At 34.9% G+C, this 57671-nt stretch carries 59 protein-coding genes and 1 tRNA gene (2 of these 60 running past the window's edge); 44 read left to right on the forward strand and 16 right to left on the reverse strand.

Translation table 11 applies throughout. The annotated features are described in order from the left end of the window. The 5 genes from srlA to NX902_RS06865 form a co-directional block, all read left to right on the forward strand. Positions 1–69 carry the end of a PTS glucitol/sorbitol transporter subunit IIC gene (srlA, locus tag NX902_RS06845; protein WP_095330020.1) on the forward strand. The gene continues 483 nt to the left of window position 1, outside the view, so the window shows 69 of its 552 coding nt (coding positions 484–552); the start codon falls outside the window, past its left edge; its stop codon occupies positions 67–69. A gap of 16 nt (positions 70–85) precedes the next feature. Next, the gene (gene srlE, locus NX902_RS06850) at positions 86–1108 is read left to right on the forward strand and encodes a PTS glucitol/sorbitol transporter subunit IIB (RefSeq protein ID WP_123257246.1); all 1023 of its coding nucleotides are present in this window, start codon (positions 86–88) and stop codon (positions 1106–1108) included. Then, the gene (locus tag NX902_RS06855) at positions 1089–1532 is read left to right on the forward strand and encodes a PTS glucitol/sorbitol transporter subunit IIA (protein WP_235850258.1); all 444 of its coding nucleotides are present in this window, start codon (positions 1089–1091) and stop codon (positions 1530–1532) included. Before srlE ends, NX902_RS06855 begins: the two co-directional genes overlap by 20 nt. A gap of 146 nt (positions 1533–1678) precedes the next feature. Beyond that, positions 1679–2356, forward strand: coding sequence for a transaldolase family protein (locus NX902_RS06860; RefSeq protein WP_123259087.1), 678 nt, complete (start codon positions 1679–1681; stop codon positions 2354–2356). Between the two features lie 21 nt (positions 2357–2377). Next, complete coding sequence (locus NX902_RS06865) at positions 2378–3154, forward strand: Cof-type HAD-IIB family hydrolase (RefSeq protein ID WP_171509446.1); 777 nt, start codon at positions 2378–2380, stop codon at positions 3152–3154. Between the two features lie 64 nt (positions 3155–3218). Here the strand turns inward: NX902_RS06865 and NX902_RS06870 are convergent, their stop codons facing one another. Beyond that, positions 3219–3617, reverse strand: coding sequence for a hypothetical protein (locus tag NX902_RS06870; protein ID WP_095330018.1), 399 nt, complete (start codon positions 3615–3617; stop codon positions 3219–3221). A 390-nt stretch (positions 3618–4007) separates the two neighbouring features. Here NX902_RS06870 and NX902_RS06875 point away from each other — a divergent pair, with 390 nt between their 5' ends. From NX902_RS06875 to NX902_RS06895, 5 genes are all read left to right on the forward strand, one after another. After that, positions 4008–4946 (forward strand): beta-ketoacyl-ACP synthase III, encoded by a 939-nt coding sequence (locus NX902_RS06875; RefSeq protein ID WP_095330017.1) that lies wholly within the window; start codon positions 4008–4010, stop codon positions 4944–4946. A 70-nt stretch (positions 4947–5016) separates the two neighbouring features. Continuing rightward, the gene (gene fabF, locus NX902_RS06880; protein WP_047942462.1) at positions 5017–6258 is read left to right on the forward strand and encodes a beta-ketoacyl-ACP synthase II; all 1242 of its coding nucleotides are present in this window, start codon (positions 5017–5019) and stop codon (positions 6256–6258) included. A gap of 265 nt (positions 6259–6523) precedes the next feature. After that, positions 6524–6946 carry a Fur family transcriptional regulator gene (locus NX902_RS06885; protein ID WP_163187663.1) on the forward strand — a complete coding sequence of 141 codons (423 nt, stop codon included), beginning with the start codon at positions 6524–6526 and terminating at the stop codon, positions 6944–6946. Between the two features lie 347 nt (positions 6947–7293). After that, positions 7294–8049 (forward strand): DUF2268 domain-containing protein, encoded by a 756-nt coding sequence (locus tag NX902_RS06890; RefSeq protein WP_235850257.1) that lies wholly within the window; start codon positions 7294–7296, stop codon positions 8047–8049. Positions 8050–8388: 339 nt separating this feature from the next. Next, complete coding sequence (locus NX902_RS06895; RefSeq protein ID WP_047942457.1) at positions 8389–9135, forward strand: YjbA family protein; 747 nt, start codon at positions 8389–8391, stop codon at positions 9133–9135. A gap of 325 nt (positions 9136–9460) precedes the next feature. Here the strand turns inward: NX902_RS06895 and trpS are convergent, their stop codons facing one another. Then, positions 9461–10450: a tryptophan--tRNA ligase gene (trpS, locus tag NX902_RS06900; protein ID WP_095330015.1), complete on the reverse strand. Its 990-nt coding sequence runs from the start codon at positions 10448–10450 to the stop codon at positions 9461–9463. A 680-nt stretch (positions 10451–11130) separates the two neighbouring features. Between trpS and NX902_RS06905 the strand changes: the two genes are divergently transcribed. From NX902_RS06905 to pepF, 12 genes are all read left to right on the forward strand, one after another. Next, complete coding sequence (locus NX902_RS06905; protein WP_341160669.1) at positions 11131–12744, forward strand: peptide ABC transporter substrate-binding protein; 1614 nt, start codon at positions 11131–11133, stop codon at positions 12742–12744. A 185-nt stretch (positions 12745–12929) separates the two neighbouring features. Then, positions 12930–13865: an ABC transporter permease gene (locus tag NX902_RS06910; RefSeq protein WP_047942453.1), complete on the forward strand. Its 936-nt coding sequence runs from the start codon at positions 12930–12932 to the stop codon at positions 13863–13865. A 2-nt stretch (positions 13866–13867) separates the two neighbouring features. Then, a complete protein-coding gene (locus NX902_RS06915) occupies positions 13868–14785 on the forward strand; it encodes an ABC transporter permease (protein WP_095330012.1) in 918 nt (305 codons plus the stop codon). 12 nt (positions 14786–14797) lie between these two features. After that, complete coding sequence (locus tag NX902_RS06920; RefSeq protein WP_123259780.1) at positions 14798–15865, forward strand: ABC transporter ATP-binding protein; 1068 nt, start codon at positions 14798–14800, stop codon at positions 15863–15865. A 1-nt stretch (position 15866) separates the two neighbouring features. Then, positions 15867–16793, forward strand: coding sequence for an ABC transporter ATP-binding protein (locus NX902_RS06925; RefSeq protein WP_341160670.1), 927 nt, complete (start codon positions 15867–15869; stop codon positions 16791–16793). A 178-nt stretch (positions 16794–16971) separates the two neighbouring features. After that, positions 16972–18177: a putative glycoside hydrolase gene (locus NX902_RS06930; RefSeq protein ID WP_341122718.1), complete on the forward strand. Its 1206-nt coding sequence runs from the start codon at positions 16972–16974 to the stop codon at positions 18175–18177. A gap of 5 nt (positions 18178–18182) precedes the next feature. Then, positions 18183–18758 carry a GNAT family N-acetyltransferase gene (locus NX902_RS06935; protein ID WP_095330008.1) on the forward strand — a complete coding sequence of 192 codons (576 nt, stop codon included), beginning with the start codon at positions 18183–18185 and terminating at the stop codon, positions 18756–18758. Positions 18759–19336: 578 nt separating this feature from the next. Beyond that, positions 19337–19732, forward strand: coding sequence for a transcriptional regulator SpxA (spxA, locus tag NX902_RS06940; protein ID WP_016204317.1), 396 nt, complete (start codon positions 19337–19339; stop codon positions 19730–19732). Between the two features lie 522 nt (positions 19733–20254). After that, positions 20255–20917 carry an adaptor protein MecA gene (gene mecA, locus NX902_RS06945; RefSeq protein WP_095330007.1) on the forward strand — a complete coding sequence of 221 codons (663 nt, stop codon included), beginning with the start codon at positions 20255–20257 and terminating at the stop codon, positions 20915–20917. Between the two features lie 314 nt (positions 20918–21231). Beyond that, positions 21232–22749: a cardiolipin synthase gene (gene cls / locus NX902_RS06950; protein ID WP_163187688.1), complete on the forward strand. Its 1518-nt coding sequence runs from the start codon at positions 21232–21234 to the stop codon at positions 22747–22749. 193 nt (positions 22750–22942) lie between these two features. After that, complete coding sequence (locus NX902_RS06955) at positions 22943–24118, forward strand: competence protein CoiA (RefSeq protein ID WP_341122719.1); 1176 nt, start codon at positions 22943–22945, stop codon at positions 24116–24118. 180 nt (positions 24119–24298) lie between these two features. Next, positions 24299–26122, forward strand: coding sequence for an oligoendopeptidase F (gene pepF / locus NX902_RS06960; RefSeq protein WP_095330005.1), 1824 nt, complete (start codon positions 24299–24301; stop codon positions 26120–26122). Positions 26123–26453: 331 nt separating this feature from the next. Here the strand turns inward: pepF and NX902_RS06965 are convergent, their stop codons facing one another. From NX902_RS06965 to NX902_RS06980, 4 genes are all read right to left on the reverse strand, one after another. Next, positions 26454–27326, reverse strand: a complete 873-nt coding sequence (locus tag NX902_RS06965) for a ClpXP adapter SpxH family protein (RefSeq protein ID WP_095330004.1) — start codon at positions 27324–27326, stop codon at positions 26454–26456. Then, positions 27326–27733, reverse strand: a complete 408-nt coding sequence (locus tag NX902_RS06970; RefSeq protein ID WP_095330003.1) for a globin domain-containing protein — start codon at positions 27731–27733, stop codon at positions 27326–27328. The genes NX902_RS06965 and NX902_RS06970 overlap by 1 nt, the downstream gene beginning before the upstream one ends. Before the next feature lie 106 nt (positions 27734–27839). Further along, complete coding sequence (locus NX902_RS06975; protein ID WP_123257251.1) at positions 27840–28466, reverse strand: lytic transglycosylase domain-containing protein; 627 nt, start codon at positions 28464–28466, stop codon at positions 27840–27842. Positions 28467–28606: 140 nt separating this feature from the next. After that, a complete protein-coding gene (locus NX902_RS06980) occupies positions 28607–29194 on the reverse strand; it encodes a CYTH domain-containing protein (protein WP_123257252.1) in 588 nt (195 codons plus the stop codon). 395 nt (positions 29195–29589) lie between these two features. Here NX902_RS06980 and NX902_RS06985 point away from each other — a divergent pair, with 395 nt between their 5' ends. From NX902_RS06985 to NX902_RS07000, 4 genes are all read left to right on the forward strand, one after another. Next, a complete protein-coding gene (locus NX902_RS06985; RefSeq protein ID WP_095330000.1) occupies positions 29590–29958 on the forward strand; it encodes a UPF0738 family protein in 369 nt (122 codons plus the stop codon). Positions 29959–30106: 148 nt separating this feature from the next. After that, positions 30107–30739, forward strand: coding sequence for a GTP pyrophosphokinase (locus tag NX902_RS06990; protein WP_095329999.1), 633 nt, complete (start codon positions 30107–30109; stop codon positions 30737–30739). 86 nt (positions 30740–30825) lie between these two features. Continuing rightward, positions 30826–31620: an NAD kinase gene (locus tag NX902_RS06995; protein ID WP_095329998.1), complete on the forward strand. Its 795-nt coding sequence runs from the start codon at positions 30826–30828 to the stop codon at positions 31618–31620. A 45-nt stretch (positions 31621–31665) separates the two neighbouring features. After that, complete coding sequence (locus NX902_RS07000; RefSeq protein WP_095330045.1) at positions 31666–32550, forward strand: RluA family pseudouridine synthase; 885 nt, start codon at positions 31666–31668, stop codon at positions 32548–32550. Between the two features lie 39 nt (positions 32551–32589). Here NX902_RS07000 and prpE read toward each other — a convergent pair whose 3' ends face one another. Further along, positions 32590–33348: a bis(5'-nucleosyl)-tetraphosphatase PrpE gene (gene prpE, locus NX902_RS07005; protein WP_095329997.1), complete on the reverse strand. Its 759-nt coding sequence runs from the start codon at positions 33346–33348 to the stop codon at positions 32590–32592. A 162-nt stretch (positions 33349–33510) separates the two neighbouring features. On the opposite strand from prpE, the gene mgtE reads away from it, so the two are divergent. The 4 genes from mgtE (at position 33511) to NX902_RS07025 (ending at position 38502) form a co-directional block, all read left to right on the forward strand. Further along, positions 33511–34902, forward strand: coding sequence for a magnesium transporter (gene mgtE / locus NX902_RS07010; protein WP_095329996.1), 1392 nt, complete (start codon positions 33511–33513; stop codon positions 34900–34902). Positions 34903–34922: 20 nt separating this feature from the next. Then, the gene (locus NX902_RS07015; protein WP_095329995.1) at positions 34923–36776 is read left to right on the forward strand and encodes a monovalent cation:proton antiporter family protein; all 1854 of its coding nucleotides are present in this window, start codon (positions 34923–34925) and stop codon (positions 36774–36776) included. A 263-nt stretch (positions 36777–37039) separates the two neighbouring features. Next, on the forward strand, positions 37040–37813 hold the full coding sequence (fabI, locus tag NX902_RS07020) for an enoyl-ACP reductase FabI (protein WP_095329994.1): 774 nt from the start codon (positions 37040–37042) through the stop codon (positions 37811–37813). Positions 37814–37995: 182 nt separating this feature from the next. Next, positions 37996–38502, forward strand: a complete 507-nt coding sequence (locus NX902_RS07025; RefSeq protein ID WP_095329993.1) for a CotO family spore coat protein — start codon at positions 37996–37998, stop codon at positions 38500–38502. 355 nt (positions 38503–38857) lie between these two features. Here NX902_RS07025 and NX902_RS07030 read toward each other — a convergent pair whose 3' ends face one another. Further along, a complete protein-coding gene (locus NX902_RS07030) occupies positions 38858–39346 on the reverse strand; it encodes a CotY/CotZ family spore coat protein (protein ID WP_095329992.1) in 489 nt (162 codons plus the stop codon). A gap of 160 nt (positions 39347–39506) precedes the next feature. On the opposite strand from NX902_RS07030, the gene NX902_RS07035 reads away from it, so the two are divergent. The 7 genes from NX902_RS07035 (at position 39507) to NX902_RS07065 (ending at position 43370) form a co-directional block, all read left to right on the forward strand. Further along, on the forward strand, positions 39507–39863 hold the full coding sequence (locus NX902_RS07035) for a DUF1360 domain-containing protein (protein WP_095329991.1): 357 nt from the start codon (positions 39507–39509) through the stop codon (positions 39861–39863). A gap of 382 nt (positions 39864–40245) precedes the next feature. After that, positions 40246–40725: a sporulation protein gene (locus tag NX902_RS07040; protein ID WP_095329990.1), complete on the forward strand. Its 480-nt coding sequence runs from the start codon at positions 40246–40248 to the stop codon at positions 40723–40725. A 12-nt stretch (positions 40726–40737) separates the two neighbouring features. Further along, positions 40738–41220, forward strand: coding sequence for a stage V sporulation protein AC (gene spoVAC / locus NX902_RS07045; protein WP_095329989.1), 483 nt, complete (start codon positions 40738–40740; stop codon positions 41218–41220). Further along, positions 41220–42230: a stage V sporulation protein AD gene (gene spoVAD / locus NX902_RS07050; protein WP_095329988.1), complete on the forward strand. Its 1011-nt coding sequence runs from the start codon at positions 41220–41222 to the stop codon at positions 42228–42230. Before spoVAC ends, spoVAD begins: the two co-directional genes overlap by 1 nt. A gap of 53 nt (positions 42231–42283) precedes the next feature. Further along, positions 42284–42640, forward strand: coding sequence for a stage V sporulation protein AE (gene spoVAE / locus NX902_RS07055; protein WP_095329987.1), 357 nt, complete (start codon positions 42284–42286; stop codon positions 42638–42640). Positions 42641–42803: 163 nt separating this feature from the next. Then, complete coding sequence (locus NX902_RS07060) at positions 42804–42932, forward strand: YjcZ family sporulation protein (RefSeq protein WP_095329986.1); 129 nt, start codon at positions 42804–42806, stop codon at positions 42930–42932. Between the two features lie 183 nt (positions 42933–43115). Beyond that, positions 43116–43370 (forward strand): stage VI sporulation protein F, encoded by a 255-nt coding sequence (locus NX902_RS07065; RefSeq protein ID WP_095329985.1) that lies wholly within the window; start codon positions 43116–43118, stop codon positions 43368–43370. 112 nt (positions 43371–43482) lie between these two features. On the opposite strand, the gene NX902_RS07070 is transcribed toward NX902_RS07065, so the two are convergent. Beyond that, positions 43483–45810: an ATP-dependent helicase gene (locus NX902_RS07070; RefSeq protein ID WP_341160671.1), complete on the reverse strand. Its 2328-nt coding sequence runs from the start codon at positions 45808–45810 to the stop codon at positions 43483–43485. A 160-nt stretch (positions 45811–45970) separates the two neighbouring features. On the opposite strand from NX902_RS07070, the gene NX902_RS07075 reads away from it, so the two are divergent. Further along, positions 45971–46228: a hypothetical protein gene (locus NX902_RS07075; protein ID WP_095329983.1), complete on the forward strand. Its 258-nt coding sequence runs from the start codon at positions 45971–45973 to the stop codon at positions 46226–46228. Positions 46229–46243: 15 nt separating this feature from the next. Here the strand turns inward: NX902_RS07075 and NX902_RS07080 are convergent, their stop codons facing one another. The 4 genes from NX902_RS07080 to NX902_RS07095 all read right to left on the reverse strand — a co-directional run bounded on the left by NX902_RS07080 (position 46244) and on the right by NX902_RS07095 (position 48943). Beyond that, entirely contained in the window at positions 46244–46918 is a 675-nt protein-coding gene (locus NX902_RS07080; RefSeq protein ID WP_095329982.1) for a DUF421 domain-containing protein, read from the reverse strand. Between the two features lie 159 nt (positions 46919–47077). Further along, the gene (locus tag NX902_RS07085; RefSeq protein ID WP_095329981.1) at positions 47078–47503 is read right to left on the reverse strand and encodes a GNAT family N-acetyltransferase; all 426 of its coding nucleotides are present in this window, start codon (positions 47501–47503) and stop codon (positions 47078–47080) included. A gap of 6 nt (positions 47504–47509) precedes the next feature. Continuing rightward, positions 47510–48019: a 2'-5' RNA ligase family protein gene (locus NX902_RS07090; protein WP_095329980.1), complete on the reverse strand. Its 510-nt coding sequence runs from the start codon at positions 48017–48019 to the stop codon at positions 47510–47512. Positions 48020–48217: 198 nt separating this feature from the next. After that, positions 48218–48943, reverse strand: coding sequence for an alpha/beta hydrolase (locus tag NX902_RS07095; RefSeq protein ID WP_249878962.1), 726 nt, complete (start codon positions 48941–48943; stop codon positions 48218–48220). 209 nt (positions 48944–49152) lie between these two features. Here NX902_RS07095 and NX902_RS07100 point away from each other — a divergent pair, with 209 nt between their 5' ends. Then, positions 49153–50997, forward strand: a complete 1845-nt coding sequence (locus NX902_RS07100) for an anaerobic ribonucleoside triphosphate reductase (RefSeq protein ID WP_341122720.1) — start codon at positions 49153–49155, stop codon at positions 50995–50997. Next, entirely contained in the window at positions 50994–51524 is a 531-nt protein-coding gene (nrdG, locus tag NX902_RS07105) for an anaerobic ribonucleoside-triphosphate reductase activating protein (protein ID WP_095329977.1), read from the forward strand. The genes NX902_RS07100 and nrdG overlap by 4 nt, the downstream gene beginning before the upstream one ends. Positions 51525–51626: 102 nt before the next feature. On the opposite strand, the gene NX902_RS07110 is transcribed toward nrdG, so the two are convergent. Next, complete coding sequence (locus NX902_RS07110; RefSeq protein ID WP_095329976.1) at positions 51627–52157, reverse strand: DoxX family protein; 531 nt, start codon at positions 52155–52157, stop codon at positions 51627–51629. A gap of 267 nt (positions 52158–52424) precedes the next feature. Between NX902_RS07110 and ssuE the strand changes: the two genes are divergently transcribed. Beyond that, on the forward strand, positions 52425–52952 hold the full coding sequence (ssuE, locus tag NX902_RS07115; RefSeq protein ID WP_095329975.1) for an NADPH-dependent FMN reductase: 528 nt from the start codon (positions 52425–52427) through the stop codon (positions 52950–52952). 125 nt (positions 52953–53077) lie between these two features. Beyond that, positions 53078–53149, forward strand: a tRNA-Val gene (locus NX902_RS07120). Positions 53150–53589: 440 nt separating this feature from the next. On the opposite strand, the gene NX902_RS07125 is transcribed toward NX902_RS07120, so the two are convergent. Both NX902_RS07125 and NX902_RS07130 read right to left on the reverse strand, forming a co-directional pair. Then, positions 53590–53811, reverse strand: a complete 222-nt coding sequence (locus NX902_RS07125; protein ID WP_095329974.1) for a hypothetical protein — start codon at positions 53809–53811, stop codon at positions 53590–53592. 144 nt (positions 53812–53955) lie between these two features. Then, the gene (locus tag NX902_RS07130; protein WP_095329973.1) at positions 53956–55374 is read right to left on the reverse strand and encodes a polysaccharide deacetylase family protein; all 1419 of its coding nucleotides are present in this window, start codon (positions 55372–55374) and stop codon (positions 53956–53958) included. Between the two features lie 443 nt (positions 55375–55817). Here NX902_RS07130 and NX902_RS07135 point away from each other — a divergent pair, with 443 nt between their 5' ends. Both NX902_RS07135 and NX902_RS07140 read left to right on the forward strand, forming a co-directional pair. Then, entirely contained in the window at positions 55818–57149 is a 1332-nt protein-coding gene (locus NX902_RS07135; protein ID WP_095329972.1) for a GntT/GntP/DsdX family permease, read from the forward strand. A gap of 337 nt (positions 57150–57486) precedes the next feature. Further along, on the forward strand, positions 57487–57671 hold the start of the coding sequence (locus NX902_RS07140; RefSeq protein ID WP_095329971.1) for a C45 family autoproteolytic acyltransferase/hydolase. 865 nt of this gene lie beyond the right edge of the window; 185 of the gene's 1050 nt are visible here — the first part of the coding sequence; the start codon lies at positions 57487–57489; its stop codon lies beyond the right edge, outside the window.

The following is a 57671-nucleotide window of genomic DNA, read 5'->3' on the forward strand; positions in this document are numbered from 1 at the left end:
TTTACAACGAAAATGGTAGAAAAACAGCAAGGAATAAAATTAAATTCCGAAGTGAATTTAAATCATTAAGATGGAGGATACCGATATGGCACATTATCGAACGATAAAAATAAAAAAAGGGAATGGTGGATTTGGTGGTCCGCTGATAGTTACTCCAACGGAGCAAAGAAATAAAATTGTATATATTACTGGTGGAGGAGCAAAGCCAGATATAGTTGATAAAATTGTGGAATTAACAGGAGTGGAGGCGGTTAATGGATTTAAAACCTCTGTACCTGATGAGCAAATTGCCATTGCAATTATTGATTGTGGTGGGACATTAAGATGTGGGATTTATCCACAAAAAAGAATACCAACGATTAATATAATGCCTACAGGGAAAAGTGGTCCTTTAGCAAAATTTATCACAGAAGATATTTATGTGTCTGCGGTAGGATTAAATCAAATTGAACTTATGGAAAACGAAGCTGTCTTGGAGAATGCGAGTTCAGTAGATAAGGAAGATAATATACCTAAGAAAGAATATAAATATAGTACAGACAAAAAAATCTCTCAAACATTGGCTGAAAATCATAAACAAGGACTTCTTACAAAAATAGGGCTTGGAGCAGGGAAAGTAATCAGTACTTTTTATCAAGCTGGTCGTGAAGCAGTTCAAACATTAATTAATACAATTATTCCATTTATGGCATTTGTATCATTATTAATTGGTATCATTCAAGGTTCCGGAATTGGAAGCGTATTCGCTAATTTAATGTCTCCATTAGCAGGAAACATTATCGGTCTCTTATTAATCGGTTTAATATGCTCTTTACCATTTCTATCACCGTTATTAGGACCTGGGGCAGTAATTGCCCAAATTATCGGAACTTTAATAGGTGTTGAAATTGGTAAGGGGAATATCCCACCGAACTTAGCGTTACCTGCAGTTTTTGCTATAAATACACAATGTGCAGCAGATTTTATTCCTGTCGGGTTAGGTCTAGCAGAGGCAGAAGCAGAAACAGTAGAAGTAGGGGTACCGTCCGTTTTATATTCAAGATTTTTAATAGGGGTACCACGAGTATTCGTTGCTTGGTTAGCAAGTTTTGGATTATATAGTAATTAAGAAAGAGGATAATAAAACAACTAATGGAGGCGAATGGCATCTCAATATGCCGGTTAAGATGAAAACAATTTACGAAAACACAATTAATAGTATAGGGCCATTAGCCACAAGCTTTGTAGAAGAAAAGATGATCATTCTCTTTGGAGAGGGAGCACCTAAAGAATTAGCAGAATTTTGCTACGGAATTGAAGTAGTTGGTGTCAAGGATAGGATAAAAACAGGTCAGAAAGTAATGATAAATAATGAATCATATGAAATAACATCTGTTGGCGAAATTGTAGAACAAAATTTAACATCTATGGGACATATTACTTTACGCTTTAATGGGGCCACAACTCCTGAACTTCCTGGTACTCTTTATATAGAAGATAAAGACATGCCAGTTTTAGAAATTGGTACGAAAATACGAATTGTTTCCGAGTAAAAGATTCGATAGGAGATTTCCAATTAGAATTTATAAACATTGCAATGAGTTAAGTAAAAATAAGGTGCATGTTGATAATGAATTGGGAATCTTCTATTTTTAATTTTTTGCTAAATTTTTTTAAAAGAAAAGAGGAGAATCTTTCCATGAGACTATATATTGATTCAGCAAATTATGAGCAAATTGAAAGAATAAATGAATATTATCCCATTTCTGGTGTGACTACTAATCCTTCTATTCTCGTAAAGGAAAAAAAGCCCTATATTCAAGTTCTTCAAGATATTCGGAAAATAATAGGAGAAGAGAAAGAGCTTTTTATTCAAGTTATCGCAGATAATGCAAGTGAAATAGTAAAGGAAGCTGAGTATTTCCAAACAAGGATTTCAGGGAAGATAATTATAAAAATTCCTGTTACGGAAGAAGGGATAAAAGCAATAAAAGCGTTGACTGCTAAAAAAATACCAACGTTAGCCACAACGATATATACTCCATTTCAAGCATTAATCGCGGCAAAAGCAGGTGCAAAGTATGTTGCTCCTTATGTTAATCGGATTGATGATTTATCTGGAGATGGCATTCGTGTAGTGAGTGAAATAATTACTCTGTTTACCACACATAAAATTAGTACAGAGGTGTTAGCGGCAAGTTTTAAAAACGTACAACAGGTCTATGAAGCATGTTTAACTGGAGCTCATACTATAACTGTAGCTCCTGAAATAATTGAAAAATTAATTGATTTTCCAGCAACTACTAGAGATGTTAGGGTCTTTCAGAGTCAGTGGAAGGATACGTTTGGAAAGGGTGGAAATCCCCTTCTTAAGTAAATGAATGGGAGCGAAACAAATATGGAAACGAACAAAATTGTATTTTTTGATTTAGACGGAACACTTCTGACGAGTGAGCTTACTGTGTCAGATAGTTCTATTGCGGCAATTAAAAAATTAATGGAAAACGAGATTGAGCCTATTATAGCTACAGGTAGAACATTAATGGAAATAGGATATATATTAGAAGCAACAGGTATTAATTCAGTAGTTGCTATGAATGGACAGTATGTAGTGTATAAAGGAACAACGATTTATGAAAATCCATTAGAAGTAAGTGTAGTAAAAGAACTTCATCTGGATACAATTAAAAATAGGCATGAAATGGCGTTCTATAATGCGGAAAAGATTTGTATTACAAATGAGGGTTCAACTTTAATTAGGAAGAATTATGAAAGAGTAGGTGGGAAATATCCTCCTATAAATGAATGCTTGTACAATCAAGAACCCGTTCATTTAATGTTAATTTTTTGTGAACCGGATGAAGAAGTCTATTATCAGGAGAAGTTCCCACATTTTCAGTTTATAAGAAATTCACCTTATGGATGTGATATTTACCCCAAAGGAAAGTCAAAGGCAACGGGCATAAAGTATTTGTTAACTCATTTAAATTGTTCTGTTGAGAATACGTATGCATTTGGAGACGGATTAAATGATTTAGAAATGTTTGAGCTCGTTAAATATCCAGTTGCAATGGGAAACGCATTTGATATTGTGAAAAAATCAGCCAGCTATGTTACAACTAGTAACGATGAGGATGGTATTGTAAATGGATTGCAATTATGTGGAATCATTTGATCCGTTAGTAAAAATTAAAAATAATAAAAGAGGATGGATTAACAAGTAATGATATCTTGCAAAGTTAATCCATCCATTTTTTTATAAATGGGGTAATTTTCTTAAAAATAGGCTTTAAGTCATTTGCCGATGTCATAAACATATCAACGTTTTTAATCAGAAGCTCCATGTCAATTTGATTTAAAAAATTTGCTACCGCATCAATATTTACATTTTCATCTTTTTCTTCCACTTGCTTTGTATTTCCGCCACTTCTTCCAAGAATCCAATCATCCCCTTTCTCTCTTCTGTTGTAGGATGGTTCCTTGTCGTTATGCTGAGAATGTTCAATCTGTTGCTTTTTTCTAACGGATTGACGGTTTGTACCAAACATAAACATGGAAAAGTGATCAATTTCAATTTCTTCCTCTTCTATTTTTTCCTTGTCTTTTTCATCATAGAATTCATCTTTAAAATCCTCCACAATATTTCCTCCTATTTCACGATCATGGAATGATGCTCTTAATATGCTATGATAAATATCAAGGAATGCTTAGACCAATGTAATAGAAAGTAAAATATGTTGCAAAAGGGTAGAGGAATTTGATAAAATTAGTACCAAGTCATAATAATTGATAATAATATATATTGTATGAATACTATTTTCTTTTTTCTTGAATAACAGTTAGGAGAAACGAAGAAAATGGTAAGCTTCTTTGTTTGTGAATTACAAAAGGCACCGATTTAAACTCAACCAGACTGGCATTGATTGTAGCAATCATTCTAATAAGATTTTATGAAAAGACTGTTCATATTAACAGTCATAAACGAAACATATACCGGATAACCGGTGACTATAAAGGAGCTGAAAGCTTTGGGAACAGGAATAATTGGTATTGGCCGTGAACTTCCAGAGAAAATTTTAACAAACTTTGATTTAGAAAAAATGGTTGATACGAATGATGAATGGATTAGAACAAGAACTGGGATAGAAGAACGAAGAATTGCAGACGACAATACAGATACATCTGATATTGCATTAGCTGCAGCACAGAAAGCAATTGATGATGCTGGTATTCACCCAGAAGATATTGATATGATTATGGTGGCAACTGTTACGCCAGATCAATCATTCCCTTCTGTTGCCTGTATGATTCAAGAGAAACTAGGAGCTAAAAAAGCAGCAGCGATGGATTTAAGTGCTGCATGTGCAGGTTTTATGTATGGGATGATAACTGCAAAACAATTTATTGATACAGGAGTTTATAAATATATACTAGTAGTTGGGGTAGAAAAGCTTTCTAAAATTACGAACTGGGAAGATCGCAATACTGCTGTTCTTTTTGGTGACGGTGCAGGAGCTGCTGTATTAGGGAAAGTTTCTGAAGGAAGAGGCATTCTTTCTTTTGAACTAGGGGCAGATGGTTCTGGTGGAAAACATCTTTATTTAGATGAGGAAGACTATATTTACATGAATGGTAGAGAAGTTTTTAAATTTGCTGTTCGCCAAATGGGAGAAAGCAGTGAGAATGTTTTGGTGAAAGCTGGTTTATCTAAAGAAGACGTAGACTTCCTTATTCCACACCAAGCTAATATTCGCATTATGGAAGCATCTAGACAAAGATTGAATTTACCGGAAGAAAAACTATCGAAGACAGTTCATAAATATGGAAATACAAGTGCTGCATCTATACCGATTTCATTGGTGGAAGAATTAGAGGCTGGTAAAATCAAAGATGATGATGTACTTGTAATGGTTGGTTTTGGTGGAGGTCTGACTTGGGGCGCGATTGCAATGCGCTGGGGTAGATAATAAATTACTTCCTATATAAATAGAACATACTTTTTAAGTTGATGATAATTACAAAAAAGGAGAAAAAGTCATGAGTACAAATAAAAGAGTAGTTGTTACTGGTATTGGTGCTGTAACACCGCTTGGTAATGATGCAATAACTACCTGGAAAAATATTGTTGCTGGAGTTTCTGGGATTGGACCATTAACTAGAATAAATGCAGATGAATATCCAGCTAAAGTTGCTGCAGAAGTGAAAGACTTTAATCCAGAGGATTTTATGGATAAAAAAGATGCTAGAAAAATGGATCGCTTTACACAATATGCAGTCGCAGCTTCCCTGATGGCTGTAAAGGATGCTGAATTGCAAATTACGGATGAAAACGCACCGCGTGTTGGGGTTTGGATCGGGTCTGGTATTGGTGGAATGGAGACTTTCGAAAATCAATATGAAACTTTCCAAAAAAGAGGATATAAACGTGTAAGTCCTTTCTTCGTACCAATGTTAATTCCAGATATGGCATCAGGACAGGTATCGATTACATTAGGAGCAAGAGGCGTGAATTCTTGTACGGTTACTGCTTGTGCAACGGGTACAAACTCAATCGGAGATGCCTTTAAAGTAATTCAGCGTGGCGATGCTGATGCGATGATTACTGGGGGGGCAGAAGCGCCGATTACTAAAATGTCAGTAGCAGGCTTCTGTGCAAATACTGCGTTATCTTTCAATCCAGATCCAAAAACAGCAAGCAGACCATTTGATGCAAATCGTGATGGCTTTGTTATCGGAGAAGGAGCAGGAATCGTTGTTCTTGAAGAATTAGAGCATGCATTAGCGAGAGGTGCTAAAATCTATGCAGAAATAGTTGGGTATGGTTCGACTGGAGATGCTTATCATATTACTTCCCCTGCACCAGGAGGCGAAGGTGGAGCAAGAGCAATGAAAATGGCAATCAATGATGCAGGACTTACTCCAGAAGATGTTTCATATATTAATGCACATGGTACAAGTACTGCTTATAACGATAAGTTTGAAACAATGGCAGTCAAAGAAGTATTTGGAGACTATGCTTATAAAGTACCAATGAGTTCAACCAAATCAATGACAGGTCACTTACTTGGTGCAGCAGGGGGAATTGAAGCTATTTTTAGCGTATTAGCAATAAAAGATAGCATCGTGCCACCAACAATAAATTTTGAAACAGCAGATCCAGATTGTGATCTAGACTATGTTATCAATACACATAGAAAACAAGAAGTAAATGTAGCAATGAGTAATTCCCTAGGATTCGGCGGTCATAACGCTACAATTGTGTTTAAAAAATATCAATAATTCATGGATTTTGTTTGAAAGAGCATTTAATAAAAAAACTGCTAAGCTTCATTTATTAATCGAGGCTTAGCAGTTTTTTAATGTTAAAATAAAATCTCCTTTATTTATAATAATTTTAAATTAATATTGACTATTATTATAAAGTGTATATAATTAAAACTATAATTCTATTATTTAACATAGAAAATTCGGAATGAATCAATTTATAAAGAAAACGCTTTCTTTAGAAGGTGAACTAGCATATCACGTAGAAAGGAAGAATTCTATGCTTAGTATAGAAAGAGCTAAAAACCTCTTAAAAGAAAAAAATATACGTTTAACACCACAACGGCTAGAATTAATTAATATACTTTCTAAAGACAACAAGCATTGGACAGTAGATGAAATTTACCATGTCCTAAATGAGAATATGCCTTCGGTTAGTATTACAACTGTTTATAATAATGTTCATTTATTTACGGAATTACAATTATTAAAAGAAATACAATTCGGAGAAGGATTAAGTAAATATGAATGGAAGAAAGAGGAGCATTATCATATTGTCTGTAGTGATTGCGGAGAAATAGTTGATATTTGGTATCCTACGTTAAGGGAGGTAGAGGCATTTGCGAAATCCATATCTAAATTCCATATCAGTTCCCACAGCCTCCAATTTTATGGAACCTGTGAGCAGTGTTCAAAAGCATGAACGAAAACAAGAAACTATTTGTTTAGAATGTAAACAACCAATCAAAAAATTAAAGCATTCCATCCGATGTGGATGTGGAAGTAGAATATTGAAAGATTTTCAGAAATAAAGCTAAATATACAAATTTATTTGGATTACAAAGAAAAGGATAGACAAAGGAGAACTGGGAGTGCGTTCTTCATTGTCTATCCTTTTTTGTATAGGGAGGTTTTGAAAAGCCTGACTGCTATCAAGGTTAAATAGTAAGTCATTTAGTATCAATACGCTGCCAGCTCTGGAACCTCTAATTTCGATTTCCATATACTGTTTAAATGAATAGGAAAAAAGAATGAAGAGGGGAAATAGCAGTGGGGGTAATCAAAACAAATAAATGGTTAGAAGATAATTTTTATGAACCAACTACAATATGTGAACATTTTCAATCAGCATTTGATGGAGATAAGCCTCAAAATATATATCGATATTTAATGAGATTTGGGATGTATAAGCCATCAAGACATTCGAGACAAGCATTTGAGAAGATGAAGGAACAAGATACGTGGAGTAAAGTAGAACGGATTTTTTTTAAGTATAAGAAAAAATGGAAGGGGCCAGATATACCTATATACGTATTTCCTTTTCAGTCTTCTTGGAGAGGAGACGAAAATAAATCTGGTGTATCGTTTCCTGATCAACTCTTCTTATTTATTGATGATGTCGAAAATGAAAAAGAGCTAGAAGCCCTTTTTATTCATGAATATCATCATGTATGCCGAATTCATTACCAAAAGAAAGCTATAGAGGATTATACCTTACTAGATTCCATCATAATGGAAGGATTAGCGGAGCTTGCGGTGAAAGAAAACTGCGGAGAAGCCTATAATGCTAATTGGTGTCACTTGTATGATGAAGAAGAAATAAAGCAATTTTGGGAGACAGAGCTTAAGGAACATTTACATGTAAAGAAAACAGAAGAGAAACATGATGATTTATTGTATGGTTATAGACGCTATCCCCGTCTTATTGGCTATAATACAGGTTTTTATCTTGTGAATTCTTTACATTCCAAGCAAAAAATCTTAGAAAAAGATCATTTCACAATTAATAGTGAAGCTTTTTTGTAATACTATACTACTATTTGAATGACGAGTTTAGCAGAATAGCTCGTCTATTTTTTATGGGAACATTGAAAGGGGATCTCCTCTTTATAAAAAAGACATGTTAGCGAAAGTTTGTACATATTATGTTAATAGGTTATAAAAATGATTGTTCAATTTTTAGGATGAACTTTAGCAATATATTTAAAGAGAAAAATGATATTCCGCTATATGTATGCCTATTACTAGGGAAACTGGAACATAAAGAGAAAATCGTCATAAAAAAAATCCTTTGAAAATAGGAATAAATTTACTAAGCTCTGACAATACTTATGGACAAACAGTTGTTGAAGTGAGGGATAAAATATGCAGTATCTTCATGATGTTTGGGTAAATTGGTTTGAAGGGGAAGAAAACGGATATAATGTATGTCACTTTCATGAATGGCGAAAAGATGATGGTGTTGAATTATTGGACCAAGTTCCACTTTTGAAAGTAGATTCATGCTTATACAATTACATAGAAAATGACTTGGCAGAAATACCACGACAATTATTAGAAGAGATTTATCAGAAGGCATATCTACGAAAGAATCATGAACGAATTCAATTAGATTATTGTTTTGTTGTTTCTGATGGGATTGGTCTTTTAGTAGTAGATACAATCGGATACTCTGTTCCCATTCGAAAAAGCCGAATGATACCTAGACAAGAACAATTGGCCTATGAATTGCTTGAAAATCAAGAAACGATTTATTATAACTTTCAAAACACGGAAGAGAAAAAGGAGTTCCATATACTATCACCTGATCCTCATGTGATGAATGGATTAACGAGAAAAGAAAGGCAATTAAAGCAATTACTGTTTATGGCATTAGATCAACTACATTCTTCTGAAAACGTAGCAGAAGTTCGTTATTGGTATACAGAATGGAGCCCAGAACGCTATTTTGAAATTCAGCATTTAGATTTTGAGCATGCATGGAATGAACTATATGAGTGTACAAAATACGGATGGTCTAAAAAGCATGAACAGTTTTGTGAGAATATTATAAAAGGTCAGCCCTTTTTTGAAAAGCTTTGGGAAATGGAGCATGGTCCGAAAGTAAATTAATAGTAACCAATTTAATAAAATTAATAGGATAAAAAAGCCTGCCACTTAAGTATCCTAGCACTAAGTTAAACCCAAACACTCTGAGGAGATAGCAAGTATATTTCCAGTGATTGTTTGGGTTTTATTCGTCATTTTGCGAAATTTCATCAGGAAAAGGTAACAGGGAAGGCTTCTCTGTTATAAAGACAAATTGCCCCTGATATAATTTTTCTCACACATCCCATAAATTCGTGTCAACTGTAATTCCCCATCTAATATCTTCCCCCTACTGATTTGGAGCATAAAAAAACGATGGCGTTAACCATCGTTTTGATAAGGGAGGGGCTTAACGACGTTTACGTCCTAATCCCATTGCGTTTTCCATTTTTTTAATCATTTTCCCTGCCACTTTATTTGCTTTTGCCGCACCTTCGTCTAAAATGTCATCTAATTCAGTTGAATTCATTAGCTCATTGTATTTTTCTTGAATTGGTTTTAATGCATCCACTACAACGTTGGCTAAGTCAGACTTGAAATCTCCATATCCTTTTCCTTCGTACTTTTCTTCAAGGCTTTGGATACTTTCCCCTGAAAGAATAGAATAAATTGATAAAAGGTTGGAAACCCCTGGTTTATTTTCTCGATCGAATTTAACGATACCTTCAGAGTCTGTTACCGCACTTTTAATCTTCTTCGTAATCTGTGCTGGCTCGTCCAATAAAGTGATGGTTGCCTTATTATTTGTATCAGATTTACTCATTTTCTTTGTAGGATCCTGTAAGGACATAATGCGAGCTCCTACTTTTGGAATGCGTACTTCAGGAATAGTAAGAATATCATTATATTTTTTATTAAAACGCTCGGCTAGATCACGAGTTAATTCAAGATGTTGTTTTTGATCTTCTCCAACTGGAACAATATCTGTACTATATAGAAGGATATCTGCAGCCATTAATGGTGGATAGGTTAATAATGCAGCAGAAACAGCATCTTTACCAGTTGATTTGTCTTTGAATTGTGTCATTCTTTCTAATTCGCCGATATAAGAAATACACTGCATCACCCAAGCTCCTTGGGCATGGGCTGGTACTTCTGATTGAATAAATAAAGTCGCTTTATTAGGGTCGATTCCTACAGCTAAGTACAGAGCTGCTAGGCTGCGAATATTGTTTCGAAGTACCATGCGATCTTGAGGCACTGTAATGGCATGTTGATCCACAATACAGAAGAAACAATTGTATTCATCTTGTAGCTCCACGAATTGACTTAATGCACCTATATAATTCCCTAATGTAATGGTGCCGCTTGGTTGAATCCCAGAAAAGATAGTTTTCATCAAATACTTCCTCCAATATGTATTCTAGACCCTTGATTAGTTTATGGATGTTTCTAATCAAGCGGTTTATTCTATTTAATAGTTTATTTTAGAGCCATGGTTATCTGCAAGAGAAACAGTTTTCTTCAAGCAAATACGATAGTACTGTTAAAAATAGAATCTAGAAACTTAATGATCAATATCATTATTATAACCATTTTAGCATGATTAGTTGATATGCAAAGGCTGTTTTCTTAAAGTTTGCCAATTTTAATAAAAAAGAATAGATGCAACTAATATGCGAGGAATAAATTTAAATTCTGATAAATTTATATTAATATAATTATTCTGTAGATTTATATATTTCAGATTTGTTTTTATTCTACAAAATTCTACAAAATTCCACAAAGTTCTTGCGTGTTGAATAATCCAACTATATAATTGTCATTGCGAATGGATTAGGTAGTAATATTTCAGACTATTTAAAAACATGTAAGAATACATAAATAATTTGTAATGAATGAAATAATTATTCCTGTATAATATTTTATGCGTTTTATTGTGCTCTATTTTAATTGGAAACTGTCGTTTATTCTAATTGACTGACTATTTAGGAAATGATTGCTTGTGTATTCTGAGGTTTAGAGTGGGAAAGATATTTTCGAAGTTCCATTTGAGGAAATTATTAAGGGGGTAATTACATGAGAAAAAGAATGGTTGTACTAATGAGTTTAGTGCTTATACTCAGTGCTTTTCTTGCTGCATGTGGTAATAACAAAGGTGGTAGTGATAAAGCATCAGAAAATCTTCGTTTAAATATTGTTTCAGAGCCACCAACATTACATCCAGCATTAGCTACAGATTCAACATCTGGTGGAGTGTTAATTCAAACTTTTGAAGGGTTAACTCGAATTGATAAAGATGGAGTTCCGCAGCCAGCTATGGCAGAAAAAATCGATATATCAGATGATCAGTTAACTTACACGTTCAAAATCCGCGAAGATGCAAAATGGACAAATGGTGATCCAGTAACGGCAGCAGACTTTGAATATGCTTGGAAATGGGCACTTAATCCTCAAAACCAATCACAGTATGCTTATCAACTATATGCCATTAAAGGTGCTGAAGCAGCAAACAATGGTAAAGGTAGTCTTGATGATGTTGCTATTAAAACAGTAGATGAAAAAACGTTAGAAGTAACATTAGTAAACCCAACGCCATATTTCTTACAATTGCTAGCTTTCTATACTTATTTCCCAGTTAATAAAAACGTTGCAGAAGCAAATCCAGATTGGTATAAAAATGCTGGAGATGATTATGTAACGAATGGCCCTTTCAAAATGACGGAATGGAATCATAGTGAGTCTATCCTTTTAGAAAAGAACGAAGACTATTGGGATGCAGACAAAGTTAAATTAGAAACAGTAGAAATGACAATGGTAGAAGATCCAACAACAGAATTAAGCATGTTTGATAACGATGAATTAGATTGGGCTGGCTTACCTTTTGGTGCATTACCTACTGATTCTATTAAAGCTTTAAAAGATAAAGGTGACCTAAATATCAAAGCGATAGCAGGTACTTATTGGTATAAATTTAATACAAATGAAAAGCCATTTAACAATGAAAATATTCGTAAAGCTTTAACATATGCGATAGATCGTAAAGCAATTGTTGAGCAAATTACACAAGGTGGACAAATTCCAGCAACAGCAGTTGTTCCTCCAACCATGTTTTCAGAAAACGAAAAAGGTTATTTTAAAGATAAAGATATCAAAGCAGCAAAAGCAGCTCTGGAAAAAGGTTTAAAAGAGGAAGGCTATGCTAGTGTAAAAGACTTCCCAAAAATCACATTATCATATAATACCGGTGAAGCGCATGCTAAGATTGCACAAGCGGTTCAAGATATGTGGAAGAAAAATCTTGGAATTAATGTAGAGCTAGATAATGAAGAATGGCAAGTTTATCTAGAGAAAATTGATTCTGGTGACTACCAGGTTGGACGTATGTCATGGTCTGGTGACTATAATGACGCATTTAATTTCCTAGAATTATACCGTGATGCAAACGGAGGAAATAACGATACTGGGTGGGAAAATCCAGAATACAAAAAACTTCTTGATGCTTCACAAAAAGAGACAGATGAGGTAAAACGCAAACAATTATTACAAGATGCAGAAACTATTTTAATGAACGAACTTCCGATTGCACCTGTTTATTTCTATACAAATACATGGGTACAAAAAGATAATCTGAAAGATGTAGTCATTTCAGGTTTAGGAGAAGCACAGTTAAAATGGGCACATTTTGAATAATACAATGGTTCGCTTTGTTCATTCATCATGCTTTAGGCAATTCGAATTTTTATGAAAGTACAAAGCTAAAGAGAAAAAAGAGGCTGCCTTATTTAACGAGTGATACTTTCTTAGTAAGCTCGTTTCCTAGGGCATCCTCTTCCTTGCTAATTGGCATTGTTTTAGAAAAAAATGGAGGTAAAACCATGATAAAGTACTTAACAAAACGTTTGCTGTTTATGGCGTTATCCTTATGGTTAATCATTACAGCTACGTTTTTCTTCATGAGGATGGCACCAGGTAACCCATTTACATCGGAAAAGAAAATGCCGCCTGCAATTGAAGCAAATTTAAATGCCCATTATGGACTTGATCAGCCTTGGTATGTTCAATATGGAGAGTATTTGCTAAGAGTTGTTCAATGGGATTTTGGTCCATCTTTTAAATATAAGAGCCAAACAGTGAATCAATTAATCAATGAAGGATTCCCAGTATCATTAGTCTTGGGTGTAGAAGCAATTTTTATCGCCTTGGCCATTGGTGTTACATTAGGTGTAATTGCTGCTTTAAGACATAATAAATGGCAAGATTATCTGGCAATGATTGTTGCTGTATTAGGAATATCAGTACCTTCGTTTATTATGGCAGCTTTTTTGCAATATATTTTCGCAATGAAGCTAGGGATATTCCCTGTAGCAAGATGGGGAACATTTATGCAAAGTGTTCTGCCAGCAATCGCATTAGCAGCTGGTCCTACAGCATTTATTGCTCGATTAACTAGATCTTCTATGCTAGAAGTATTAAGCAATGATTATATTAAAACAGCAAAAGCAAAAGGAATAAGCGGCTTTAATATTACAGTGAAGCACGCCATCCGCAATGCGATTCTTCCGGTTGTTTCATACATGGGGCCATTATCGGCTGGGATTGTTACAGGTAGTTTTGTTATTGAGAAAATTTTTGGTATCCCAGGTCTTGGATCACAGTTTGTTAAAAGCATAAATAACCGTGATTATACAGCGATTATGGGCGTAACAGTTTTCTATAGTATTATCCTGTTAGTATCTGTTCTTCTTGTCGACTTATTGTACGGATTAATAGATCCTCGAATTAAACTATCGGGCGGGAAGAAAGGAGCGTAAAGATGCAAGAAATTTCGAAAGATAAATTTGAAATAGTCGGCAACAGCACCATAGAATCAGAGAAAATATCAAAAGCAAGTCTGTCTTTTTGGAAAGATGTTTTTACTCGTTTTAAGAAAAATAAACTTGCGGTTTTTGGACTTGTTCTTTTAATTCTTTTAATTGTTATGTCTTTAATAGGGCCGTTATTAACTCCGTATAATTATTATGAGAATGATTATACAAAAACGAATCAGCCTCCAAGTGCAGAACATTATTTTGGAACAGATGATCTTGGCCGAGATATGTTTGCGCGGATTTGGTATGGTGCGAAAATATCACTATTTATTGGGGTAGCCGCAGCATTGATTGATTTAGTTATCGGCGTAATCTGGGGAGGGATTGCAGGTTATAAAGGTGGCAAAACCGATGAAGTAATGATGCGTATAGCGGACGTATTATATGGTATTCCTTATCTTTTACTAGTAATTCTTTTAATGGTTGTTCTTGGCCAGGGAATATGGACGATGATTCTGGCAATGAGTATTACTGGCTGGATTAATATGGCGAGAATGGTTCGAGGACAAGTATTATCCTTAAAGAGCCAAGAATATATTCTTGCTTCCAGAACGCTAGGAGCAAGTGTTTCAAGAATTATGAGCAAGCATTTAGTCCCAAATGCAATGGGGCCAATTCTTGTGACATTAACTTTAACTGTACCTAATGCTATTTTTACAGAGGCATTTTTAAGCTATCTTGGATTAGGATTAACTCCTCCATTAGCCAGCTGGGGAACGATGGCTAATGATGGAATCGGAGCACTGCAATATTATCCATGGCGATTATTTTTCCCTGCCATGTTTATCTGTTTAACAATATTTGCCTTTAATGTTATTGGCGATGGAATCCGAGATGCTCTTGATCCAAGACTACGTAAGTAAGGAGTGAGATACATGGAAAAATTATTAGAAGTAAAGGATTTACAAGTCTCATTCCATACGTATGGAGGAGAAGTGCAGGCAGTTCGTGGAGTATCCTTTGATTTATACAAAGGAGAAACATTAGCTATTGTTGGTGAATCTGGATCAGGTAAAAGTGTTACGTCCCAAACATTAATGAAATTAATCCCGATGCCTCCTGGCCATATTAAAGGTGGACAAATTTTATTTGATGGAGAAGATATTGTTCAAAAAACAGATAAAGAGATGGAAAGTATCCGTGGGAAGGAAATGAGTATGATCTTCCAAGATCCTATGACATCTTTGAATCCGACTATGCGTATTGGTACACAAATCATGGAAGTACTGATAAAACATCAGCAAATGAACAAGGAAAAGGCAAAAAAGAAAGCAATTGAATTGTTAAGTTTAGTTGGAATTCCTAAACCAGAGAAAAGAGTGGATCAATATCCGCATGAATTTTCTGGTGGGATGAGACAACGTGCGATGATTGCTATTGCTTTAGCGGCTAATCCACATCTATTAATTGCAGATGAACCAACAACAGCTTTAGATGTTACGATTCAAGCGCAAATTTTAGATTTAATGAAAGATTTGCAAGAGAAAATGAATACAAGCATTATCTTCATTACCCATGATTTAGGGGTAGTGGCAAATGTGGCTGATCGTGTTGCTGTAATGTATGCTGGCCAAATTGTTGAAATGGGAACAGTTGATGAAATTTTCTACGATCCTAGACATCCTTATACATGGGGGCTTCTTGCATCTATGCCAAGTTTAGACAATGATAATGAAGATGAGCTTGCTGCTATTCCAGGAACACCTCCAGATTTAACGAATCCTCCTGTAGGAGATGCATTTGCTGCGAGAAATCCATTCGCATTAGCAATTGATTTTGAACAAGAGCCGCCAGTGTATCAAGTGTCTGAAACACATTTTGTGAAATCGTGGTTACTGCATCCGAATGCGCCAGCAGTAGAACCACCAGCTTCAGTTAAAGAAAGAATAAGAACGTTACCCTCTAACTTTGAAACACCAGTATTAGTAAAGGGGGATAAATAAAATGGCAGAAAAGTTATTAGAAATAAAAAATCTGAAGCAGTATTTCAATGTCGATACTCCTAATGTTGTCAAAGCAGTAGATGATATTACCTTTGATATTTTCAAAGGAGAAACATTAGGTTTAGTAGGCGAATCTGGCTGTGGGAAATCTACAACTGGTAGAACAATTATCCGCCTTTATGATGCAACAGGCGGTCAAGTTTTATTTAATGGAGAAGATGTTCATGGAAGAAAATCAATAGCGAAATTAAAGAAATTTAATCGTAAAATGCAAATGATTTTCCAAGACCCGTATGCTTCTTTAAATCCTCGAATGACCGTTGCTGATATAATTGCAGAAGGCATTGATATTCACGGTTTAGCGAAAAACAAAAAAGAGAGAATGGAAAAAGTATATGAGCTGCTTCATACAGTTGGTTTAAATAAAGAGCATGCCAATCGTTATCCGCATGAGTTCTCAGGCGGTCAAAGACAAAGAATTGGAATTGCGCGTGCATTAGCTGTAGATCCAGACTTTATTATTGCTGATGAACCAATTTCTGCATTAGATGTTTCTATTCAAGCACAGGTAGTAAACTTGATGAAGAAGCTTCAAAAGGAAAAGGGTTTAACCTATCTATTTATTGCCCATGATTTATCCATGGTGAAATATATTAGTGATCGTATTGGTGTGATGTATTTCGGGAAATTAGTGGAAATAGCGCCTGCAGATGAATTATACAATAATCCGATTCATCCATATACACAGTCGTTATTGTCAGCGATTCCTCTGCCAGATCCAGAAACAGAGCGAACAAGAAAAAGAACGGTTTATGATCCAGCGGTTCATCAATATCAAGAGGGTGAAGAGCTTAAAATGAGAGAAATTAAACCAGGACATTTCGTTTATTGCTCTGAAAGTGAATATAAAAAATATAAAATACAATGAGAGAATAAGTAAATCCCAAGCCGGCAATCCTTGATTGTCGGCTTTTTAGAATGGTTGCCTACGCACAGTTGGGAAATTGCTAGATTATGCTTGATTGTGTTTGTTACAATAAAAGGGATACATCATGGATAGAGTCTCAATAGATAATAGATACTGTATGTAGATGGGAGTTTTCACGATGAAAAAGAAAATATTATCCATTGGATTAAGTATATATTTGTTGATCCCCAATATTGCATTTGCAAAAGGGGAAAAGGTAATTCCTAAACAACCAACTAAACAAGTAGAAATTATGGTTAAACATTTGCCAGCTTCTTTACCTAGAATGAAGACTAACCTTAATTTTACATATCCGGATGCTGTGAGAGGTATTTATGTAAACAGTCAATCCATTGAAGGAAACAAATGGAGTCAATTAATGGAATTAGTGAAAACGACAGATTTGAATGCTATGGTAATTGATTATAAAGAAGATCATGGTAATTTGACTTTTATGCCGGAAGAGGATTCGCCTTATAGAGAAATTGGCAGCCAATCGATAAAAAATATGACAGTGCTTTTACAGGAGCTTGAAAAGGAAAAAATTTATCCGATTGCGCGAATTGTTGTCTTTAAAGATTCTATATTAGCTAAGGAAAAACCCGAATGGTCTTTTGTCCAAGGAGAGAAGGTTTGGACGAATGGGAGAGGAGAAGCGTTTGTTAACCCGTTTGAAAAAAAGGTCTGGGATTATAACATTAATATTGCTATCGAAGCAGCTAAAATGGGGTTTCAAGAGATACAGTTTGATTACGTGCGTTTTCCAGAGGGATTTGAAAATAAAGGAGATATACTAAGCTATACGAAAGGAGATTATCATAAATTAAATAAGAGTGAAGGGGAGAAACGAGTAGAAGCAGTTACGGACTTTGTCCAATATGCAAAAGAAAAATTAAAGCCATATAATGTGAAGGTTTCTGTTGATATATTTGGATATACAGCAACCTTAGAAGAAGCTCCTGGAATTGGCCAGAATTTTTCAAAAATAAGCAAACATGTCGATGTTATTTCTTCTATGATCTATCCAAGTCACTGGACAAATTATTTTGGGATTGAAAAGCCCGATTTATTCCCCTATGAACTTGTAAGGGAGTATATGAAAGTAGAAAAGCAAAAATTAAATCAATTAGAGAATCCACCTATTTCAAGACCATGGCTACAGGATTTTACAGCTGCCTGGCTGGGCAAAGATAATTATCAAGTATATGGAAAAGAAGAGGTTCAAAAACAAATTGAAGCTTTGAATGATCAAGGAGTTAATGAGTTTTTATTATGGAATGCTGGGAATAATTATACGAAGAATGTCGATTACACACCGAAAAATAAAGAGGATAAAGGAGATTAAATTAGATGCATTGGTACGATAAGTTAAATCAATATTTTCCTGTGGAAGAAATGAAATCACAAGAGCATATGGAAGCATTACTAAAAGACTTTCCAGAATATTATCATAAGGATGAAGGGAAGTATCATGTGTTAATGTATGTGGAAGCAGAGGATTTTGTTTTTGTCGATTATTTATTTGTCTCTGACGAAGCAAGAGGGCAGGGGCTTGGTCATCAATTAGTGGAAAAACTGAAAAAAAAGGGAAAACCGATTATTTTGGAAGTGGAACCGATAAATTATAAAGATAGTGATACGAAAAAACGGCTAAAATTTTACCGGCGAGAAGACTTTAAGCATGCAACCTCTATTGGTTATAGACGTTTATCCCTAGCAACTAGGGAAGTGAATGCAATGGAAATTCTCTACTGGGCACCTAATAATGAAGGAGAAGATGTCGTTTATCAAGCATTGGTAAGAACATATAATAAAATTCACACATATAAAGATTTACAGTTTTACGGAGAATCATATGAACCAGTTGATGAGGTAGTCCAACTAAATTTGGAACAAAAACGAAAAAATTTATTCGATGAAATTTGATTAAAGTGTAATAAAACAGCTACCCTCAAGGTGACAGCCCTCCTACAAAATGAGCGGTCACCTTGTAACGAAGATAACTGCTGACGATAAGCTGCCATATATAAAGAAGAGTTTTATTAAAATCTTTTTATATTTTCATTAAAATCTCCTTAATTGAGAATAGATAGAGGTTTAATAGAAAGAAATATTGGGTATATAATCAGAAAATATATATTTAGACCAAATATATTAACAGATGAGATAATTTTTTGAAACTTTTTTGGTTTTCAAACGTCTATAATGATAAGTAATAAAATAACTGAAGGATTCGTACTTTCATAACGAGTTTTTCTTACATAAAGGAGGAGAATCACAGCAAATACCTATAGCAGCTTATATACAGAATTTAATGATACTTGTGGATAAATTTTTTAAAACATATACCATAAAGCAAACAATTAGTGTATAATAATTAATATAAATTACTTGATTGAATTAATTATAATTTAAGAATTAGCAAGAAAATAACTCAAGTTATTTATAATCATAATGAATGTAGTTAATTACATGTCTAAATAAAGGGAGCGTGAATTTGTAAAATGGTAACATTATACACTTCACCAAGTTGTACATCCTGCAGAAAAGCAAAAGCATGGTTAGAGGAACATGAAATCGCATATAAAGAAAGAAATATATTTTCTGAACCGCTTTCTATTGAGGAAATTAAAGAAATTCTTCGTATGACGGAAGATGGAACAGATGAAATTATTTCAACAAGAAGTAAAACTTTTCAAAAGTTAAATGTGAATTTAGAAACAATGCCATTACAAGATTTGTTTGGTATTATTCAAAATAATCCAGGTCTATTAAGACGTCCAATAATCATTGACGAAAAAAGACTACAAGTAGGATACAATGAAGATGAAATTCGCAGATTCTTACCAAGAAAAGTTCGTACTTTCCAGTTAAGAGAAGCACAAAGATTAGTTAACTAATTAAGAAGAACGTATAAAAAAATCTGGCTTAAGGCGGTACTAAATGAAAATTTGGTATCGTTCAGTCAGGTTTTTCTTTTTTATATAGTAACCAAGAAAAAACAGAGGCTTTCCTAGTTACTTAAGGTAGAAACCAATCTAACTTGATTAGATAGTCTGGTTATAGTGTTAGTAATTGTCTGGACTTTTTAGTTTGAAATAATTTCTATGAGGTAATACTACTAAATATAATGATACAGGAATATGGTATAAAAAAGAACTAATTGCTGACTTCGAATAAGCCTTCATTTATTTAGATAATTGAAAATTGTGAATGCTTTTTGAATAGGCATTTAATGGTTTTTTCCATTCCCAAGATATTTTAATTCCATTTATACTGCTTTTGTCATAAAATATAAAGTACAAGGTACAATACAAGGAAAAATAAAAATTTTATTTCAGAAAATTTACTTGTAAGAAATAAAACAATCTGTATGGGGGTCTCTTGTCCCTTCCATCATAGTCTGAAGGGAGTGTTAGCGTATGGAAATTGAAAGAATTAATGATCATACAGTAAAGTTTTATATTTCGTATATTGATATAGAAGAACGTGGGTTTAAGCGTGAGGAGATTTGGTATAATCGGGAACGCAGTGAAGAGTTATTTTGGGAAATGATGGATGAAGTGCATCAAGAAGAAGACTTCATATTTGATGGACCATTATGGATTCAAGTTCAAGCTCTAGAAAAAGGGTTGGAAATCTTAGTTACAAAAGCGCAGCTTTCGAAAGATGGACAGAAGTTTGAAATTTCTATTCCAGAGGATAAGCTAAAGGATTTACCAATTGATGAACGTTTTGAAGATTTAATGGATCAACATTTTACGATTAAAGAGGGAGAAGAAGAGTACGATGAAAGTCTCGAGTTCCTCTTAACGTTCAATGATTTTGAGGATATTATTTCTTTATCTAAGATGCAGGGGCTAGAAGGGATCGATACGAAGCTTTATAATTACAATGGAAAATATTACTTATTTGTGCAATTTCTTGATGAAGAAATTGCAGAAGAGGAAGTAGAAAATGCATTGAGCATTTTACTTGAATATGCTCAAGAAGATTCTAAAATGACCATTCATGTTCTCCAAGAATATGGTAAAGTTATTATTGAGAATGAAGTCTTTATGGAATTAAGAAAGTACTTCCATTAAATAGTATCTGTGCCAATCATATACTAAAAAGTTAAAGAAACTCTACAATGTTCGGTCATAGCCTTTCATTGTAGAGTTTCTTGGCGTTTTGTGAGAAAAAGTAGAATATTTAAGTGCTGATCCTTCTGAATTATATAGAGACTTCTCCGGAGAGTGTAAATTTTAATCCAAAATAAATAGACTAATTCTCCCTTAATAGATTGATTATCGGGCGCCTGTGGAGTAATTTATGGTAATTATGGGTATATATATAGGAATAAAAGAGATAATTCTAAGCTTAATGTAAGTATATTGGGAGAATGGCGGTGTCTATTATGAATCATACTGCTAGATTAGGCTTGTTTTTTATCGTAGCGGTTCTGTTTGTTTATGTGTTTAATTTATTTTTCTCTATACAGGGAGGAATTTACGGACAATTAAGTTTAGTGATCAGTTTATCAGTTGTTTTTATCGGCTTGGTCATTTTCTTTGAAAATCGACATCCTACACAAACATTAACCTGGTTAATCGTCTTGGGGAGTTTTCCAATTATCGGGTTTGTCTTTTATCTATTCTTTGGCAGGAACTATCGAAAAGAAAGAATTTATCGTAAAAAATACTTTCTAGATAAAGAAGCATTCCTGAAGATCGAACAAGCAATTAGTTCGAGAAGAGAAGAAAAGAGAAAGATACTTGATGGACATCAACGGAACTTATTTCACCTAGCTGAGAAGCTTGGAAATACGCCTATTTCCTTCGGTACCTCAACAGAGATATTAACAGATGGAGAGGAAACATTTTCAGCTATTTTGAAAGAACTGAAGAAAGCAAAACATCATATCCACCTAGAATATTACATTGTAAGAGATGATGCCATTGGTCAGGAGATAAAGGATGTATTAGTTGAAAAGGCCAGAGCTGGGGTGCAAGTGCGTTTTTTATATGATGCAGTTGGTTCTTGGAAGTTATCGAAAAAATTTTGTTCAGAGATGAAAGAGGCAGGGATTGAAGTTATCGCTTTTGGTCCAGTTAAAATGCCTTTTTTTAATAGTAAGTTTAATTTTCGAAACCATCGTAAAATTATTATAATAGATGGCAATATTGGTTTTGTTGGCGGGCTTAATATTGGCGATGAATATTTGGGAAGAAATCCTTCCATTGGATACTGGAGGGATACTCATTTATTAGTAAAAGGAAATGCTGTAAGATCCTTGCAATTAATTTTTCTACAAGATTGGTACTATATGACGAACCATAGCTTTTTGACAGAGGAATATTTAACGCCTATTTCAGAGGAAAATTCGCATGGTGGGGTACAATTGATTGCGGGGGGACCTGACAATGAATGGAGCGTCATCAAAAGTATCTTTTTTAGCATGATTACTACGGCTAAAGAATCGATTTGGATTGCTACTCCTTATTTTATTCCAGATGAAGATATATTTTCTGCTATTAAAATTGCTTCATTAAGTGGAGTGGATGTACGTATTCTCGTTCCTAGTAAACCGGATAAAAGAATTGTTTTCCATGCTTCCCGCTCTTATTTTCCAGAATTACTAGAGTCGGGAGTCAGGGTCTTTGAATATAACCGCGGATTTATGCATAGTAAAATTATCATTGTAGATGGAGAAATTGCTTCCATTGGGACATGTAATATGGATATGAGAAGCTTTCATTTAAATTTTGAAGTTAGCGCTTTTTTATATAAAACAAGAAGTACCGAAAAGCTCGTAAAAGACTATCTAGAGGATATAAATCAATCAATCGAATTAGAAGAAGAGACCTTTAATAAGAGGCATTATGGCTATAGAATGCTTGAATCGACTTCCAGATTATTATCACCGTTATTATAAAGTGTTTTGATTCCATCTAAAGAGCGCGTATTTATGCTTATTTAAGATAATGAGCAAAAGCGAGCTCTTTTTTCGTATGGGACATTCTCTAAGAAAGAAGGAACAGAAATTGAAATAAAAAAGAAGTTTAAGAAGGGGATTCTAATCATAAACAAGAATAGGTATAGAATAAATTGAAAAGGAGGAAATTTCTTTGTTTACAGCCATGACAGAAGCTGGCGAAATAATCAACTTATTCACTAGGAAGGAGAAAGATGATTTAAAAGGCTTACGGCAAACTCCATTGTATTGTCCAGAATGTAAGGGACGTGTTCTCTTAAAAATGGGAGAAAAAAAGATTACACATTTTGCCCATGAAAGGAAAGCGTGTTGTTCAAGTAATGGAGAGGCGGAGTCTACTTATCATTTACAAGGAAAGTTGCAATTATATCAAAAATTAGTTGAATTGAATCTTCATCCCCTATTAGAGCCTTATTATCCAGAAATAAAGCAACGGGCAGATATTAGTTTTGTCTTTCGTAATAAGCAGTATGTAATTGAATATCAATGTGCTGTGATTTCTCCACAGTTAATCAAGAAACGTACAGAAGGTTATCGAAAAGTAAACATTCATCCTATTTGGATTATCGGCTTTTGCCATTTAAAGAAGTGGAATCCAATCAAATTGAAGCTTTCTGCATTTGTTTATCAGTTTTTCATCTTATACCGCAAACAATATCTCCTACCGTCGTATTGTCCATATGACCGGGCGTTTTATTTGATTCAGAACCCTATACCAATATCCATCTCCCAATCTTTTGTGACTACTTTTTGCTTTCCATTAGTAAAAATAGAGGGAAAGCAGCCCTTTATTCCCAGAAAAAAATGGCATTTTGCTTATTGGCGTGAGATTATTCATCGGCAAAAAACAAAGGATGTACATTACCAAACTAAAACAAATTATCAATTTTTAAAAGAACTGTATGCCCATGGTCTTCATCCCCATTTTTTACCCCCATTTATTGGTATCCCTTTAAAGGAAGGGGTTCTCCTCGAAACACCACCATTATATTGGCAGGCGACTATTTTTCTGGATAGCTTTAAAGAAGAGACGAAAATATACCCCCTTCAAAAGATTTATGTGAATTTCCATAAGAGAATTGAAAGGGGACAAATTAAAATAAGAGATTGTCCTTTTATAAGCGAGGTAGACTGGCGAGAAACAGTTAAACAATATATACTCCTTCTGGTGGAACTAAAGGTTATAGAGGAAATAAAACCTTGTTTTTATCAGATGCTTTATAAGAAGAAAATCAGAGATTATGAGATACAGGAACAGGAAGAAGTAATGTTCTATAAGCAATTAAAAAATTTGATCAATAAGCAATAAAGATAAATGAAAAAACATAAAATACATATGCTATTGTATATGTAGAAAAATTGCTCATGCATTAAAATCGGAAATAGATCGAAAATTTGGTAGAATAAGAAGGAATTGGTTTGGAAACAGAGAATATTTAATAACGTTTATTTTCGAATTCCGAAATAAAAAAAGAGTGGAGGATGGAATATGTCAGCAGAAACAGGAGTAAAAAAATTACCACTGCGTAATGAGGTACCAGTAGAAGATACTTGGAGATTAGAGGATATATTTGCAAGTGATGAAGAATGGGATAAAGAATTTGAAGAAGTAAAGAAATTATCTCAAAAAGCAACAGAGTATCAAGGGAAGCTTTCCGAAAGTGCAGAGGTTCTTTATGAAGCTTTGCAATATCAGGATGAGCTTTTATCAAGACTTGGAAAATTATATACATATGCACATATGCGTTATGATCAAGATACGACTAATAGTTTCTATCAAGGCGTAGACGGACGTATTAAAAGCTTGTATGCACAGGCTGCAAGTGCGTTAGCTTACATGGTACCAGAACTATTATCCATTGATGAAAAAGTAATCAGTGCATATTTAGAAGAAAATAATGAATTAAAGCTGTATAAGAAGGCTTTAGAAGAAATCAATTTACAAAGACCTCATGTGTTAAATGCTGACCAAGAAGCCCTGCTTGCACAAGCATCAGAGGTATTAGATTCTTCTAGCAATACATTTGGGATGCTGAATAATGCCGATTTGGAGTTTCCAAGCATTAAGGATGAAAACGGAGAAGAAGTAGAAGTTACGCATGGCCGTTATTCTCGCTTTCTGGAAAGTGCGGATCAACGTGTACGCCGTGATGCATTTATGGCTGTCTATGATACCTATGGCAAATTTAGAAACACATTTGCTTCTACATTGAGTGGAGAAGTAAAAAGTCATACATTTAATGCAAAAATAAGAAACTATAATTCGCCACGACATGCTGCATTGGCTGCCAATAATATTCCAGAACAAGTGTATGAAAATCTAGTGGAAACAATTAATAAGAATTTACCATTATTACATCGTTATGTGAAATTGCGTAAAAAAGTCCTTGGCCTAGAAAAACTGCATATGTACGATTTATATACACCATTAGTCAAAGATGTGAAAATGGAAATTCCTTATGAAGAAGCGAAAGAATTAGTTATAAAAGGCTTGGCTCCACTTGGTGAGGAATATGCGTCTATCTTAAAAGAAGGCTTTGAAAACCGCTGGGTGGATGTACATGAGAATAAAGGGAAAAGAAGTGGTGCTTATTCTTCTGGATCTTATGGAACCAATCCATATATTTTAATGAACTGGCAGGATAATGTAAACAATCTATTTACGTTAGCACATGAATTTGGGCATTCTGTGCATAGCTATTATACAAGAAAATCACAGCCATATCCTTATGGTAATTATTCCATCTTTGTTGCAGAAGTAGCCTCTACTTGCAATGAATCCTTATTGAACGATCACTTGCTAAAAACAATAACAGATAAACAAAAACGTCTATATTTACTGAATCATTTCTTAGAGGGCTTCCGTGGTACGGTATTCCGTCAAACGATGTTTGCTGAATTTGAACAATTAATTCATGAAAAAGCAAGTAATAATGAGCCATTAACAGCTGATTTACTGACAAAGGAATACTATGCTTTAAATCAGAAGTATTTTGGGGAAGAAGATATTATTATTGATGAGGAAATTGGCTTAGAGTGGTCAAGAATTCCGCATTTCTACTATAATTTCTATGTATATCAATATGCAACTGGCTATAGTGCTGCAACAGCATTGAGTAAACAAATATTAGAAGAGGGGACACCAGCAGTGGAACGATATATTGAGTTCTTAAAGGCTGGAAGTTCTGATTATCCAATTGAAGTACTTAAAAAAGCTGGAGTAGATATGACAAGCAAAACGCCAATCGAAGAGGCATGCCAGGTTTTTGAAGAAAAATTGAATGAGATGGAAAGCTTATTAAACGAAATTTAATTGCCTTAAGAATAGTAAAGCGTGTGGTAGAGGAAAACTCTATTACACGCTTTTTTTCGTTTGCGAACAGTTTGAAATTATGAAGGTTTTGTGAACATCCCCCCAGATGTATTGCAGAAGATAATTAAATTATGATACTATTTAGTTGTGAAGTTAATCACAAACAAACTTATACCCCTTTGTTTGACCGTGAAAAATTTCTCCCATCCCCTTTGTTCGTAAAAGTAAAAAAGGCCTTGCCTTGAGACAGCAAGTCCTTTTTTATTTTTTTTCGTATTTCATTATAAAAAAATAGACATGGCATCTTAATAGATTACCATATCCCCCAGTTTTAACCGATATATTTCCAAAATACCCCGTATTTAGCTGGTATTTGTTCTACTAGTTGTCTTAATTGCAATTTCTTCATTTCTTTTTCAATCTCTTGAATGGATTTATTATAAACAACAGATAATTCCTTTGATGCAACAAGTTTAAAGCACTCTAAAAAGTTTTCTAGTGGCGGTGGAGCTGCTTTTTCTGGCTGAATCTGAAGCATTTCCTCGATAATTTGTACATATACCTCATATGGATAGTAACCGGTAACTTTAATCCCTTCCTCTTCAATATTCTCATTAAAGAAGACTAATGTTGGTATTTCATTTACTTCCATTTCCCTTGTGATTTTTAAATCACATTGAAAAGCTTTAGCTGCACTATTTGAATGAATATCTGATACAAATTCTATTACATCGATTCCTACACTTTTAGCACAGGACTTAAGAACTTCAAAGGTGGCAATATTTTTTTTCTCTAAAAACAATAGTTCTTGCAATTTTCGCAAGAATTTCATTCCAGATTTCCGTCCCTGCAATTCTGCTGCTTTAAGTGCGATGGAAGGTAAATGAGGAGAAACGATAGGGTTATCAAACCATAAAGAACCATCACATGACATTCCTGAACGACTAGCGGTTTTTTCCCAAAATTCGGCGATATTCGCATGCTTGCTCTTCTTACTACAATTTAAGGAAGATAATCTACCGCTTAATACATGTTTAAGGGAGAAATACCGTCCGTATTCAATCTGTAATTTTTTCATAATAGGCTCAAGCGCCCAGCATTCTGGACAGAGTGGGTCGATAAACATATATATTTCGAGTGGTTTTCTATCTTGGCAATTGTCATCAGCTGTTTTCGGCTTGGATATAGAAATGTCTTTTTCCATCACGTGTTATCACCTTTTTTAGTTTCAATTTCCTCCGAATTAACCATATGTTTCGCTGTCAGCACGAGTCTTGAAAAAATCTCTTCTCGTATTTCCTTATCTAAGTCTACTTCTTCCATGGCTTCATCCATACAAGATAACCATGCTAGGGCAAGCTTTTCTGTTATTGGAAAAGGTAAATGTCTCGCTCTTAGCATTGGATGACCATGTTCATTAGAGTAAAGAGGTGGACCGCCTAAAAATTGTGTGAGAAATTGTTTTTGCTTACGAGCAGTTTCTGTTAAATCTTTTGGGAAGATAGGAGCTAGGTCAGGATGTTGACCAACACGATTGTAGAATGAATCTACAAGTTTATTTAATGTGGCTTCACCAATTTTTTCATAAGGTGTCGACATTTTCTCGACCATATTTAAAACTCCTTTATCGTTCTTTTATAGCAGTACTTTAACTATATTGTAACAATCGATATTTCATTGTACAAATAAATAGCTTGTAAACAGGTCGAGAGGGACATTATGCCGTATAATGCTGCGTTACTTTAGCTACGTAATTCTGTGTTTCCTTAAATGGCGGAATGCCACCGTACTTATCCACATTACCAGGTCCAGCATTGTAGGCTGCTAAAGCAAGTTCGACATTTCCGTTATATTTATCTAACATTTGTTTTAAGTACTTGCTGCCACCCATAATATTGTCTAATGGATTAAAAACATTTTGCACACCTAACGATGTTGCTGTGCTCGGCATTAGCTGCATTAATCCAGATGCTCCGGCATAGCTTGTTGCATTAGGATTAAAATTGGATTCCACTTTGATAACAGAGCTGATTAACTTTTCAGGTAAGTTATATTTTTCTGCTGCTGTTTTAATCATTTCATCGAAATCAGAAGTGGTAGATGCCGATGAAGAAGACAGCTTGGTTAAACTTAATGGCATAAGAGGGCTAGTATTCGCTAAGCCTAATGGTATGGAAGCTGCTCCTAGTGTATTATTTTCAATTGCATTCGTTAATTTTGTCTCAGATGATAACATATTACTCAGAAAATCTTGAAAGAGGGTAGATGCACTACCTGTATTTTGTGAATTTAAACCTTGTAAAGCTTGGAGTTCAAGCATTACCTTAAACTGATCAATTTTCATTGCTTTCCTCCATTTATGAGAAATAAGACTATTTACATCAAGTAACAACACTTCGCAGTGAACAAAATAGAAGCAATAAAGTGGTGAATAAACTTTATTGCTGGTACAACGGTGTAGAATAATCTAGCAAATGTACTAAATTACTTTTGGTTATATTTTTCATCATAAAATCTGCGTACTTTGTTTTTTGTTTTTCTAACGGGAATTTTTAAGGTGGCTAATAGCTCCTGAAAGTAAATTTTTCCTTCTTCCCGATTGCTTACTTCATATTCTAACTCATAATCTTCTTTTTTTAAATAAAAACTATGGTCCAAAACTAGTAAACCATTTCCAATTTTCTTTTCCGCCCTAATTGTTCGTAGGCTTCCAAAATATATAATAGATGTTGGATCGATGTTCATGTTTCTTAACAGACTTGAAATTTGCTCATCACTTATTCTTCCAGTTGAAAAAATATCATCGCTTTCTGTTTTGGAAAGAATTTTATTTGTTTCTAAAAGCCCGTCTGGATGCGGCTGCTTTAATGTTAATTCATATTCTGCCTCTTTTTTACGAATTCGAAGTGCGGAGTGATTAGCTTTTAAAGCAAAATTACTAGTATCAAAGTAATGGTTTTCTTGTTCAAATAAATCTTCCTCGCTCACTTGAAAATGAGTTAGGAGCAGTTCATATTCTTCTTTTGTTAACATATTTTTAAATTCGATTTCAATGTTTTGATTTTTAGACATATATAGATCCTTTCTTAAACCATCTTGTCTATTATTATAATGGTAGAAAGAGAAACAAGCTATGTTCGTGTTTCCTTTATCTCAATCGACGTCTTCCGACGTACAGGATGTACTAGTGTCGACGTTGCCACAGGACGTGGAGTAATTAGTCCTCCAGTTTGTATACCGCTGACAAGGCGCTTCCGCTTTTCTATCTGTCTAGCTGCAGCGCCTAGCGGTTAGCAAACTTCAGACTACCTCCCTACGATAAGTCAACATCGATTCGCTGCCGCTTATCGTGTTTCCTTTATCTTAGTCGCTAGTCCTCCAGTTTGTACACCGCTGACAAGGTGCTTCCGCTTTTCTATGATAATTCTTGTGGTTGTGGTAAAATATGCATAGTTGGAGGGTGAATGATGAAACAAAAATGGCAAATTAAAGAGACAATTAAAAGGGAAAATGAACTAGTATTTCAACTGCAAGAGGATGTCAATTTAGAAAATGCGAAGGCATGTGGTCAAATACTTGTTGATTCTGATGCTCTTGCGTTTATATATTTACTTGAAAAGGAAAATGAATATGTTTATCTAGAAATTCCGGAAAGCGTATGGAAGGATTGTAAACAGGCATTAGAGTCAAATAGTTCATTTTTTATAAAAGATGAGAAGGGGCATTTATTGCTTGAAAACTTCAAAGAGGAATTAGAGTATTTAATTGAGAATATTCGAGGAAATGGAAATTATGGAGAGGATATGGAAAAAGGAGTTTCATCCGTTTTTCTATAATGATTTGTTAGATTGTATAAAGCAGGTTTATCCACTGTTTAATGGTGTAATTCTGCCTGTTTTTGAAAAAATAGATAATTAATCGACAAATCGTCTATAAAAGAAATACCTCGTCTGAAAAGAACCTTGGAATTGAGGTGTTATATATATGAAACAGTGGGATCAATTTTTGGCGCCCTATAAACAAGCGGTAGATGAGCTAAAGGTTAAACTAAAAGGAATGAGACGTCAATTTGATCATGAAGATGATCATTCTCCGATAGAATTTGTAACAGGGCGTGTAAAACCAATAGCAAGTATATTGGATAAGGCAAATGAAAAGGGGATACCTTTAGATAAACTAGAAACAGAAATGCAAGATATTGCAGGACTTCGAATGATGTGTCCATTTGTTGACGATATTATAAGAGTTGTTGAACTATTAAGACAAAGAAATGATTTTGACATTGTCGAAGAGAGAGATTATATCTTACATAGAAAAGAAAGCGGCTATCGTTCTTACCACGTGGTAATTGTCTATCCAGTACAAACCATAAATGGGGAAAAGAAACTCTTAGTCGAAATTCAAATTCGTACGCTTGCGATGAATTTCTGGGCGACGATTGAACATTCGCTAAATTATAAGTATAAAGGCCAATTTCCCGAAGATATTAAAATGAGATTGCAAGGAGCGGCAGAAGCTGCTTTTCGATTAGATAAAGAAATGTCTTTAATCCGGGGAGAAATTCAAGAAGCACAAGCTTTCTTTAACCGTAAGAAAGAAAATGATAAAAATAAGTAGTTTTTAGTTAGATCGTTTCTAAGCACAAAAAGAAATTCAAAGATATTCTGCATTTCTAAAAACTGAGAAGAGGAGCTACCAAACTTATGAAATTTGCCGTTACCTCAAAGGGTGATTCGAAATCAGAAAACTTAGTCCAAATAATTAAACAATATTTGCTTGATTTTGAATTGGTATATGATGAAGAAGAGCCGGATATTGTAATCTCCGTAGGAGGAGATGGGACACTTCTTTATGCATTTCATCGATACAGCAATCGTTTAGATAAAACTGCCTTTGTTGGGATGCATACTGGTCATTTAGGTTTTTATGCAGACTGGACGCCAGCTGAGTTAGAAAAACTCGTCATTGCGATAGCAAAAACGCCATATAACATTATTGAATATCCCATTTTAGAAGTGATAGTTCGTTATCAAAATGAGGAAAAAGAAACGAGATATTTAGCATTAAATGAATCAACGGTGAAAAGTATGGAAGGAACCTTTGTTATGGACGTAGAAATGAGCGGCAAACATTTCGAACGATTTAGAGGGGATGGTCTTTGTGTATCTACCCCTTCTGGAAGTACTGCTTATAATAAAGCTTTAGGCGGAGCGATTGTGCATCCCTCTATTGAAGCAATACAGTTGGCAGAAATGGCTTCCATAAATAATAGAGTCTTTCGAACGGTTGGCTCCCCATTAATTTTACCGAAACATCATACATGTGTGTTAAAGCCAGTGAATGAACCTAATTTTCAAATCTCTATTGATCATTTGAATCTTTTACATAAAAAAGTACATTCGATTCAATATCGAGTAGCAGAAGAAAAAGTACGGTTTGCAAGGTTTCGACCATTTCCATTTTGGAAACGAGTACATGATTCTTTCATTTCTGAATAAGAAATAGACAGGAGCGATAGCTTGAGCTTTACGTTAAAGTGGGTTATGCAGCAAGAAAAAAGTATGACCATTAAGGAATTTTTGAAGACTCAACATATCTCTAAGGCGGCTTTAACAGATATAAAGTTTAAGGGTGGGAAGATTCTTGTTAACGAAAAAGAAGAAAATGTTCGCTACACATTAAAGGAAGGCGATCAATTAGTGGTTTCTTTTCCACCGGAGCTGCCTAGTAGTGGCTTAATTCCAGAACAGATCTCGTTAAACATTGTCTTTGAGGATGAGTATCTCTTAATTGTACAAAAAGAGTATGGGATGAATACGATACCATCAAGAGAGCATCCTAGTGGTAGTTTAGCTAATGCATTAGTAGGCTACTATCAAAAGCAGGGAATTGAAGCAACAACCCATATTGTCACGAGATTAGATCGGGATACATCTGGATTAGTGCTTATTGCTAAACATCGTCACATTCACCATTTACTTAGTGAACAGCAAAAAGGCGGTGATGTAAAACGAAAATATCTCGCTTTTGCTGAAGGACAAATTTCGCCGTTTACTGCTACCATTAATGAGCCAATTGGCAGATGCTCGGACAGTATTATTAAAAGGGAAGTAAGGAAAGATGGCCAAACAGCCATTACCCATTATCGTGTATTAGCACAGGATAAGCATTTATCCCTTATAGAATTGTCTTTAGAGACAGGAAGAACGCACCAGATTCGTGTTCATCTAGCTTATCAGGGACATCCGCTTTTAGGTGACGATTTATATGGAGGAAAACGAGATTGGATAAATCGGCAAGCCTTACATTGTTTTTTTCTTAAGTTTACGCATCCTGTGACGAAACAATCGATTACTTTTACAGTTGATCTCCCTGATGATATGAAAGGGCTTGAACAGAAAATAAAAAAGAGTGAAGAATCCATTTAAAAGGAAACTTCACTCTTTTTTGTTATTTTCTAAAGTAAATTAAAGATTCTTTGCTGTTTCTGTATCAAATGTGCGAAATTTTTCTTCTACAAGAGGCATACTGGAGGGCACAGATTCAACAGTTAGTTCTGGATATTGAAGTGCTGTTAATTTCCCTCCAAAGACCGCGCCGGTATCTATGTTGTATGTTCGATTCATTTCTCTTACATTGCGCACAGGGGTGTGTCCATATACAACAATCGGTTTTCCTTTATACTTTTTGGCCCAATCTCTTCTTACAGGAGAACCGTCTTCATGAACTTCTCCGGTGATATCGCCATAAAGCACAAAGGTTTTTACTTTATTATGGTACTTTCCAATATAATCTTCACGAATACCTGCATGGGCAATGACTATTTTTTGGTTATCCAAAATATGGTATAATGGTGCATTTTCGTATAACTCTTTAAACATCCTTTTGATTCTTTGTTGTTCTTTTTTATTTAATTGCTCCCATTCACAAACAGTGGTTTCCAAACCATGGGCAATTTTTACCTTCCTTCCTAAGAAAAAACGGTATAGTTTATCACAATGGTTTCCGGGTACATAATAAGCTAACCCTTTCTTTACTAATAAATAAACAGTTTCGATAACCGCTAAGGAAGCAGGACCTCGATCTGTTAAATCACCAACAAAGGCAAGCTTTCTTCCTGCTGGATGCAAGGGATAACCTTGGTCCCAAGTATAGCCTAATTTTTCTGTTAAAAGCGTAAACTCTTCGTAACATCCATGGATATCTCCAATGATATCAAGCTTCATTAAAATCACCCCTTTACCTTTTTACTATACCCAATTGCTATAATGTGCATTTTTGTTAATTGTTTCTCTATTTGGGGAATTATAAAGAGAGTATTTAGTTTATGTATAAATAAAAGACAAATCGTTTATCTTTTGTTACTATAAAAATCATATTATTTTTTTATGAAAGGAGGAAGAACAACGGTGGCAGAGAAAATATTGACAAATGAAGCACAGCATGCTGTAATTCTCCATTCTTTACAAAATGAAAACTTACAAGAATTCCGAAAAAATTTCCTTGATTTACATCCATACGATCAAGCTTCATTTTTTAAGGAAATGGAGATCGAAGAAAGAGCTCAAGTTTTTGAATATTTAGCTCCAAATGAGATTGCAGAGATGTTCGAGAACTTACAAATGGATAATTGGGAATATCAAACGTTATTTGCTAAACTGTTACCTGATTATGTTGCAGAGACATTAGCAAATATGTCCGTTGATGACGCAGTCGATATTTTAAATGTGTTGGATAAAGAGCAAGTAGAAAGCTATTTGGCAATAATGGATCAGCCAACTACCGCACGAGTTAAAGCACTTATGCATTACGAAGAGTCCACTGCCGGAAGTATTATGACAGTTGACTATATTAGTTTATCTGCAGAACAAAAAGTAGAAACCGCTATGGAGATATTGAAAAGAGAGGCTCCTAATGCGGAAACAATCTACTATGTATATGTCGTTAATGAACAAAAGCAGTTGGTAGGTGTCGTATCGTTACGAAGTTTAATTGTTAGTGATAATCAGATGCTCATAAAGGAAATTATGAATGACCGCATTTATTCTGTTTCTGTAAGTGAAGACCAAGAGGAAGTAGCAAGAAAAATGCAAGACTATGATTTTTTGGCGCTGCCTGTGGTTGATTTTCAAAAAAGGTTGCTTGGGATTATTACTATTGATGATATTGTAGACGTCATGCAAGAAGAGGCTTCAGAGGATTATTCTAAATTCGCTGCTGTATCAAACATGGATTTTGTTGATCAGCATCCCTTTTCTGCTGCCAAAAAGAGATTGCCATGGCTGATTATTTTATTATTTCTTGGCATGTTTACTGCAAGCTTAATTGGTCGTTTTGAAAAAACATTAGACCAGGTTGCTATCCTTGCTGTATTTATTCCGCTTATTGCGGGAATGGCTGGAAATACTGGAACACAAGCCTTAGCTGTAGCCGTTCGTGGGATAGCTACTGGGAATATTGGCAAAGAAAGCAGTTGGAAGTTAATAGGAAGAGAAGCGGGGACAGGGCTTATTACCGGAACAATTTGTGGGTTGCTTGTTATGATGGTTGTGTATATATGGAAGAGTGATTTCTTTTTAGGGATGCTGGTGGGAATTTCGATTTTGGGAACCCTGATTGTAGCTACAATAGCTGGGGCGATTATTCCCCTTATTATGCATAAATTTAAAATTGATCCTGCCGTCGCTTCTGGACCGTTTATTACGACAATAAATGATATTATCAGTATTTTGATTTATTTTGGTATGGCAACAATGTTTATGAGTTATTTAACAAATTAGAAAAAAGAGGAGGGATAGCGATGGCACATGGTGCTTCTTTCGCATCACTAGTTATCGTCGTGACGGTAGCTCTATTAACCCCTATTATTTTGCAGCGGCTTAAATTGAATGTCATTCCGGTAGTTGTTGCCGAAATTTTGATGGGATTAATTATAGGAAAAAGCGGTTTTAATCTAGTCGAACAGGATATGTGGCTAGAAACGCTATCAACATTAGGATTTATCTTTTTAATGTTTTTAAGCGGGTTAGAGATAGACTTTTCTGCTTTCTCTAGTAAGAAAAAAAGAGAGACACTACCTAATGGAGAATTGGAGCCAAAATCCTTTCAAACGGCAATTATTATATTTGTAGCAATTCTCGTTCTTTCTATTGGATTAAGCTTCTTGTTTGTACTTGCTGGTTTTGTTGATAGTACTTTCTTAATGACAATAATTATTGCAACTATCTCTTTAGGAGTAGTAGTACCTACTTTAAAAGAAGCAAATATAATGAAATCAGTTATTGGGCAAATTATTTTGCTGGTGGCTGTAATCGCAGATTTAGTCACGATGATTTTGCTCGCTGTTTTTGCTTCTATTCATGAATCAGGGGGAAATACTTGGCTGCTATTAATTCTTTTTGGGGCAGGATTAATTCTTTACTTTGTTGGTAGAAGAATAAAAAACAAAAAATTTATGGATACTCTTTCCCGAGGAACCGTGCAAATTGGTACGAGAGCAGTATTTGCCCTAATTATTTTTCTTGTTGCTTTATCCGAATCTGTTGGAGCAGAACATATTTTGGGAGCATTCTTGGCAGGGGTCCTAGTGTCGTTATTATCGCCAAATGAAGAATTGGTTCATCAACTTGATTCTTTTGGCTATGGATTTTTAATTCCTATATTCTTTGTAATGATTGGGGTGGAGATGGATATATGGTCATTATTTACTGATCTTAAACTATTGCTATTTATTCCATTGTTATTAGTAGCATTATTAGTAAGTAAGCTGCTGCCAGTCTATTATTTGAAAAAATGGTATGATACTAAAACGATTGTGGCTTCCGGATTTTTATTAACATCAACCTTATCCCTTGTTATTGCAGCCGCGACAATTGGGGAACGATTGAATATTATTACTTCGCAAATGAGTGGGACTTTTATTCTTGTAGCGATTATTTCTTGTATCATTACACCTGTTGTCTTTAAAAAGCTATTCCCTAAAGATGCTGCACGTGAAAAAGTGATAAATGTTTCTATTATTGGGGTAAATCAGGTAACCATGCAGGTTTATCAAGAGTTGAAGTCCACCCTGTATGATGTTACTTTCTATCATAAAAAACAAGAAAAACACGATTTTCAAATTGCTGACTCTTTATTTGAAATCATTGAGTTGGAAAATTATTCGGAAGATATACTGCAACAAACAGATATTTATGGAGCAGATATTGTAGTTGTTTCCACTGGAGATTCTTACTTAAATGCTGAGATGAGTCTCATGATAAAAAGGGCAGGAGTAGACCGAGTTATTTGTCGTGTCGAGAACATGGAGAAAGAAGAAGAGCTGCGCAGAGAAGATATCGAAGTTTTCTCTATGCTTACTTCAACGAAAGCTTTATTAACGGCATTAATTCAATCACCAAATATCTTTGCCCTGCTTGGTAATACGGAAACAGCATTACATGAGATTACATTAAGAAACAAAGAATTTGAAGGGATGTCATTGCGCTCATTCCCATTTACGGGAGACGTTATTTTCGTCCGCATTTTCAGAGGCTCTGATTTTGTCATTCCACATGGCGATACAGAATTACAGCTTAATGATCATCTTCTTGTTACAGGATCACACTCATATGTAACAGAATTAAAACGTCAACTAGAGTTTAATTATAAGTAAGGAAGTAAACCGAGCTTTCTCTTTCTTTTAACAATAGGAAGAGAAAGCTTTTTTAGAGTTTGGTTCCTTATAATGGGGGCGAAAATAGATAAAAGGAAGATGGTTTGTAATGAATAGTTTTTGCTGAAAGAAATAGTAGAGTACTTAATATAGAAGAAAATGATTAAAACGCCTATTACAACAGTGCTTTCTTTTTTTACGTTTTTGTAGTAAAATTAGTACTAGGTACTAATAACTTGTAATAGTATATAGGAGGAATAAGAATGACTTTTTCGTTAAAAGGCAAAACCTATGTAGTGATGGGTGTTGCGAATAAAAGAAGTATTGCATGGGGAATTGCGACTTCCTTGCATAAAGCAGGTGCGCGTTTAATTTTTACTTATGCAGGGGAAAGATTAGAAAAAAGCGTTCGTGACCTTGTTGCAACTTTAGATTCAACAGACAGCATTGTTTTGCCATGTGATGTTACAAATGACCAAGAGATTGCTACTTGTTTTGCAGCAATAAAAAAAGAAGTAGGAACCATTCATGGAATTGCTCATTGTATTGCTTTTGCTCATAAAGAAGAGCTGCAAGGTGATTATATGAATACAACAAGAGACGGATTCTTACTTGCCCATAATATTAGCTCTTATTCTTTAACTGCTGTAGCAAAAGAAGCGAAAGGGTTAATGACAGAAGGTGGAAGCATTGTTACATTAACTTATTTAGGCGGAGAGCGCGCTATTAGAAATTATAATGTAATGGGTGTTGCCAAAGCCTCCTTAGATGCTAGTGTTCGTTACTTAGCTGCTGATTTAGGAAAAGAAGGCATTCGAGTTAATTCTATTTCTGCAGGTCCAATTCGTACATTATCAGCAAAAGGAATCAGTGATTTCAATTCCATTCTTAAAGAAATTGAAGAACGTTCTCCACTAAGAAGAACAACTACTCCAGAAGAAGTTGGCGATACAGCATTATTCTTATTCAGTGATTTAGCAAGAGGGATAACAGGAGAAAACATTCATGTTGACTCAGGTTTCCATATTGTTGGTTAATTTCATTCAAGACAGCCGATCAATAGATCGACTGTCTTTTTTTGCTCTTTCCTTTGCTCCAATTCCACTCCCTTGTACTAGTTTTCTTTTTCATTATTTAAAGTTACATATTAGGCGAATCATGCATACATTAGGATGAATCCTATAAAATTTGTATTCTCTGTTTTAGGAGGTGATTATAGATGTATAGTGAGAATAATAAGCCTTATCTTTCTCAGTCAGGCACAAAAACGATGCAAGGCAATATGCAAGTGAGCTATTCAGCAAAAATTTCTAAACAGAAGCAATACAAAGAGCTGATGGAAAAAAAGCAGAAGGAAGAAGCGCTCCAAGAAATAAAAGCGAAAAAAGATGCTGCGAAAGAAGGAGCAGAAAAACTAGATACTACAAATGTTCAGGAACAAATTCAAAGCTATCAAGAACAGCAAGTGGAAAAAACACCAAGAAAACCAGCTTTTAAACGATTAAAAAGCTTTAAAGAAATGGGAATTGTCGAGAAATTAGAGTACTTACTTCATTTTCCGAAACAGTTACCACCAGTCCCATGTTTGGTTGTAACTGAGCAGGAGACTGTTCGTGGATTTGTTGTTGATTTAAATGCAGATAAAGTCGATATAAAATTAATGGATCAGACAATCGTTACTTTAAATATTGCAACGATCGATGAGATTAAAATGATTGGTATTTAAACAATCTTTTCCCGTTTTAATAGAGAGTTATTTCAAATTGGAATATTTGGCGTCATAAATATAATAGCAGTTATATTTACTATATTACTCGCTAGAATGTAAATGGCACCATTTTTCCATTTGGAATAACTTTTTTTCATCGGATACTATCGTACAAGCATAAAAAGTATTAGGAAGGATTGAAGGATACAATATTCAACAAATTCGTGAACATATAGGAATCAAACTCGTCTAATAACATGCTTGCTTCTTCTTATGCATAAAATATAAGGCGGAGAGAAAGGAGCGATAAATAAAACGGAGGCGTCTTAAAGACGACCTCCGAGTGTATAGCATATACAAAGTTAGTAATTTCTTAGTCACAAACATTTAAGTCAACGTCAGCGATACATTGAACAGCACAGAAGCAGCTTAAGTCAACAGTTATACAGCTTGAAGTACGTTGGAATCCTTCTAATTCACAAATTTTGCTTAAGTCGATTCCTTTGTGTCCAACGATATCTAGAGTTTCTCCATCTTTACCAATAGGAGCAAGAACTCTTAATACTGCACAGCAGTTATCAAAAACATCCTCAACTCTGAAAAAGATGGAAACACAGTTGCAGTCATGACCTGTAAAGAATGCATGGAATGGAGAGCCATCTGCACTGCTTAATACGAATACACGTGTATCTGCTTTTTTACGTTTTGATGGAGATACAAGAGATCCTAAAGGCTCTGAGAAACAGTTAGTTTCACATTCGCAATTGTCTTCAGCGTTATCCTGGATATCTTTAATGGCACGAACCACTTCGCAAACACAGCTGGATGTACCGTGAATATCTTCTTTTTTTCCACAACCCATAATTGTTTTCCTCCTTGTTTGTTTCTTTCTTTATGTTTCTTACATTACTAACATATTGCCGAAGAGCCTTATGGGTTACGGACAAACGCCTTTTTTCTTAAAATTTGGGCATATGACCATTCGTTTAGAATATTTTGGTCTATCGGAGAGGAGAATGGAGATGGATATCCATTGGATGGAGTTTTTTTTACTCATTTTGGCAAGCTTTCGTGTAACAAGATTAATTGTGTTTGATCAGATTACTGAATTTTTCCGGAAAATATTTTTAGAAGAAGTAGAGGAACAAAATAAGGACGGGCAAACAGAAATTTATATTGTCCCTAAGTCAGGTAAAATTCGTGGATTTATTGGCGAATTAATTAGCTGCTATTGGTGTACCGGAGTATGGGTAGCAATCTTTCTTATCATTTTATATTATTTCTTCCCAGCCATTTGTGAACCTGTTGTACTTATTTTTGCGATCGCTGGAGGAGCGTCTTTGTTAGAAGCTATTTTACAACGAGTGTTTGTTGAATAGTTACTAACTGCTGGGCTAGTTGTTTACACATACATTTTTTCCTGACATACAATGGGATAAGAACATTAAAAATTAATGTTTTTATACATGCATAGATCATCATTATTGGAGGGATTGGAGTTGCTAGGAAAAAAAGTACCTAAAGTGACTGAGCCAGTAAAGTCGCAACCAGCTAAAGCAAAGAGAAAAAAATCTGGATGTAACTGTGGAAAAAAATTAGCGAAATAACAAAAAATACCCGACTTTGTGCGGGTATTTTTTATGACTTAAACCCAATTTGTAAAAATTGGATTTTTTTTGTTGTAAAAACATCTAATAATTAAAGCCTAAATCGAAAAAAATAAAGATACTTTAATTCATCTTTAAATAGGAAGGGAAGAATATGACAAATAGAAGGCATGCATCTTATCTGTTGATTTTTAGCATATGTGTATTCTTAGCTGGCTGTGCGAAGGAAACACCGAATAGCCGATGGTCGATGCTTAAAAGAATTAATCCAGCGCCAATTGCTCTTTATACAGAGACTGATGAGAAACAAGAGGAATTAGTAGAGGGAATAAAAGAAGAAACGAATACCATTTCGTCCATTTATGATGTTGCGGTAATCAAGGGGAAGAAAGATATATTAGTTGCTTATAAGGTAAAGCAAATGGCTAGGTTTAAAATGAAAAGCATTGAAAAGGAATTAACGAAGAAACTGGAATCAAAATATCCAGATGAAAGATTCACTGTCTCTAGTGATTTTAAGATATTCTTAGAGACCATCCGCTTATGGGATAAAATCCAGGAGCCGGACTATAGTAAAGAAAAAGCAGATAAGCGTTTGAAAGAGATCATTCAATTGAATAACGAATTAACATAAGGAGGGAAAAAGGTGGCGGATAATAAGAAAAAAAACAAGACACCAGAGCAGCAGCAATATGAAAAGTTGGAACAAAAATTTGAAATGAAACGTCCTGTTCTAAAGAACTGCATTAAAGCATTTTTTGTCGGTGGATTTATTTGTATGATTGGTCAATTTATTTCTTACTTCTATATATATTTCTTTCATTTTACGGAACAAACATCGGGAAATCCAACTTCAGCTACCATTATTTTTCTTTCGATGCTGTTGACTGGATTTGGAGTTTATGACCGGATTGGCCAGTTTGCTGGTGCTGGGAGTGCTGTTCCTGTATCAGGATTTGGTAATAGCATTATTTCTGCCGCTATTGAACATCGCACAGAGGGATTTGTACTAGGAGTCGGAGGAAATATATTTAAGCTCGCTGGTTCTGTTATATTGTTCGGTGTTTTTTCGGCATTTGTAGTTGCTCTTATAAAAACACTATTTATTATGATGACGGGGGGATTCTAATGCTTCAGGGAAAACAGTCCTGGGTATTTCAAAATCATCCAGTAATAAAATCTACCGGAGTATCAGGCGGTCCTTTTGAAGCAAATGGAAGATTAGCTGCTGATTTTGACGTATTACATGATGATTTATGGATGGGAAAAACCTCGTATGAACAGGCTCATCGCATTTTATTGGAAGAAGCAGCACAAACAGCCATGAAAAAAGGAGAACTCAAGCTAGAAGATATCCAGTTCTTTTTAGCAGGTGATTTAATCAACCAAATTACCCCTTCTAGTTTTGCTGCTAGAGATTTACAAATCCCTTATTTTGGATTATTTGGTGCTTGCTCCACGTCTATAGAGGGATTAGCACTTGCTTCCTTTATGGTGAATTATCAAGGAGCTGATAATGTATTAACAGGTGCTTCCAGCCATAACGCAGCAGTCGAAAAACAGTTCCGCTATCCAACAGAATATGGTGGCCAGAAGCCGCCGACTGCTCAATGGACCGTCACAGGTGCTGGAGTTGCCCTCGTCACGAAGAATCAGACAAATGAGCAGCTTCCATACACAACCTCTGCAACGATAGGAAAAGTGGTAGACATGGGATTAGCGGATCCTTTTAATATGGGCGGGGCGATGGCTCCAGCAGCTGCGGATACAATCTATGCTCATTTCCAAGATTTAAATTTAGATCTTTCTCACTATGATTTAATTGTAACAGGTGATTTAGGGAAAATTGGCAGAGAAACAGTAATAGCCCTTTTAAAGGAAAAGGGGTTAATAATTGATGAAAATAAAATGAAAGACTGTGGATTGTTAATATACACAAATGAGCAGCCTGTACAATCTGGAGGCAGTGGTGCAGGCTGTTCCGCAACAGTAATGTACGGGCATTTATTAAATGAAATGAAAAAAGGTATGTATAAAAGAATTCTCTGTGTCGCCACTGGTGCGCTTCTCTCACCGCTTACCGTTCAACAAGGGGAAACGATTCCTTGTATCGCTCACGCTGTATCAATCGAAATTTAAGCAGTGTTTTCTCTGCTGAATGCTAATTTATAAAGAAAGAAGGAGGAATCTATATGCTCCCAATGTTCTTTTGGGCCTTTGTGATTGGTGGCATAATTTGTGTCATTGGTCAGCTTATGTTTGATGTTGCGAAGCTTACGCCTGCACATACATTAACAACATTAGTTGTGACAGGTGCCGTTTTAGATGGATTTGGATTATATGAGCCATTTGCTGACTTTGCAGGAGCAGGTGCGACAATACCAATTTCAAGCTTTGGGAATGCTTTAGTACATGGGGCGATGCAAGAAGCTGAAGTGCATGGCATTATCGGTGTATTAACAGGTATGTTTGAAGTGACAAGCTCTGGAATATCTGCGGCAATCGTATTTGGCTTTATAGGAGCACTATTGTTTAAACCTAAAGGATAAAGCATCATATGTTTTAAAAGAAAAACGTTGTTTAAACCGGGAAATAAATGATTATCTCTGTGACAATCGTACATTCTATTTGTTAATAGTAGCTTGCCTACACATAAACTTCAATTCTCCATATTCTGTTAAGGAGTACAAGGAGAAGCGAGGTGAAGTAGGAATGTGTTATGGCGGATATGGCTATGGCGGCGGCGGTTATAGCGGCGGAGGATATGGTATCTCTTCTTTTGCATTAATCGTTGTTTTATTTATCCTTTTAGTAATCGTAGGAGCTAGCTTCTACAACTAATTCAGGTTAGTCAATGGGAAAAGGAGTTCTCTTGCAAAGAGAGCTCCTTTCTGTTTGTTCTTTGGATTCTCCATATTTATTTAAGCGCTTTGTTCATTTTTTGTTTTCTTTTTCTTGAGTTCTCACCTTTTTTTCTTTCCTTCATAGAATGTAAAGTAGCTCATCGAAGGAGGAAACACAGGTATGAACAATAATTTCTTTAAAAACATTGAGTCTAAAACTGGCGTTAATATGAAAGATATTTTAGAACTAGCGAATTCCTTACAAAATGCAAATTTTAAAGATGAAAAAACAGTAAGAAGTGTCATTCGCAGAGTATCACAAATTGCTGGAAAATCTGTTCCAAAGCAAACGGAAGATAGGATTGTTGAATCAATTGTTAAAGATGGTAAACAGCTTGATTTTAATACATTATCTAAAATGATTAACAAAAAGTAAAATCGAAAAAAGGGTAGCTGCGCGAATTCACGACATAGTTACCCTGTTTTTTCCCTGTAAAATGCTTCTTGTAGAGAATGTATCTGTGTAAGGTTTGAATTACTGATTTTTATTATGACCGTTCCTTTTCAGCTGCTTTAATAGTAACCATTGACAAGGGTGATAAAAAGCGCGAAGTTTTTGCTTTTTTTCCTCTTAAATACATAGGAACCGATAAATATAGTTCTTGTTGTGCCCTTGTCATGGCAACGTAGAGAAGGCGGCGTTCTTCTTCTATCGGCATGAAGTTGTTATTGCGGAATGATTCTAGTGCAAAGTCATGGGGAATGGAACCATCAACCGTACCAACAATATAGACTGTTTTATATTCTAAACCTTTTGCGCGATGAATGGTGCTTAATGTGATTACATTTTCTTCGTTTTTATATTGCTTTCGTAATTCTTCATTCATAGCAGTCATATGGTCTGTATATTGAACAAATTCTTTAATCGATTGGAATTTACGTGCCACCACTTTTAAATCGCGAATATCATCAGAGCCTTTATCCCATTGATTTCCTTCGTTTCCCCGTTTTTTTATAAATTCCTGAAAGCCTAATTCCTTTTCAATATAATTAATAGCATCCAGAGGAGAATAACGAATTAATCGTTTTACTATTTCAGGAATCTTTTTCAATCTGCTTTCTTGAAATGCGAATCCTGTTTTAATAAAAACTAGACAATCTAAAAAGCTGCAATCTTCTAATATGCTTATTGCTTTAATATCCTGTAATACCGTTTTTTTTAAGAATAGGGTCGGGAGAATATCAGCAACCGCTTGCTGGTTATCTGGATCATGAATGAGCTTTAAATAGGCCATCATACTTTTCACAATAAATCTTTGATAGAAAGAACCTGTATCTTGTTCTAAACGAAATGGTAGACTGGAAGAAGCCAGTCGCTCAAACATGGCACGGCTATTTGTATTAGTTCGAAAGAGAATTGCAAAATCCTTCGGTTCATAGCCTGTCTTTATTTTCTCCTGAATATCGGTCAAAATCATCGTAGCTTCTTCTTCCTCATCATAAGGATAAAAGGCAATGGGAGTTTGGCCTGAATAGCCAGTTATCATTTTTTTTGCTCGTCTCTTCGTATTTTTACTGATTGTAGACTTAGCGATGGATACAATTTCTTGAGAAGAGCGGTAATTGTAATCAAGAATAATCGTTTTAGCATTCGGATAATCTTTTTCAAAATCTAAAAGGTATTTTGGATCACTACCACGAAAAGAATAGATAGATTGATCATCATCTCCTACTGCATAGACAGAATGAGCTGACCTTGCCATTAGCTTTATCCATTCGTACTGAACTTTATTGATGTCTTGAAATTCATCTAATAAGAAATGAGTAAAACGCTTTTGATAAGTTTCTAAAATAGCTGGATTTTTAAGAAAGAAATGATAGCCTCCAAGAAGCATATCATCAAAGTCATACAAATTTCGCTGTTGTTTTTTTGTTTCATAGCCACTATATAGTTGGGCAACTTTCTTTTCCCAGTCATTATCAGGCTCTATTTCATGAGGAAAAAGCATACTATTTTTCCATGCACCGATTAATTGAAGAGCTGCATCGAAAGGGAAGTCTTTTTCATCTAATTGCTTTTCACGGGCAATTTCCTTTAACAAAAGCTCTCGCTGCCAATTACTGCTTAATAATTTATTTCGCTGCCATTTCTCCCGTTCATGAAAGATTAAAATTTGGTAAAGAATACTATGAAAAGTTCCAGAAACAATTTTTTGCACAATCCCTTTATTCATCATTGGATAGTGTAAGAGTCTTTCCTTCATTTCATTTGCTGCTTTATTGGTGAAGGTAACGAGCATGATGGTTGACGGATCTACCTTTTTCTCCTGGATGAGATAAGCTGCTCTCATTGTTAACACTCGGGTTTTGCCACTACCGGCACCTGCAAGGACCAGAATGGGTCCATCATCTATTGCGACAGCCTCACTCTGTGTAATATCAAGAGAATAGCCGTTTTGTTTCAGTGTATTTAAATAAGATTCTTGTGGAAAAGTAACTGTTTGACTAGCAGCGACATCAGATGTATGGGTAATCGCCTTTATAGACATAGGCGGTCTAAAAGGAGTAATTTCTGTATTGTCTTTGGAAATATTTCTACTCTTAGGAATCCGGAACCCATTTTTTTCTTCGTAATCGATATCAGCTGCAGCAGCTTGTTCCTGTTCAATAGTAGATGATTCTGTCATACAGGGCTGTTTAGCTGAATAGTGATAAAAATAGGGAGTATTTTTTAATCCTAAATAAAGCTTTACTGCTTCTCCGCATACAGAACATGCGAGAAATCCATTTTTGCCAGCTTCATAAATTTTCTGTAATTCTTGTCTGTCAATGGTATTTAATGAAATAAGTCTATCATAATAAAAAGCTGTTAACATAGGAAACCTCGAATCTATTAATAAATCTGGAGCCGTACATAAGTTTGAAATAATATCTATCATATCAAAAAGAGATGATTGTTTAAAGAGTAGAAAAGGGGTTTACTTTTTGGAAAAGAAGGGAAAAGGATAAATAATAAACTAGAAGGGACAGATTCTGATGGGATATATCTTGCCAATTACTCATTATCAAGCAGAGCAGTACGCGGTTAGAGACATTATAAGCAAAACAAAGAATTATAAGAAAGAAGAAATTTATCCAGCGGCTAAAATCGTTAATTCTTCTACCAATCTACAGATAAAGTATCCTTCTCAGACATCTTACCAGAAGAAACAAAGGCATGAAGAAGGAGTACCCAATGAGAAGTTAATTGCAGAACTAACTGGAAAGGGTACTTATTTTCATGCGCAAATCTAAAGTGTTTTAATTCAATTAGTAGCTTTGCACATATAAAGGCGATCCTTCCTGCCATTCGGCATAGAGGATATCTTTTGGAGATTGAACATCTCGTTTTTTTAATTCTTGCATTAATTGCTCTTCATTCCAACCGATACGAGGTAAGTTTTCTTTGATGATTTCTCCATCAAGAATGATACTTATCGGAAGGGAAGTGGTTTCTAACGATAAATTCATATCCTGTTTTGTTGGATTCACGAATGCTGATTTCTTGAGCACACTGATCGTGCCATCTGTTTCTAAAATGGCATAAGCACATTCTGCTATTGAAAAAACATCTTTTGCACGAAGTAAATGTTGTAATTGATTTATATCTAAATGATTTTTCTTTAATTCCTTAAAATCAATCTTGCCTTTATTTATAATAATAGACGGTTTTCCTTCTAAAAGTTGTCTGGTTTTCCGAAACTTTTGCGTGATGAATTCTGTTATGTAAATTAATCCTCCCCAAATAAGAATGGAGTACATTATTTCTTTTATTCCTGTCTCTGTATCATACATAGCATTTCCGACAAGCTCGCCTAGTACTAAGACAGAAACAAAGTCAAAGGTAGTAATCTGCGTGATTTGTGTCTTTCCTAATACCTTTGTTAAAAGCAACAATAAAAAATAGCCGATAATAAGCTCGCTAAATATATGTGTGAATTCCAATTCAACTCACCCCTTCTTCCATCTATTGTAGGCAGATGGAAGAAAATTAAACCTTTGTTTTTTGCTAATCACGAAAAATAAAAAGGACTGCTCCATGACGGATAATCACAAGCTTTAAAGACAAGCTATGCTTTTCCATCCATTGGGCAGTCCCAAAATCTATAAATGCTTAATCATGGTTTTATGTGGAATACCAGCATCTAGGAATTCCTCCGAGATGACTTCATATCCAAGTTTGCTATAAAAAGGAATGGCCTGTGTTTGGGCATTCAGTTTTAAGGCAGGAGCCCCATCATTTAAGGCATATTCCTCGATTTTATTCATAACTGCTTTTCCAGCTCCACCTTTTCGATTAGTGGAGAGGATGCAGATTCTTTCTACCTTTCCGTATTCATCAAATGTTCGGTAACGTCCAGCACCAATAGGCTTATTGTCGTCATCATAGAGAACAAAATGAACGCTATCCTCTTCATATGCATCTATTTCTTCTTCCATTGGTACTTTCTGCTCCTGAACAAAAACAGTTTGACGAACATAAAAGGCATCTTTTAACTCTTTATCAGTTTTAACAATAACTACTTCCACTTTCCACTATTCCTTTCCTAAACGGAATGTTTCATAGACGGTCCAAGAACCATTTTCCAATTCATATAGCAAATGGAAACGATCCGCTGTTTCTTCAAAATGATAGTTTTGCATGCGTAAATTACTATATAAGTCTAAATGCTCATCACTCGATAAATCCTGCCCAAGTGTAATATGTGGCACAAACGGATGCTCTAGACTAACACCCAATGTACTGATTAGTTCTTGGTGAAGATGTTCTAAGTCTGTACTTGGTTCAATCTTTAAATAAACAACATTGCTTACGGGTTTAAAAGAGCTGACCTTTGTTACTTTAATAGGAATAGAATGATAATGACTTGCAATCGTTGCTAGTTTTTTACTTACTTCTTCAATTTCCTCGTTACTAGCTTCAAAATCACCGATTAACGTGATATGTGGTGGTATCAAAGCATATTTCGGGTCATATCTTTTGCGAAGTGAATTAGCTAAATCCTGCAAATCCTTACCAGGGAAAATAGCAATACCGTATTTCATTCGACGAACCTCCATTTCAAAATAAAAGAGTGTACAAAGATATAGAAGATAGACTATCTATTATTACGATTTCAATGTTCTATATGTAAGATATTATAACAAAATTAGTTATTTATGTTCAAAGATTTCAGAAAAAATCTAATGGTTAACGAGGTACTCACTGTTAGGAAACAAAGACAGTCAATTGAGTGCTCTCTTTTAAGAAGGAAACATTTTAATGAGCATTTTCGCAATATAAGGCTGCCAATATTTCCATGTATGATCCCCATTAAATTCTTCATATGAATAATCAGCATTTGTTGTTTGCAAAACTTGAGATAACTCTCGATTAGGGGTCAGGAAATCCTCGGTTGTGTTGATGGTTGTTTTTACAGATGTTTCACCTATACCGATAATATGATCTATTTCTAGTAAATGAAAAGAATCGAATGTATCAACTGCATCAAAAACACCTTCATTTACTAAGGGGGATTGCAACATAATCTTTCCAAAAGTATGCGGATATTTTAAAGCGGTCATGAATGATACAGTTGCACCTAACGAGTCGCCAATGAGTCCACGTCCCATTCCCATTTGGAAGGTGGGATATTGATCATCTAAATAGGGAACAAGTTCATGTGCTAAGAAGCGAATATATGCTTTATTCTGAGCGCCATCAGGATGATATTTCCTGCGACGATCTTGGACAGAGGAATAGGGGATTCCAACAATAATCGTATCCGCAATTTGATGATTGCCATGTAATTCATCAGCTACTCTGCCGATTCGGCCAAATTGGTAATAATCTTTCCCATCTTGTGCAATGAGTAAATGATATTTATAAAGAGGAGAAAATGCTGGTGGGAGATAGATTAATAAAGTCACTTCTTCTCCTAATTCTTTACTAAAGATAGTTTCCTCTTTTATTGTCCCTTTTGTTGTCATAGTTATCCTTCCTTTATTACAGCTGATCTTACAATTAGTTTATCAATAAAAGCACTTTATGAATAGTATAAAGCTAAAGGGATAGGAATTTTCCTATGTTGGAATTTCTATATATTGTGTACTTTTTGTGAAATAAACACAATATATAGTGAAATGATGATTTGTTCAATTATAATGGATAAGGATTCATTTAGAATGGAGTGAGTTAAATGAGTAATGAGGTTCAACTATTAAATCAATTTGCAGAAATAATGAACAGCAATAATCAGGACTTTATTCAAGAAAATGCAAATGTAGACGGAATGTCACCGATGAGTCATATGATGCAATTTGCTGCAACAGCTTCTAAATACTATACAATGGAACATTTATTATCAGAAAAGGTAAAACAATCACATCTAGAAGGATATATCCATATTCACGATCTAGACTTTTATTCTTCTGGTACTACAACATGCTGTCAAATCCCATTGGCCAAAATCTTAAAGGATGGCTTTAACACTGGTCATGGATATATGAGAGAACCAAAATCAATTATGAGTGCAATGGCTCTTACTTCTATTATTTTGCAAGCTAATCAAAATCAGCAGCATGGTGGACAATCCATCCCAATGTTAGACTATGATCTTGCGCCATATATACAAAAAACATATAGAAAGAATAAAAAACGGTTAAAGGAGGTAATTCAAGAAAAGGCGGAACTAGAGAAAAAGGCCTGGGAATGGACAGAAAGAGAAACCTATCAAGCGTGTGAGGCATTTATACATAATTGCAACAGTATGCACTCCCGCGGCGGTGGTCAGACGCCATTTGTTTCCGTAAATTTAGGAACGGATCAATCAGTAGAAGGAAGAATGCTGACAAAGAATTTATTATTGGCAACACAAGCAGGACTTGGGGCAGGAGAAACGCCAATTTTTCCAATTATCGTTTTTAAAGTAAAAGACGGAATTAATTATCAAAAGAATGATCCTAATTATGATTTATTCCGCTTAGCGATAGAGACGACAAGTAAACGATTATTTCCCAATTTTGTTTTTATAGATGCCCCATTTAATTTAGCCTATTATAACGGCACTCCTCAATCGGAAGTCGCCACAATGGGGTGTCGGACTAGAGTGATGGGGAATATCCACGGAAGTGAACAAACAATAGGAAGAGGGAATTTATCCTTCACAAGTATTAATCTTCCTTTATTGGCTTTAGAGTCAACGACGATAGAATCATTTTTTCATAAACTGGATGAAACGATCGACTTAGTTGTTGATCAACTCCTTGAAAGGTTTCATTATCAAGGAAAGAAAAAAGTAGCGAATTTCAAGTTTTTATACGGACAAGGTGTTTGGCAGGGCGGAGAAGAATTGAATGTGGATGATCAACTAGAAGAACTTCTGAAACAAGGTACACTATCAATTGGCTTTGTTGGTTTAGCGGAATGCCTGGTATCCTTGCTTGGTGTCCACCATGGACAAAGTGAAAAGGCCTATGAAATTGGTTTACAGATTGTTCAATTTATGCGCCAAAAGGCAGACGAAGCCTTGGAAAAATATCAGCTTAACTTCTCTCTTCTTGCTACTCCAGCAGAATCATTCGCTGGAAAAGCATTAAGAGCTGCTCGAAAGAAATTTGGGATTATAAAAGGGGTGACAGATAGAGAATACTTTACGAATAGTTTTCATATTCCCGTTTATTTTCCCATTTCTATTCATGAAAAAATTCAGCGCGAAGCACCGTTTCATGCGTTAACAAATGCGGGACATATTACGTATGTAGAATTGGACGGAGATGCCAGTAAGAATGTAGAAGCCATAGAAATAATCGTACGGACGATGAAAGAGGCAGGGATTGGATACGGAAGCATTAATCATCCCGTGGATCGTTGCATGACTTGTGGACATAAAGGAATAATCGATAATGAATGCCCAAATTGTGGGGAGAAAGATGAGAGCCAGATTGAAAGGATTCGGAGAATAACCGGTTATCTTGTTGGATCACTTAATCGGTGGAATAATGCAAAACGTGCTGAAGAACGGGAAAGGGTCAAACATCGATGAGAGTGTTATCGATTGTGGAAGATAGCATTGTAGATGGTCCAGGATTGCGAACTACTATCTTTTTTGCAGGGTGTACGCATTATTGTAGAGGATGCCATAATCCAGAAAGTTGGAAAATAAATGGCGGAACAGAAATGTCAATAGACGAAATAATGAGGAAAGTAAAGCAAAACCCTTTAAACGATATTACCTTTAGTGGCGGAGAGCCAATGCTACAAATAACTGAGCTTAAACAATTAGCTAAGGAATGTAAACAATTAAATAAAAATATTTGGTGTTATACTGGATATCTTTGGGAAGAATTGAGAGCAACCCAATCTGATGAATTTGCTGAACTAAGTATGTATGTAGATGTTTTAGTAGATGGTCGATTTGTGCTAGAACAAAAAGATTTAAGTTTATTATTTAAAGGAAGTAGCAATCAACGAATTATTGACTGTCAAAAAAGTCTAAAAGAGGATAAAGTTTGTTTATTTAATGAATGTAAGAGAGAGGAAAGAGACCGGGAGATAAGTATTTTAAACTAAATATAAAACCGAACAATTATACGTAAATGGTAATGGGAAATCGTATAATTGTTCGGTTTTTTTTACAGACCATCCGCTTAATTATTTCCTAACAACTTTCTATTATGTTAAACGAGGTTTTTTTGTAAATTCTGCATTATGATCTTCTTTTTTAAAGAATGTTTTTCTGATATAGGGTAATACCCATCGATCTAATCCGAAGTACCCAGCATTTGCTCCAGCAAACATAATGATCATGCCCATTAAGATATCAGTTGGGTTATGAGAGATGGTGCCTGCAAGTAAGAAACAGAAATTCATAATGACACCAAAGAATGCTGCTGCTGTAGTTAAACAACCTAAAATTAACCCAAGACCAACTAATACCTCCCCAATTGGGACGAGCACATTAAATAGTCCAACATTTGGTAAAGCAAATCCTTCGACAAAACTTGTATACCATCCATAAACCGCGGTTCCGTCTGGTCCTGTAACTGGATTAGTAACGGCATTTGTTAAAAACCCAGAAGCATCAAATCCTCCACCAGTTAATTTACCAAATCCGGAAGTAAACCAAGAATAACCTAGCACCAAACGTATAATGGTTAAAAGTCCAGCTGCGACTTTATTTTCTCTAAAAAAGCTCATAAACATAAGAATCATCCCTTCTTTTTTGTTTCTATTATTTACAAGTTAAATATATCAAATACTCCTAAGAAAAAAACAATATTGTGATTTAATTCACAATATCTACAAAAGAATATGACAGAATTGTGAACATAATTAAATGGAAAGTAATTTATATTGCATTTAATTTGGGGATCATCATTTCAGCACGGTTCTTCTTTTTCGTGTTAGAATAATGGATAAATAAAAAACATCGTATTTATAAGGGGAATTTATTATAAAGGAGAGGCTTTCATGACAACGGTAACCATCATAGCTGGTGGACATAAAATAGACTCACGATTAACAGGTATTTTACAATTTGCGGTAGATTATTTAGGAAAGAAGAATGTGGCTGTTCATATCATTCAAGTGCATCAATTACCAAGTGCTGCCTTAATTACAGCAGACTTTATGAACAAGGATATAATAGCGGCTAGACAAAAAGTAGAACAAAGTAATGGTGTCATTGTATTATCACCTGTATTTCAGGCATCTTATTCCGGAATTATCAAGACGTTTCTTGATTTATTACCACAAAAGAGTCTACGAAATAAGGCAATACTTCCACTGATGCTAGGAGGAAGTATTGCCCATTTATTAGTAATGGATTATGCTTTAAAGCCTGTTTTAGCGAACCTAGGTGCGACAAATTTATTAACAGGGGCATATGTAACAGATAATCAAATTGCAAAGAAAGACAATCAAAACTATGTATTAGATATCGATTCAGAAACAAGGATTACGAATCAATTAGAACAGTTACTGGAGGGAATTCAATAATTGTGGAAAAGTGATGGCAGACCATCACTTTTTCTATATTTTCCTAGAATGTGGAGAGTGGACATGGTATGATAAGAATAGAAAGAGTATTTTAAAAGATGCAGGTAATAATAATCTATAATCATGACTTGTTAGCTCAGTGGGAGAGCACTTGCTTGACAGGCAAGGGGTCACTGGTTCGAACCCAGTACAGGTCATTATAAAGGAACGTAGAAAAAAGCTTCTCATTAGAGAAGCTTTCAGCTTGTTGATAAAAGGAATTTAGGAAATGCAAATGGAATTATTATGCATTGATTGGAGTGGAAGGGGTGAGACTCCTGTGGGATCTGCGAGACAGTCTGAGACCCTGCAGGCCTTTAGGGCGAAGCGGCTCAGCGCGAGCCCCACGGAAAGCGAACCCCTGCAACGGAAATCAACTCTTATTTAAAAGAATGTATATGTATAAACTGTCGACAAACTCCTAATTACTGAATTAGGAGTTTGTCGACAGTCTGAAAGCTTCTCAGTAGAGAAGCTTTTTTTCTTTGTAAACGTACTTCAAAATTTTATTAATTTGAATAGTCCTGCTAACCAAATACATAATAAACAGCATTTTTCGAGAAGAAAGCGAGTAAGCACTTGGTAGATGTGGAAAATATCAATACCATGGTCCTCTATTTAACGGTACATTTGGACCTAAGTAAGGGTAATAAGCTTGAGTTCCTTGTGGCCTTGGAGCGATATAATACATTTGTCCACCAATCAAGTAGTAATAAGAGTTATCCTTTCCAAGAAGTTGTTGGTTCCATGCTCCATATGTCGGCTGGGGGAAGTTTTGATAAATTACGCCATCTAGCCCAGTGATAATAGTTGGCTGCATATGTTTGCCTCCTTTATATTTGATTTATCTTATGTGAAGTTTGATAAATAGATGGTTGTTTCATAGTTATAAAGAAAAAAAGCACCAGCAATTTCGGTGCTTAAAAAGATTTATTATGATACATACAAAAAATCTATTACATTTTTAATTACTATTTCTCTCCTCCTGTACTGCCCTTAATTGAGAAATAGTCACAAGTTGATATCCTTCTTTTGTTAATTTTTCAATAATTTCCACTGCTGCATCAGCGCTTTTTTCATATATATCATGCATTAGGATAATGCTTTCATCACTCGCTGCTTTCATAACTTTATCAACAATTTTCTTTTTCGATGGATGTTTCCAATCTTCTGGATCAATGTTCCAAAGCACAATCTCTTTATCTAGTTCTTTTTTTAGTTCAAGCTGGATAGCTCCATAAGGCGGACGAATGAGAGTTGGTTCCACTCCTGTTACCTTTTTGATTAAATTATCCGTATCTTGAAATTCCTTTAAGGCTTTCTTGGTATTCATTTTAGTGAGAAGGGGATGATTCCATGAATGATTCCCTATTTCATGCCCATTCTCAATAGCTTGCCGAAGGACGTTTGGATAATATTGAACACGCTCACCAAGAACAAAAAACGTAGCATGGCCATTATATTTCTTTAATGCTTTGAGAATTTTTTTTGTTGGTTTATTACTTGGACCGTCATCGAATGTTAATGCAATAACTTTTTTGGATGGATCAATTTTTGCTACTTCAGGTAATTCGGTGACCAATTTTTTCGGTTTTGCTTCTGCAAGTAAATTTTTATTTTTCTCTTCCTCTTGATAGATTGCTAGTAATTTATCTTGTAAAATCTCTTTTTTGATGGCAAGTTCTTGAACACCTAGTTTTTCCGCCGCAATTTGGTTAGGAGGAAAATAAAAAAGAATAGAATCATTTAGAACCGCAAAGTTTTGAAAGTTACCTTCATGTGGTGCAGTTCCTTGTTTTACTAACGCTTTGTCTGTTGCCAGGTCTTTATCCTTTATTAATTCTCCATAACTGATTTTTGAAAGGAGAGATAAATAATTGCTTTTTTCTTGGAAAATGTCTTTTAATGAAAGCTGTTTATGTGTCTGTAAATCAAATGTTAAACTTTCTGTTGTCAAATTCCCTTTAGGTCCTGCAGTATATTCAAACGTCTCAAAAAGAATCGAGATTGTTTGCTTGCTGTAATGCGTAATCGTGTAGGAAATATGTAAGGAAGTTTCCTGCGTGTCTGGAACATTTGCTTTTTGAATATGTTTGTCATATTCGGTAATTTTGTTTGTAATATATTTTTTCAGGGCAGCAGTAATTTCTTCATCTGGAAGGATTGGATAGCTGGTCCAGTAGCCTCCATGCTTTTCATCTTTAGTATATGAGTTTATTTCAATTGTCTTATAATTTTGATCATATTGTATCTTGACCTCTGGCTGTTTTTCTGAGGGTTCAGCAGCCTGCTTTTTTTCACTATCGAAAAACTTGAAAATAAATACTAAAAGAGTGAGGCAAATAAAAAGTATAAAAATATTTCTCCATTTTAAGCGTTTCATGTTGTTAACTCCTTACTTGAAATAAAAGGTAATGCTTCATCATTTATATAGACGTAATAGAAGGGGAAATAGTTTTACATTTAGTTAAATTTTTCAAAAAAAGATGGATACAATTATAATTTTGTCGCTAAATAGATTGGAGAACTAGAATTTCCTTTTCATGCGATTCTTGAGGAGGAGGAGGAGACTCCCTGTGGAATCAACGTTAGTCCTACAGAAAGCACCCTCTGATTCAAGGAGGTTAATACATATACTTTACTCAAATTTATATTTCTAAAAAATGGGGTTTTATCTTAAGTCTGTATGATTAAACTATATTTTTTCTTTAATATAATGAATAAAAAATTTTCTTTGTTTGTAACTTGATAAAAGAAATATTTTTTCGTATAATAATTCTATTAAATGAAAACACTTTCAAACGTAAAAGAAAAGGTGGTAATAATATGGATGCCTATTTATTGATTATTGCATTACTTTCCATTGTCATTGTTATTGTTGGAGTTTCCCTTTTTAAGTGGCATGCTTTTATCAGTTTAACAGTGGCGAGTTTATTTTTAGCTGTTTTTTCAGGACTATCTTTTGATAAGATTGTAAGCGCTTATGAAACAGGAGTAGGTGGCGTATTAGGTCACTTAGTTGGTATATTGGCACTAGGTACAATTTTAGGAAAAATGCTTTCTGAATCAGGTGCAGGCTTAAGAATTGCAAATTATTTTGTAAACGTTTTCGGAGAAAAGAAATTACCTTGGGCTATGTTTTTTTCGGGGTTTATAATTGGAATTCCGGTATTTTTTGAGGTTGGTATTTTAATATTATTACCGCTTGTTATTTCCATTCAAAAGGCAACAAAGAAAAATATTTTATTGATTGCCTTACCTGGTATTGCTGGATTATCCATTGTACACGGACTTGTTCCGCCACATCCTGGAGCAATTGCTGCTATCGGTATTTTTGATGCTAATTTAGGTACGGTCTTATTATACTCCTTGATTATTGCAGTACCAGCAGGGATTCTCGGGGGACCTTTATTTGCAAAGTGGATCAATAGCCGTGTTTTTCCTAAAGGAGAGTCAACACTTATTACGGCAGAGCCAATAGCAGAAGATAAATTGCCAAGTATAGGCGTGTCTTTCCTATCTATCTTATTACCTGTCATTTTAATGATCATTGGAACCGCTGCCCCTTACTTAACGATTTTCTCACAAGGCGTAAGAAATGTACTTATCTTTCTTGGCAGCCCGTTATTATCTTTATTAATTGCTGTATTTTTCGCTTTTTATTTCCTCGGTATGCGTCAAGGAATGGACAAAGAGAGTATCAAAAAGTTTACAGAAGATTGTTTCTTGCCGGTCGGTTCTATTTTACTAATTATCGGTGCTGGTGGTGCATTTAAACAAGTGTTAATTGCTAGTGGAGTAGGCGATACAATTGGATCAATGTCAGAGAGCTTATCATTATCCCCACTTGTATTAGCTTTTATGATTGCAGGATTGATTCGGATAGCAACTGGTTCTGCAACAGTAGCCTTAACAACAGCAGCAGGGATAGTGTCACCAATAATCGCAGGAATGTCTGGCGTAAATGTGGAACTATTAGTGATTGCAACCGGTGCTGGTTCCTTAATGTTCTCCCATGTAAATGATGCTGGGTTCTGGATGGTAAAAGAATATTTAGGACTAACAGTCGAAGAAACCTTCAAAACATGGACAGTATTAGAAACGATATTATCATTCATTGCATTTGCAGGCGTCTTGATTTTAGATTTAATTGTTTAATAGACAGTTGTATAAGTTAATAAAAGGCAAGAGGGATTATTCCTTCTTATATGATATGTACTTTAGTTAATCGTTTAATGGTAACCAGTTTATTGGAACGGTAAGTGATTGGTCAGATCTAAGTTAGTTAGAAAAATTTACACGAGCAATTTATTTGTCATTCCCCCTTGCTTCATGTACAGTAAAGCTCTCACCTTTTTAGGTGAATGCGCGGAAGGTTGACGTCTGTAAAACTCGAATGGTTCAATTATTCAGTTGAACTTCTAGAAGTTTTCCTTTTACTGAAATAGAGTATTCTTCAACTCTCCATAGGGAAGCAATTAAAGGGGAAATGTTAATGAAACAAGTATATAGTGATTTCATCCAGTTTCGCGGAAGTCATTATGATTTTGGATACATGCAGGGAGAATTATTAAAGGATTCACCCATTCTCCCTAATCGCATAAAGCACTGGACATCTAAGCGAAAACGCTATTTTACCATAAATGAAAAAGAATCTATCCAACTCCTAAATAAATTTAT

The organism is Niallia sp. FSL W8-0954 (assembly GCF_038005605.1).
Taxonomy (GTDB): domain Bacteria; phylum Bacillota; class Bacilli; order Bacillales; family Cytobacillaceae; genus Niallia; species Niallia circulans_A.

Bases quoted from the DNA above. Each gene is read 5' to 3' on its own strand.
- NX902_RS07090 (WP_095329980.1), bottom strand. From the start codon at position 48,019: ATGAAATACGGTATTGCTATTTTCCCTGGTAAGGATTTGCAGGATTTA.
- spxA (WP_016204317.1), top strand. From the start codon at position 19,337: ATGGTAACATTATACACTTCACCAAGTTGTACATCCTGCAGAAAAGCA.
- NX902_RS07095 (WP_249878962.1), bottom strand. From the start codon at position 48,943: ATGACAACAAAAGGGACAATAAAAGAGGAAACTATCTTTAGTAAAGAA.
- NX902_RS06965 (WP_095330004.1), bottom strand. From the start codon at position 27,326: ATGGAAAAAGACATTTCTATATCCAAGCCGAAAACAGCTGATGACAAT.
- NX902_RS06925 (WP_341160670.1), top strand. From the start codon at position 15,867: ATGGCAGAAAAGTTATTAGAAATAAAAAATCTGAAGCAGTATTTCAAT.
- NX902_RS07070 (WP_341160671.1), bottom strand. From the start codon at position 45,810: ATGTTAACAGCTTTTTATTATGATAGACTTATTTCATTAAATACCATT.
- NX902_RS06915 (WP_095330012.1), top strand. From the start codon at position 13,868: ATGCAAGAAATTTCGAAAGATAAATTTGAAATAGTCGGCAACAGCACC.
- nrdG (WP_095329977.1), top strand. From the start codon at position 50,994: ATGAGAGTGTTATCGATTGTGGAAGATAGCATTGTAGATGGTCCAGGA.
- spoVAD (WP_095329988.1), top strand. From the start codon at position 41,220: ATGCTTCAGGGAAAACAGTCCTGGGTATTTCAAAATCATCCAGTAATA.
- NX902_RS06905 (WP_341160669.1), top strand. From the start codon at position 11,131: ATGAGAAAAAGAATGGTTGTACTAATGAGTTTAGTGCTTATACTCAGT.
- trpS (WP_095330015.1), bottom strand. From the start codon at position 10,450: ATGAAAACTATCTTTTCTGGGATTCAACCAAGCGGCACCATTACATTA.
- NX902_RS07015 (WP_095329995.1), top strand. From the start codon at position 34,923: ATGGCACATGGTGCTTCTTTCGCATCACTAGTTATCGTCGTGACGGTA.
- srlE (WP_123257246.1), top strand. From the start codon at position 86: ATGGCACATTATCGAACGATAAAAATAAAAAAAGGGAATGGTGGATTT.
- NX902_RS07110 (WP_095329976.1), bottom strand. From the start codon at position 52,157: ATGTTTATGAGCTTTTTTAGAGAAAATAAAGTCGCAGCTGGACTTTTA.
- NX902_RS07075 (WP_095329983.1), top strand. From the start codon at position 45,971: ATGGGATATATCTTGCCAATTACTCATTATCAAGCAGAGCAGTACGCG.
- NX902_RS07035 (WP_095329991.1), top strand. From the start codon at position 39,507: ATGGATATCCATTGGATGGAGTTTTTTTTACTCATTTTGGCAAGCTTT.
- ssuE (WP_095329975.1), top strand. From the start codon at position 52,425: ATGACAACGGTAACCATCATAGCTGGTGGACATAAAATAGACTCACGA.
- NX902_RS06980 (WP_123257252.1), bottom strand. From the start codon at position 29,194: ATGTCTAAAAATCAAAACATTGAAATCGAATTTAAAAATATGTTAACA.
- fabF (WP_047942462.1), top strand. From the start codon at position 5,017: ATGAGTACAAATAAAAGAGTAGTTGTTACTGGTATTGGTGCTGTAACA.
- NX902_RS07125 (WP_095329974.1), bottom strand. From the start codon at position 53,811: ATGCAGCCAACTATTATCACTGGGCTAGATGGCGTAATTTATCAAAAC.
- NX902_RS07040 (WP_095329990.1), top strand. From the start codon at position 40,246: ATGACAAATAGAAGGCATGCATCTTATCTGTTGATTTTTAGCATATGT.
- NX902_RS06985 (WP_095330000.1), top strand. From the start codon at position 29,590: ATGAAACAAAAATGGCAAATTAAAGAGACAATTAAAAGGGAAAATGAA.
- mgtE (WP_095329996.1), top strand. From the start codon at position 33,511: ATGAAAGGAGGAAGAACAACGGTGGCAGAGAAAATATTGACAAATGAA.
- cls (WP_163187688.1), top strand. From the start codon at position 21,232: ATGAATCATACTGCTAGATTAGGCTTGTTTTTTATCGTAGCGGTTCTG.
- NX902_RS06920 (WP_123259780.1), top strand. From the start codon at position 14,798: ATGGAAAAATTATTAGAAGTAAAGGATTTACAAGTCTCATTCCATACG.
- NX902_RS06895 (WP_047942457.1), top strand. From the start codon at position 8,389: ATGCAGTATCTTCATGATGTTTGGGTAAATTGGTTTGAAGGGGAAGAA.
- NX902_RS06935 (WP_095330008.1), top strand. From the start codon at position 18,183: ATGCATTGGTACGATAAGTTAAATCAATATTTTCCTGTGGAAGAAATG.
- NX902_RS06990 (WP_095329999.1), top strand. From the start codon at position 30,107: ATGAAACAGTGGGATCAATTTTTGGCGCCCTATAAACAAGCGGTAGAT.
- NX902_RS06970 (WP_095330003.1), bottom strand. From the start codon at position 27,733: ATGGTCGAGAAAATGTCGACACCTTATGAAAAAATTGGTGAAGCCACA.
- spoVAE (WP_095329987.1), top strand. From the start codon at position 42,284: ATGCTCCCAATGTTCTTTTGGGCCTTTGTGATTGGTGGCATAATTTGT.
- NX902_RS06975 (WP_123257251.1), bottom strand. From the start codon at position 28,466: ATGAAAATTGATCAGTTTAAGGTAATGCTTGAACTCCAAGCTTTACAA.
- NX902_RS06995 (WP_095329998.1), top strand. From the start codon at position 30,826: ATGAAATTTGCCGTTACCTCAAAGGGTGATTCGAAATCAGAAAACTTA.
- NX902_RS07030 (WP_095329992.1), bottom strand. From the start codon at position 39,346: ATGGGTTGTGGAAAAAAAGAAGATATTCACGGTACATCCAGCTGTGTT.
- NX902_RS07060 (WP_095329986.1), top strand. From the start codon at position 42,804: ATGTGTTATGGCGGATATGGCTATGGCGGCGGCGGTTATAGCGGCGGA.
- NX902_RS07025 (WP_095329993.1), top strand. From the start codon at position 37,996: ATGTATAGTGAGAATAATAAGCCTTATCTTTCTCAGTCAGGCACAAAA.
- NX902_RS06885 (WP_163187663.1), top strand. From the start codon at position 6,524: ATGCTTAGTATAGAAAGAGCTAAAAACCTCTTAAAAGAAAAAAATATA.
- NX902_RS06930 (WP_341122718.1), top strand. From the start codon at position 16,972: ATGAAAAAGAAAATATTATCCATTGGATTAAGTATATATTTGTTGATC.
- NX902_RS06865 (WP_171509446.1), top strand. From the start codon at position 2,378: ATGGAAACGAACAAAATTGTATTTTTTGATTTAGACGGAACACTTCTG.
- fabI (WP_095329994.1), top strand. From the start codon at position 37,040: ATGACTTTTTCGTTAAAAGGCAAAACCTATGTAGTGATGGGTGTTGCG.
- pepF (WP_095330005.1), top strand. From the start codon at position 24,299: ATGTCAGCAGAAACAGGAGTAAAAAAATTACCACTGCGTAATGAGGTA.
- NX902_RS07130 (WP_095329973.1), bottom strand. From the start codon at position 55,374: ATGAAACGCTTAAAATGGAGAAATATTTTTATACTTTTTATTTGCCTC.
- prpE (WP_095329997.1), bottom strand. From the start codon at position 33,348: ATGAAGCTTGATATCATTGGAGATATCCATGGATGTTACGAAGAGTTT.
- NX902_RS06860 (WP_123259087.1), top strand. From the start codon at position 1,679: ATGAGACTATATATTGATTCAGCAAATTATGAGCAAATTGAAAGAATA.
- NX902_RS07135 (WP_095329972.1), top strand. From the start codon at position 55,818: ATGGATGCCTATTTATTGATTATTGCATTACTTTCCATTGTCATTGTT.
- NX902_RS07065 (WP_095329985.1), top strand. From the start codon at position 43,116: ATGAACAATAATTTCTTTAAAAACATTGAGTCTAAAACTGGCGTTAAT.
- NX902_RS07000 (WP_095330045.1), top strand. From the start codon at position 31,666: ATGCAGCAAGAAAAAAGTATGACCATTAAGGAATTTTTGAAGACTCAA.
- NX902_RS07100 (WP_341122720.1), top strand. From the start codon at position 49,153: ATGAGTAATGAGGTTCAACTATTAAATCAATTTGCAGAAATAATGAAC.
- NX902_RS06910 (WP_047942453.1), top strand. From the start codon at position 12,930: ATGATAAAGTACTTAACAAAACGTTTGCTGTTTATGGCGTTATCCTTA.
- mecA (WP_095330007.1), top strand. From the start codon at position 20,255: ATGGAAATTGAAAGAATTAATGATCATACAGTAAAGTTTTATATTTCG.